Origin of the sequence: Mycolicibacterium brisbanense (assembly GCF_001570425.1) — a bacterium.
GTDB classification, from domain to species: Bacteria; Actinomycetota; Actinomycetes; order Mycobacteriales; family Mycobacteriaceae; genus Mycobacterium; species Mycobacterium brisbanense.
This window is the reverse complement of sequence record NZ_BCSX01000033.1, coordinates 1-56,973: the sequence shown is the minus strand read 5'-3', so window position 1 is coordinate 56,973 and position 56,973 is coordinate 1. Positions and strand designations below refer to the sequence as shown.

The following is a 56,973-nucleotide window of genomic DNA, read 5'->3' as shown; positions in this document are numbered from 1 at the left end:
GGTGGCGCGCAGCGCGATCTCACCGAACACCATGAACTGCGGACGGTCGATCCGCAGGTCGATCACCATGTCGATCTCCAGCGGTATCCGGATGGAGAACGTGATCGTCTCGCCGACGTTGCGCGTCACACGCGGCTTCTGGATCTTCACGCGCGCGGAGACCTTGGCAATCTTGCCTGGTCCCTGGCCGATCGGGCCCATCTCGAATTCGCTGCCTGCGATCGCTCCGATCGCGTCCCCGACGCGTTCCTCGGAGACGGCGATCTCGAAGAATCTGCGGCCGAATTCTTCGTAGGTGATGTAGTCGTGGTCAGCCATGGTCCTGATACGGTCTCACGTCCGCCTGCCGAGGCGGTACAACCGGGCCGAAACCCATGTGCCGTTTCGGCTCACGCAGCGAAGTACCGCAACCGGCTGACCGTGAGTGGTCTGGGCGTCAGGTCCGCGATCAGCACGGCTCGGCCGCGCTCGCTTCGCAGCCGCGCCGCGACGCTGTAACCGGACGCGACCAGCTTCTCCCACTGCGCCCCCGCACACAGCTCGATCAGCTGTGATACCGCGAGCGGCCCGGTTTCCCCGGCATGCACAGCGGTGTCACGGGACAGCCTGCGGCGCACGGCGACCTCGTTACCCGCGCACAGCTCGTCGAGGAGCCCGGCGACCAGCCGCCTTCCGGGCCTACCCGCGCCACGGAAGCCCTCGGCAAAGCCCAGCGCGCCCATCGGGCCCTGGTTGCGCAGCAGGGCCCTGGACAGCTGCAGGCCGGCGGGCAGCGCCGCGAGACCGGCCCGCACGAACTGGACCACCATCTTGGGCAGCTCCCAGTACGCCTGCAGCTCGGCGATGCGCAGCTCCGGCGTCAGCACGTACCGCAGATAGGCCGGGATACGCATGGTCACCGCCCCCATGGCCACCTGCAATTCGAGGTCGCGAATGACCGTGGCGTCGGCGACGATGTCGACCGTCGGGTGGAAGGTGATCTGGCGCGGTCCGATGAACGTGTCGTAGAACCGTCCGATCTGCCTTGTCCCGCGGTGCGGGCGGGAGCCGACAGGGTCCTCGACCCGTCCGCCGTCAGCGAACAAACCGACCCAGCTCTCACGGTCGCGCGCGCCCGCCGCCTGCAGGGATCGGTGGGCGGCGGCGAGTCGATCAGCGGGTGTGAAAGCCATATGGTTCGTTTACCACCCTGGCATTCATCGGATGCGCGCACACTGGTGTTGACGCCCCGTCGGCTGAGGAGGACGTGATGAGCGGCAACGGACCATTCGGATTCGATCCCGAGGATTTCGACCGCGCCGCGCGTGAGGCACTGGACGGCATCGGCAGGCTTCTCGGGAGCGGCAGGCCGGGCTGGAGCGGTCTCGTCGATGAACTCGGCCGGTTCACGCGGCCCCGCACCGAGCCGGAGACGACAGGCGAGGCCGGCGACGGGGTGTGGGCGATCTACACCGTGGACGGTGACGGCGGCGCGCACATCGAACAGGTGTTTCCCACCGAGCTCGACGCGCTGCGCGCCAACAAGACCAACACCGATCCGACCCGGCGGGTCCGTTTCCTGCCGTACGGCATTGCGGTCAGCGTGCTCGACGCCGACACCGAGGATTGACTCGCAGCAAAAAGTGACCGGGCCGCCGCGGCACCGACTAGGCTGCAGCCCCAGGGCCGACGAGCCCGGCCGGTGGGCCGGTGAACCTGAGGGTGGGACATGATTCGCGAACTTTTGGTCACCGCGGCAGTCGCCGCGGCCGCTGTGGCAGCCGCTCCGGGGGCAGCGGCCGACGACAACAGCAACATGTACTTCGATCAGCCGGGCCACTACGCCACCGATGTGCCCGGCATGAGTTACGACGCATCCAACGGCGCGCCGTGCTTCAACTGGGAGACCAACGTCTTCGGCCGGGGTCCGGGCGGCGAGGCCATGCAGTGCCGGTGGATCCCCAATCAGTGGCCTCCGGTCGACACGGGCTTCTGGACCTACGCCTACCCGCTGCAGGGTGTGCAGCAGATCGGTTCGCCGTGCCCGGGCCCGCAGACCGCGGCGCAATCCCCCGATGGCCGACCTCTGTTGTGTCTCGGAGCGCAGGGCTGGCAGCCGGGCGTGCTGACCGGAGACGGCTTCTTCCCGCAGTAGGTAGACGAGGCCGGCACCGCCGGGTGACCTGGGCCACTCGGCCATACAGTGATGTGGTCGATGTATGGTCGAGTGACCTTTGAGTCCGCGCACACAGGAGTGCCATGAGCGGTGACGTGTTGTTCAACCTGTCGACAGTCTTTTCCTCGGTGGCTCGCGCCATCCCCGACCAGACCTTTCTGGTGTGGCGGGACCGCCGGTTGAGCTATGCCGACTTCGATGCGCGGGTCGACGGCTTCGCGCATTATCTGGTTTCAGCCGGTTTCGGGGTGCACACCGAGCGCGACGCGCTCGCGGGTCACGAGTCGGGCCAGGACCACCTCGGGATCTACCTGCGCAATGGCAACGAGTACCTCGAGTCGATGATCGGCAGCTACCGGGCGCGGGTGGCCGCGTTCAACGTCAGCTACCGCTACGTCGAGGAGGAGCTGCTGTATCTGCTCACCGACTCGAACGCCTCGGCGCTGATCTACAACGCCGAGTTCGCCCCGCGCGTCGCGGCGATCCGCGACCGGCTGCCGAACCTGCGGCTGCTCATCCAGGTGGCCGATGACTCCGGCAACGCATTACTGCCGGGCGCCGTCGACTACGAGACGGCTTTGACCACACCCGCGCCCGCTGCCGGCATGCCCGAGCCCTCGGGCGAGGACCTGTACATCCTCTACACCGGAGGCACCACGGGCATGCCGAAGGGTGTGCTGTGGCGCCAGCACGACATCTTCCTGTCCTCCATGGGCGGCCGGCCGTTCGGCAGCGACACCGCCATCGCGTCGTACGAAGAGCTCGCGGAGCGCGCCCGGACCGCCGCGGGCGGCATGTCGCTGTTGATGATCCCGCCGTTCATGCACGGAGCCGCGCAGTGGGCTGCCTACAACACCGTGACCATGGGCGGACGGCTCGTGATTCCCGACGACGTCGTGCGGATGCGACCCGACGCGGTGCTGCGGCTCGCGGAACGCGAACGGGTGCTGGGCATTCCGGTGGTGGGCGACGCCATCGCACGGCCGTTGGTGGACGAGATCGAGACGGGTGACTACGACCTCTCGGGCCTGATGACGATCACCAACGGTGGCGCACCGCTGTCCCCGACGGTCCGCGAGCGCATCCTGACCGCACTGCCGCACCTGATGCTGCTCGACGCGGTGGGTGCGTCGGAATCCGGCGCACAGATGAGCACCTATGCCACCGCGGGCGCGGATACCGAAGTGGCGACGTTCAATCCGCAGTCCGACACCGCGGTGATCGCCGAGGACCTGTCCCGGGCGCTCGGACCCGGCGAGGGCGGCGGCTGGCTGGCCCGGCGCGACCTGATCCCGCTGGGCTATCTGGGCGATGCCGAGAAAACCGCACGCACCTTCCCTACCGTCGCAGGCGTGCGTTGGTCGGTGCCGGGCGATCGGGCAAACGTGTTGGCCGACGGACGGATTCAGCTGCTGGGCCGTGATTCGGTCACCATCAACTCGGGTGGGGAGAAGATCTTCGCCGAAGAGGTCGAACGGGCCGTCGCGGCGCACCCCGCGGTCTACGACGTGGTGGTGGTCGGCCGCCCGTCCGAACGCTGGGGCAACGAGGTGGTGGCCGTCGTCCAGTTCGCCGAGGGTGCCACGGCCAGCGACGACGAACTGGCCGCCGTCTGTGAGCGCTCGATCGCGCGGTACAAGATCCCGAAGGCGTTCGTCCGGTCGGCGCAGATCGTCCGCTCCCCCGCCGGCAAGGCCGACTATCGCTGGGCCAAATCCGTTGCGATCCAGAATAATTCGGTTGACGCCTGAACCATCCCGAACTTCCGCGCATTCACGGCCGGCATCGCGAGGGTCGCACTGACATGGTGAGGGTACTGCACGAGCTCATCTCACAGGCGCCGAAGCCGGACCGACCCGCGCTGATCGGCGACGACGGAACAACGACCACGTTCGCCGAGTTCGAGCGTCAAACCCGTTCTGTCGCAGCCTGGATCACCGCGCGGACCCGCCCCGGCGACCGCGTTGCCGTCGTCGCCGACAACAGCGCCGGTTATGCGGCGCTGTACTACGGGGTGCCCCGCAGCGGCCGCGTGCTCACGTTGATCAACCAGCGACTCGCCGCTGCAGAGCAAGCCGCTCAACTGACCCTCACCCGGCCTACGGTGCTGTTCGGCGACAGCCGCTATCTGGCGGCGCTGCCCTCCGCGACCGCCGAGCACATCGTCGCGTTCGGCTCGGCCGATTGGCAGGTCGCCGTCAGCGGCGCGGCGCACTTCTCCGACGTGGTCCAGCCCGACGACCCTGCGTGGCTGCTGTTCACCAGCGGTTCGACCGGAGTGCCGAAAGGCGTTGTCCACAGCCATCGTTCGCTCCTGACCGCGGTCAGGGGCACGGTCGAGGGCCGGTCGGTCGAATCCGGCGGGGTCTATCTGCTGCCCTTCCCGATGTGCCACATCGCGGGCTACAACATGCTCGTGCACCACTGCACCGGGTCGACGGTGGTGCTCACCGCCCAGTTCCGCCCTGAGACGTTCGCCGACCTGGTCGCCGAGCACGAAGTGCGGTCATGTTCGCTGGCGCCGACCATGTTGCACGCACTGCTGGGCTATCTCGACCGCTCGGGCCGGTCGCTTCCGACACTGCGCTCGGTGGCATACGGCTCGGCCGCCATGCCGCTGGACCTGCTGCGCCGGGCCATCGACACGCTCGGCGTGGATTTCCACCAGGGCTACGGCATGACCGAAACCGGCGGGAACGTCACGTTTCTCGGGCCGGCCGAGCACCGCGCGGGCGCGGCGGGCGATGCCGAGATCCTGTCGAGTGCCGGCTATCCGCACCGCGAGGTCGAGGTGGCCATCGTCGACCAGGCCGGAGTGCGGCTACCACCGTCGGGGGTCGGAGAGATCATGATCCGCGGCGCTCAGGTCACCCCCCGGTACTGGCCGGACGGTCCGAGCACCACCGACGGCTGGCTGCCAACCGGGGACGTGGGACGCATGGACGTCGACGGCAGGCTGTACGTGGTGGACCGGCTCAAGGACATCATCGTCACCGGCGGGGAGAACGTGTCGTCGCGCGAAGTGGAGGACGTGCTGTCGCTGCATCCGGACGTGGACATGGTGGCCGTGGTCGGGGTGCCCGACGACTACTGGGGTGAGGCGGTCTGCGCGGTGGTGGTCCCGGTGGCTGGTCGGCAGCTGACTGCGGCCGATCTCATCGCTCATGTCCGTTCGGCCATCGCAGGTTTCAAGCGACCCCGTGAGGTGCTGTTCGTCGAGGAGCTGCCGTTGACGGGTAACGGCAAGGTGGCCAAGGCCCGGGTGCGCGACTACGCGCGGTCGATCCTGGGACGCCACGGCGTCAATGCTGAGGCGCCGCCCCCAGCGTCGTGAGCAGATCGGGCTTCATCCGCTGCAGTTCCTGACCCCAGTAACCCCAGCTGTGGATCCCGTCGGGAAAGTCGAACACACCGTTGCGCCCACCCGCGGCGAGGTAGGCGTCGGTGAATGCGTGGTTGGAGTCGATCGCGAAGCCCTCGAGGAAACCCAGCCCGCCGATGGGGGCGTCCGGGCTGGCGAGCGACGGGTCGCGCGCGGTGCCGTTGCCGCAATAGATCCAGATGCGGGTGTTGTCGGCGACCAGGCGCCCGACGTTGACCGTGGGATCGTTACGGGCCCAGGCGGGATCACCCGGCGGCCCCCACATGGCATCCGGGTTGAATCCGCCGTTCCACATCATGGCGATACGCACCTTGGCGGGCCAGTCGGCGGCCGAGAGATTCAGAAAGCCCGACAGCGAGCCCGCGTAGATGAACTGCTGGGGGTGATAAGCAGCCAGCACCAGCGCCGACGAGCCGCCCATGGACAGGCCGACCACGGCGTTGCCCGACGCTGCGACAGCGCGGTTGGCACTCAGCCAGGCGGGCAGCTCGTCGGTCAGGAACGTCTCCCACTTGTACGTGTAGGTGCCCCCGTTACCCACAGCAGGGGCATACCAGTCGCTGTAGAAACTCGATTTGCCACCGACCGGCATCACCACGGATATCCCGGTGCCCTGGTACCAGTCGAACGCGGCGGTGTTGATGTCCCAGCCGTTGCGGTCGTCGCCGGCCTCCATGCTGTCCAGCAGGTACAGCGCGTGCGATCCCGCCCCGCCGTCGAGAAACTGGACCCGTACATCACGAGCCATCGCCGCGGACGGCACCAGCAGTATTTCGCTCGGCGCGTTCGAATATGCCCGTGCCAGCGGAGAACTGGCGATGCCAGAGAGGCCCGGCGCGGCGAGCGAAAGCAGGGCCGCCAGCATCGCGACCATGCATCGCCGGGAGGCTGCAACGATGGTCATCAGCGCCCCATCCCGCCGCGCGCGTGCGCTCACATGGACGACGCGGCCAACCCCTCGAACGGCCCCGACATTGCCTGACAATACGCGATGTCCAACAGTTTTCGACACGTTTTGCAGAATTCCGACATTCGTCAATTTGACGGTTGCGATAATCGATGGCACGGACATTGCTGGTGCTCACGTCCGTCACCATCGCCACGGCAGGAGGCCGAATATGACCGGCAAAGAACAAGACTGGAGCAAGCCGGCGGCCATGGCCATCCCCAAAGAGGGCTACTTCGAGCTGCAACGCGGGCGCTACGGGCCGCTCTACCCGAAAACGCCTGCCTGCTACGGCTTTTCGATCATCGCCAAGGTCAAAGAGGGACGCGAAGAGGCCGTTCGCGCCTACGGTAAGCAAATCGAGGAAGCGGTTGCGGGCACCCCGGATGTCTTGGCCCCATTGCGACTGCACTATTTGCGATGGCAATTATTCGATGTGGGCTCGGGATTGCATTTTCAGTACCAGGGAATCTTCGACACCGACTTCGACAAATACACCGAGGACGCGGTCGCCCTGTTCAGCGCCACCGGTATCACGACAGTCTTCACCAACTTGGAGGGCTTCCCCGAGGATTGGAAGGAGAATCCGGCGGCGTTCGTGAAATTCGTCCGGGAGCATCAGGTCCCCAGCTTTCTCGAGTACGGCGAGTACCCATACGTCACCGCCGACGAGATCAAGAAGGCGCTTCGGCTCAAGGCGGCGTTCTCTGACATGCTCGATCAGATGCAATGACCGATACACCACTGGACGCCGTCCGGGCGTATCTGGATGCCTTCAATGCCGGTGACCCCGCGGCGATGTCGGCGTTGTTCGCACCGGACGGTTCCATCCTCGACGGCATGGCCCCGCACCTGTGGCTGGGCCCGACGGCCGCGGCGGACTGGTATCGAGATGTGTTGACCGAAGGCGCACATCTGGGTGCGTCGGGGTACGAGGTCACCATCGGCGAGCCGGCGCACAACACCGTCACCGGCGACAGCGCCTACGTGGTGGTGCCGGCCACCATGACGTTCGATCTCGGCGGCACCACGATCACCCAGACCGGGGCGACGTTCACGGTGGCACTGCGCCGTGGCGCCGACGGATGGCGGGTCGCGGCGTGGGCCTGGGCAAAAGGGGCGCAACAGCAGTGACCGAAGCCGCGATCGAGTCGCTCGAATTCGACGACATCCAGCACATCCTGCTGACGCGCACGCCGGCGATCACCGGGCGCTACGAGTTCCTCACCTTCGACACCCCCGCCGGCGGTCGGGCGTGGCTGTCGGAGCTGCTCGACAAGGTCCAGTCGGCAGCCGATGTCCAGGCCACCATGGACTCGTCGGATCGCTGGGTCACGCTCGCGTTCACCTGGACGGGCCTGCGGGCGCTCGGAGTGCCCGAGGACGCGCTGGCCAGCTTTCCCGATGCCTTCCGCGAAGGAATGGCCGCGCGCGCAAGCATTCTCGGCGATACCGGCGCCAACGCTCCCGAACATTGGGTGGGAGGGCTGGCCGGTGAGGATCTGCATGCCATCGCGATCTTGTTCTCCCGCACCGACGAACAGTGCCGCCGGTCCATCGCCGAACACGACAAGCTGCTGGCACGCACCGACGGGGTACGCAGCCTGTCGCATCTCGACCTCAACGCCACACCCCCGTTCATCTACGCCCACGACCATTTCGGGTTCCGCGATCGGCTGTCCCAACCGGTGATGAAGGGATCCGGTGAGGAACCGACCCCGGGTTCCGGGGACCCGCTGGAACCCGGCGAGTTCATCCTGGGCTACCCCGACGAGGACGGCCCGGTCACGCTCCTGCCGCAACCACCCGAACTGTCGCGCAACGGAAGTTACATGGCCTACCGGCGACTGGAGGAACACGTCGCGGCGTTCCGCGAGTATCTGCGGGCCCACTCTGAGAGCGCGGAGGGTGCGGATCTGCTGGCCGCGAAGTTCATGGGCCGCTGGCGCAGCGGTGCCCCACTGGTGCTGGCCCCCGATCACGACGATCCCGAGTTGGGCGCAGACCCCATGCGCAACAACGACTTCGGATACAAGGAGATGGACCCGTTCGGCTACGCCTGCCCCCTCGGCTCACACGCCCGCAGGCTCAATCCGCGCGACACCGCGCACAACATGAACCGGCGACGGATGATCCGCCGCGGTGCGACCTACGGGCCCGCACTGCCAGAAGGTGCACCCGATGACGGTGTCGATCGCGGCATCGCGGCGTTCATCATTTGCGCAAACCTGGTGCGGCAGTTCGAGTTCGCACAGAATGTCTGGATCAACGACAAGACGTTCCACGAACTCGGCAACGAGCACGACCCGATCTGCGGCACCCAGGACGGAACGCTCGACTTCACCGCACCCAAGCGGCCGATTCGCAAGGTGTACAAGGGCATTCCCGCGTTCACCACACTGCGGGGCGGCGCGTACTTTTTCCTGCCGGGGCTGCGGGCCCTGCATTACCTCGCTTCACTTCGGGAGTCGTCATGACCGCCGCACGTACCTACAACCAGCTTCATCTGCCCCGTGCACACGACGGGCACCGACGCATCAGCATCTACTGGACGTGGAGCTACCCGTGGGAAGCTCAGCGGGACCCGGCGGAGATGTACAACCGGTTCTCCACCATGACCGAGGTCCGCAACGTGTTGTGGCCTGCCTATGAGACCCAGGAGTACGACGCCGCGCATTTCCTGCAGGGCATCGCGGGCACGCTCGAACTCTTCCACCGGTCCACCCTGGCCTTCCAGGAGCTGGCCGGATCGGTCACCGGGCACCCGGTGGCGGTCTTCCAGCGCATCGATCAAGCCGGTTACCACCTGCCGATCGACGAAGGCATCCTGGACGATTGCGACACCTTGATGGTGTTCGGACTCGACCATCTGCTCTCCGAACAGGAAGCCGCCCCCGAGGAAGTCGAGGCCATCAAGCAGTGGCTGCGCCGCGAAGGCACCTGCCTGCTGCTGGCGCCGCACCACGACGTCGGGTTCACCGCCGACTTCGACCAGCGCCAGATGGAGTACTTGCATCACGGTGATCCCCTGGTGCCCCGTCAGCAGCGCTTCGGTCAGTACACCCGGTCCTTGATGACGGGGCTCGGGGTTCCGGTGCACAACAATTGGGGTCTGCGCCCTGCCGTCGTGCCGGGCACCACCGAGATTGCCCCGCTGACGGGCAACCATGACCTGGACTCTCCCCGATTGCTGGCCAACGTCACCACGTTCAACTTCCATCCCCACCTACCGCACTACGAGCTCACCGCGCCGGAAAACGACGAGCTGCGGGTACTGGGACGCCAACTCGTCGACCCCACCCGGCCGCACCCGTTCACCGCGGCGGGCAACACCGAGTTCAACGCGTTGATCTGGATGCCGCCTGCCGCCGACCGCGCGGGCGACATCGTGCTGGTGGACTCCACCAACTTCACGACGCTGTTCGGCGGCACCGACAGCCTGAAGAACTTCTGGAACAACCTCGCGACGATGCGCTAGCAGCCGTTACGGCAGGCTGGCGAAGATGTCGAACGGGTTCACCGGAGCGGCCGGCGCCGGCTGCGCGGGCGCCGGTGCCTGCGTGGCGGGTACCTGACTCGCCGCGGCAGGTGAGGCCTGCGCGACGGTCGTGGCCGGCGTAGCAGGCGCGGCAGTTGTCGGTGCGGCGGCGGTCGTCGGTGCGGCCTGTGCGGGAACGGCAGGCGCCACGGCGTCAGCCGGGCCAGGGGCGACGGGCCCCGGCAGGTTCTGCGGCAGGTGGGCCGTAGCCGCGCCCGGTGGGGTTTCGGCAGCGAGCGGAGCGGCGGGCACTGCCGAGGTCGGTGCAGCTGCCGTCGTCGGTGCAGCCGCAGTCGTCGGTACAGCGGCAGTCGTCGGCGCGGCGGCGGCGGCCACGGCCGGGTGAGCGGCGGTCACCGGTTTGGCGGCCTCCTCGGCAGGCGGGGTCCACGTGGTGACCGGCGCTTCGGCCTCAGGGCGGGCCGCCCGCGCGGCCACCTTCCTGGCCGGCTGTACGTCCTGCGCCTGCACGGCGATCGTGGGCGGTGTCAGGCGCGGAGCCGCGGCAGTGACGATTTCCGGGGATCCGGCCGCGGTCAGGGCGGCCGCGTCGGCGGCGGGCTCGGGGTCGCCGACCATGAACAGTGCGCCCGCAGCGACAACGCCGATCACCACGGCCGCTGCGCTGGCTCCGCCCACCCACATCCATTTGGCAGTGAGGCGACGTGTCGGCGCATCCTCGACCACCGTCGTCTGTGCGGGCACGGCATCGGTGACAACAGCGCGGGCGGCGCCGTGGGCGCCGGACGCTTCGTCGGCGATCAGGCTTGTGGGGACGAGGCGGACATCCTCAAACCCTGCGGACTTCAGCGCCGCGACCAGCTTGTCGGCCTCGGCTGCGGTGTCGTCGTCGCAGGTCAGGCCGACTGAGCGCACGTCGTGGCCGCTGGACGCCGCGATCGCTTGCGCGCCACGGGCCGCGGCGATGCCGCGTTCGGCGAGATCATCGCCGTCATCGACGGCGAATGCGTCGTCATCGAGGACGGCGTCGTCGGTCGCGTCGTCACCGGCGAGCAAGGCCCAGCTGACGTCTGTCGACGTCAGTGCCAGTCCGAGCACCGTCTTCAACCGCTGACTCCAATTCCCTCGTCGCCCCGACGCTCTGCCGCCGCGCAGGAGCATATTTTGCTTCGCCGCGGACGGCATCTCGTCCAAAACGCCGAAATTGCCGATACGTCGCTTCTATCGGCGCCACTGAATCAGGTGTTACCTGCGCCGTTGATGATTTTTTGCCGGCGGTTCCCGCGACGCCTGTTCACCCGTCGATCACGGAGAATTCATCCGTGCGGCACGAGGCATACGGTACGACCGCGACGGTGCTGACCGGCGTGCCGCACGGCAGTGACACCCGGATGGGCGCAGGGCCAGTCAGCCGAGCACCGCGAGGGTGCGGCGGTGCGAGCCGTCCGGCCGGCTTCGGCACACGGCGGCCGGCTCGCGCAGTGGATCAGCTCCATGACTCCGGCGATTTGCGTTGCGGCAGTGTGGTTTCCGATGGCGGAACGGATTCCTTGCGACGACCGGCTGCCCTCACTGCCGCTGCGCAGGCTGTCGCAGTACCTGTGGCGGTTCACGCGCGGCGTACGGCACTGACGCCGACGACAGATACGTTCTGCGATGGGCACTTCGGCGAACCCGTTCCGCAGCCGCTCGCCGCCCGCGATGATGGATACCAGACCCGAGTTCGACGAGGAGCGGAGATTCATGTCCACGATCGAAACCAACGCACGCGCCAGCACCCCCTTCGACCAGGACGTGGCCGCGACACAGGAGTATTTCGACAGTCCGCGCTTCGACGGCATCATTCGGCTGTACTCGGCCCGTCAGGTGGCCGAACAGCGTGGCACGATCCCGTCCGACTATCCGGTGGCGCGCGAGGCCGCAGCGGCGTTCTACCCGCATCTGCGGGAGCTCTTCGTCCAGAAGAAGAGCATCACGACGTTCGGCCCGTACTCGCCGGGCCAGGCGGTGGTGATGAAGCGGATGGGGATCGGCGGCATCTATCTGGGTGGGTGGGCCACCTCGGCCAAGGGATCCATCAGCGAGGATCCGGGGCCGGATCTGGCCAGCTACCCGCTGAGCCAGGTGCCCGACGAAGCAGCCGGGCTGGTGCGCGCGCTGCTGACCGCCGACCGCAATCAGCAGTATCTGCGATTGAAGATGACTCCCGAGCAGCGTGCGGCCACCCCGGCGGTCGACTACCGGCCGTTCATCATCGCCGACGCCGACACCGGCCACGGCGGTGATCCCCACGTACGCAACCTGATCCGGCGTTTCGTCGAGGCCGGAGTGCCGGGATATCACATCGAGGACCAGCGGCCCGGCACCAAGAAGTGCGGCCATCAGGGCGGCAAGGTGCTGGTCCCGTCGGACGAGCAGATCAAGCGGCTCAACACCGCCCGCTTCCAGCTCGACATCATGCGGGTCCCCGGCATCATCGTCGCGCGGACCGACGCCGAGGCGGCCAACCTGATCGAGGGCCGGGCCGACGAACGGGACCAGCCCTTCCTGCTCGGCGCCACCAACCTGAAGATCCCGTCGTACAAGGCCTGTTTCCTGGCGATGATGCGACGCTTCTACACCCTCGGCGTCACCGACATCAAGGGCCATCTGCTCTACGCCCTTCCCGAAGGTGAGTACGCCACCGCGGAGGCGTGGCTGGAGCATCAGGGCATCATGGGCTTGATCGCCGACGCAGCCGCATCGTGGCAACAGGATCCCGACCAGTCCCTCGACGCGCTGTTCGACGGCGTGGAATCGCGGTTCGTCGACGCCTGGCAGGACGACGCCGGGCTGCAGACCTACGGGGACGCGGTCGCCGAACTGCTCGAGTTCCGTGCGCGCGAGGGTGAGCAGGCCGCGATGACGACAGCGGAATGGCGCAAATTCGCCAAAGACGCGTCGCTGTACGCCGCCCGGGAGAAGGCCAAGGAGCTCGGCGCCGACGTGGGTTGGGATCCTGAGCGGGCGAAGACCTCCGAGGGTTACTACCAGATCCGCGGCGGCATCCCGTACGCGATCGCCAAGTCACTGGCGGCCGCGCCCTTCGCGGACATCCTGTGGATGGAGACCAAGACGGCCGATCTCGACGATGCTCGGGAGTTCGCCACCGCCATCCACGCCGTGTACCCCGACAAGATGCTGGCCTACAACCTGTCGCCGTCGTTCAATTGGGACACCACGGGCATGACCGACGACGAGATGCGTCGATTCCCTGAGGAACTCGGCAAGATGGGCTTCGTCTTCAACTTCATGACCTACGGCGGGCATCAGATCGACGGGGTGGCCGCCGAGGAGTTCGCCACCGCGTTGCGGCAGGACGGCATGTTGGCGCTGGCGCGCTTGCAGCGCAAGATGCGGCTCGTCGAATCTCCTTACCGCACACCGCAAACGCTTGTCGGCGGCCCGCGCAGCGACGCGGCGTTGGCGGCCTCGTCCGGACGTACGGCGACCACCAAGGCCATGGGCAAGGGGTCCACCCAACATCAGCATCTGGTGCAGACCGAGGTGCCCAAGAAGCTGCTGGAAGAGTGGCTCAAGCTGTGGAGCGAGCACTATCAGCTCGGCGAGACACTCACCGTGCAGCTGCGGCCGCGGCGCGCGGGCTCCGATGTGCTGGAGCTCGGCATCTACGGCGACAGCGACCACAAGCTCGCCGACGTCGTCGTCGACCCGATCAAGGACCGTCACGGCCGCAACATTCTCACGGTCCGCGATCAGAACACCTACGCCGAAAAGCTCCGGAAGAAGCGCCTGATGGATCTCATCCACCTGTGGCTGATCCACCGGTTCAAGCCCGAGATCGTCTACTACGTGACGCCGACCGAGGACAACATCTATCAGACCGAGAAGATGAAGGCGCACGGCATCTTCAGCGATGTGTACCAGGAGGTGGGCGAGATCATCGTCGCCGATGTCAACAAGCCGCGCATCGAGGAACTGCTGGCTTCCGACCGCGAGGCGCTGGGCCGGCTGATCCGCAAGGAGGACTAGGTACGCATCAGTCCGCGGGGTTCCGTGCGGTGAGTTGTCTCAGTTCGGCACGCAGCGCACGGATTTCCGACCGCAGGTCCTCGATGTGCTCGACAGTGGCGGCCTGCGTCGTGGTGTCCTCCTCGGCGACCCTCTGCACGATCCAGGACGCGATCGTCGCGGTGATCGAGCCGACCAGGCTGATGCCGCCGATCATCAACAGCGCCGCGATGATCCGGCCGGTGGTCGTGACGGGGTACTCGTCGCCGTAGCCGACGGTGGTGATCGTCGTGATGGACCACCACAGGGCCTGACCGAACGTGGTGATGCCTGCGCGGGGATCGTCCCGTTCGGCCTGCAGGACCGCCAGGGACGCGACGTACACCAGCAGCGTCGCCCCGGCGAACGTGTAGACCACGACCCGGCCGCGAATGGCGTTGCCGACGGCCTTCTGCAGCACTGTGATCAGAATCACCAAGCGCACCAGACGCAATGGCCTGATGAGTGGGAGCACCACGATCGCCAGATCGAGCAGGTGTTGGTAGAACCACCGCCACCGGTCGGGCGCCAACCAGAGGCGCACGGCGTAGTCGGCCGCGAACGCGGCCCAGCAGAGCGCTGAGAGAACACGTACCACCTGCGCGGTGAGCCCGTGCGGCTGTTCCAGAACATCAACCGAATAGCCGATCAGGAAGACCACCGCGATGGCGGCGAGCGGCCATTCGACGCGATGCTCCCAGCGGTCCAGCGGTGCTTGTGCAGTCACCCGGAAAGTGTGCGCCACGGAGGATCCGCAGAGTCGCCGGGATTGTTGTGTTCGTGTGGCAGAAATCTAAGCGAACGGTTACGTTACGGCAGTGACTGCAGAGCTATCCATGGCCGCGGCCAGGACGGCGGATGCGTCCCAGGCGGCGTACTTTCGCAGCATGCTCGCCGACGAACGTGTCCAGCTGGCAAGCGAACTCGCGCGCAGCCGAGCGCATCTGCACGCCTGTTCGGCAGGCGGGCGGGTGGTCGGGCTGCGCGCGATGGCGCGAGCCCGGGCGGAGGCCCGTGAGCTGGAAGCCAGAAGCCGGGAGGTCCAACGGCTCCTCGCGCAACTCGACCAGCGGTTCCCCCGCGGGTGGTTCGCCGACTGACATCGGTCAGTCGGCGGCACGCCCAGCGCAGGCCCGGGCACCCATCACCGCAATCAGGAACCAGCCCAACGCCGTCCAGCCGACGACACCGCTGAGTCCGCTCTTGGCCATCAGCACCAGTCCTGCCCCGGCCACGCAGACCAGCACACCGGTGGCCACCGCCCGGGTCCCGGTGGGGCGCACCCGTCCGTCCCACCACGGCAACGCCCGATGTTCCAGCGGCGACAGCAGCCGGAACGCCACCGCCATCACGACGGCGAACACCGCAGCACGCAACGCCAGCAAGCCCCAGAAACCGGGCGCATGCGGGTCGAAGGCATCCAGACCGAACGCGTGCAAGGTGAATGCGGCGATCGCGATGGCCGGAATGTGCCACAGGTACAGCGTCATCGCTCCCCCGTTGCCGACCGCGACGACCTGCCAGACCCGGGGTCGTGCGGCCCAGCGGCGGATGGTGCCGGCGGCCGCCACGAACACACACGACATCCATGTGCAGTGCAGTGCGAGGAGCAGGGTCGGGGGCGACACGTTCGACACCCGCTCGGTGCCGGTGACCACCAGCGACACGTCGTACGGGCCGTAGACCGCGAGGACAACCTGAGCGATGAAGGCGGCCACCGCACCCAGGACCGCTGCACGGACACCGATCAGCCGACGCGCATAGGCCACACCGATCACCACGGGGATCAGCCAGACGAAGAGTAGGTTCGCAGTGCCTGCCGCGGCGTCGTCGACCGCGAAGCGCACGGCGTCCGTCACCGCCGAGACCACGATGAGCGCGAGCACCACGGCCGCTGCGGCCGCACCGCTGGAGAGCCGCGTCAATGTGGGAACGAACGCCAGCACTACCAGGTAGACGCCCAGAAACCACAGCAGCGCAACGCATTCCCGCCCGAGCGCTTCGGCGGATTCGGCCCCCATGGTCAACTGCACCGCGATCAGGGCCACGGTCCACACCGCGAGGTACCAGAAGGCCGGCCGGCACAGGCGCTGAGCGCGGGTCAGCAGCCACGCGCCCCACGACGTCGTCGCACCGTCGGGGTGCCAGCTGTAGGCGCCTGCCGCGCCGCCGGCCAGGAAGAAAAGCGGCATGACCTGCAGGATCCAGGTGATCGGGGCCAGCGCGGGGATGGCGCCGAGGATGTTGCCGATGTGGACGCCGCCGGCGTCGATGGTGGCCAGCAGCAGCGCGCAGTGCCCGAACATGACCACTACGAGCGCGGCCAACCGGGCCACGTCGACAGCGCGGTCACGGTCGGGCTTCGTCACATCGGCCACGGTGTCGGCAGACGGCACCACATGAGAATCGGGCATGCCCACAGTCTGCCGCCGCATGGGGGTGCTGCCGCAGAGTACTTGTACCTATCTTTGCGCCGGTGTGTACCGGCCTTTCGCGACGCGGGTGGAGCCGCCGAACTCGATCGCGCCGCGGGTGGCCAGTTGGTCTGCCAGTTCGTTGCCTTCGTGCCCGGCATGGCCTTTCACCCACCGCCATTCGACCGCGTACTTGGCGGCAGCAGCGTCCAGCCGCCGCCACAGATCGTCGTTCTTGACGGGTTGACCTGCTGCAGTTTTCCAGCCTTTGCGTTTCCAGCCCTCGATCCAACCGGTAATGCCTTGGCGCACATACTGACTGTCAGTCCACAGCTGCACCGGGTGCGGCGTGCTGATCGCTTCGAGGGCCATGATTGCGGCCAGCAGTTCCATGCGGTTGTTGGTGGTGGCCGTCTCACCGCCGTAGAGCTGCTTCTCGTGGGCGCCGAAGCGCAGCACCGCGCCCCAGCCGCCGGGGCCGGGATTTCCGTGGCACGCACCGTCGGTGTAGATCACGATCGTCTGGGTCGCGGTTTCGGTCACGCGGACCATCACATCAGGGGCCGATGTGCCCGGTTCCAGCCGGGGTGGCAAACCGCGGGGCAGTGTCGGCGACGAGATTGCCGAGTCCGCGATGCAAGGTCCGGCACCTCAGTAAAGTAGCTGCCCGTGAGCGGGAAACGGTTAGCCAACAGCCGGGGTCGGCTGTTGGCGCTCGCGGCCTCGGTGACCGTGGCAGCCGCCATGTTCTACGTCCAGAGCACCGAACATCCGGGGCATGTCGAGAACCCGACAGGGGTCGCGGCCCCGCAGTCGGCGCCGACCGTCGCGCCGTCGGCAACCGCGATCCCGCCCGAGGCGGCACTCGTGGCGGCCAATGCGCCCGTGGCCGCGCGCGATTTCCAGTTTCCGTTGTCGGCGGGCAAGGCACCCGAGCAGGGCCTGCAGATCCATACCATCTGGGTGGCCCGCGCGATCAGCATGATGTTTCCCGACATCACCACCATCGGCGGATACCGGCAGGATCCGCTGAAGTGGCATCCCAACGGTTTGGCGATCGACGTGATGATCCCGAATTACCACTCCGACAAGGGCATTGAGCTCGGCAACCAGATCGCGGGTTTTGCCCTGGCGAATGCCAAACGCTGGGGTGTGCTGCACGTGATCTGGCGGCAGGGCTACTACCCGGGGATCGGCGCACCGAGCTGGACAGCCGATTACGGCAATGAGACGGCCAACCATTTCGACCATGTGCATATCGCGACCGACGGGGGCGGCTACCCGACCGGTCACGAAACCTACTATCTGGGGTCGATGAACCCGTAGGACTCCGAATTCGGCTGTGCCGCAGTCACGCTGCGCTGACGTGCGCGGCGGATTCACCGATGTTGGCCTCACTGTCACCGATGATCGTACGTAGCAGGGCCTTCTGTTCACGTTGGCCGCGGGCGACTGCGCGGTCCATGCCGCCGGGCAGTGCCATCGCCGCGATGCTGCGCAGCAGGTTGACGGGCAATCGCAGCGCTGGGTACCACGGCAGCATGTAGGTGGGCAGACCCAGAGTTCGCATCGCACTCGGCCCGAGGAATGCGCTCGTGATCGACAGGTGCTGGGCCCATGCCAGCCGGCGACGCAGGCCCGGCGCATCGCGGAAGTGCCACGACAGGGGGTCTTCGGCCATCGGCACCGACAGCATCTGCGTGGTCTCGTCGGGCTTGGCCAGCGCAGTGGACGTGTGATACAGCACGCGGATGCTGTCCCGGAAGCTGCGCGGCAGCCATTCGTCCTGGACGCCGATCAACCAACCGACATAGCGCGTCAGATGGGCGATGGCGTCGAGTTCGCCTGGCGCAGGGATGATTCCCATCCCCAGTGAGGCCACCGGTGGCGCGATGAGCGCACCGACCAGGGTCGCGGCCATGTCGGTCTGGTTGACGGGTACGCCCCACTGGTCGGCCCGCCAGTCCGGCATGGCAGCGACGTGCCTGCGTACGAACGCGTGGATCAGTCTCACCCGCACGGTGGATCGGTAGCCGATCCCGAGCGGGTCGAGTCCGCCGTCGGAGATCACATCCATCGCCCATTGCATGGTCTCGGCGAAACGCTGATTCGAGCCTTTCTCCAAAGCGCCTGTGCGCAGCAGGGTTTTGTTGAATCCGGAGAATTGGTACCCACCGAGCAACGACACGTCGCGCGCGATGGACATCCCATCGGAACCACCCCGCAGCAGTGCCCGTTGCCCCTTGCGGAGCTTGTCGCGGTCCACCCAGTCCGGCCCTGTCTCGATGCGAACGAAGAACTCCCGCAACGGTTCCGGCGCATCGAGCACGTTGCCGATGCCTTCGGTCAGCGCTTGCTCGAACAGCGGCCTCGTCTGCGTCATCCCGGCCGATGCCATCCAGTCGACCAGGCGATCCATCGGTTCGTCACCGACAGTCAGCCTCTCACCCAACCGGCGCCACTCCCCGGCGTCCGGATCGCCGAGGCCCATCATCAATGCGAACGTGCGGATGGCGCCGGGCACTGGCAGCGGGCGCTCGGGGTGGCGGGCCGGAACGGGCAGGTTCATCGACGACCTCCTGGCCATAACTGACTACGAACGTAGTCCGAACTTAGGCTTGCCGGTAGGCTGCTGTCAATGAAGCGCACACAGGTGGTGCGCGGATACGGCGGCATCAGCGCGGCCGACCGCCGCACCGAACGCCGGAGCAAGCTGCTCGCCGCGGGCCGGCAGATCTGGGGAGAATCCGGGGTCACCGAGGTGACCGTGCGCGGTGTGTGCGCGGCCGCCGGACTCACCTCGCGCTACTTCTACGAGCAGTTCCCGAACCGGGAAGCGCTGCTGTTCGCCATCTCCGACGACGTGCGCGACGAGCTGATCAACGCACTGGTGACGGCCGGCGTCGGCGATCCGGGCACGCTGGCCGACAAGCTCACGTCTGCCCTGACGGCCTTCCTCGACATCATCGCCGCAGACCCGCACATCCACCGCATCGCCACCGGCGACGTCAGCAGCGTCGCGGGCCTGACCGAGCACCGCACGCACATCCTGGAGATGATCGCCGACCTGGTGGTACACCACGCTCCATCTGTGCTCAGCACCGAGACCCCGAACGAAACCGACCTACGTCGCAGCGCACGCTTCATGGTCGGCGGAGTGAACCAGTTGATCGAGGCCTGGCTCGATGACCCGCAGGAGAGCAGTCACGAACTGGCCGCGGTGTGCGCCGACCTGTGCGTCGCGGTGGTTCGCGGCACCACGCAGGCGATCGACTGACTTCTGCTGACCGGCGCTCCGCCGGCCATCGGTCGGGGTCGCCGCCTGCCAGCAGCGGCTTCGTGTCGGTCGGCGAAACCCTATGGTGGCGTGCAGGATTCGATGTCTCGCCCAAACCCGTATGCGTCGCCGCGTTTGCGCTGCAACGGACCGCGTTGTGACAATCATGGGTGGATGGACGACACGGGCAGTGAACACGGCCGCGGCGACCCTCAGGGCACCCCTCCGCGGGTGCCCCTGGCGTCGCCGGCCGCGCGGTGGCTCGTTGCCGCGGCGGTACTCGGCTCGGGCATCGCGTTTCTCGACAGCACGGTGGTCAACGTCGCACTGCCGGCGATCGGGCGGGATCTGAATACCGGGCTGACAGGCCAGCAGTGGGTGCTCGACGGCTATCTGCTGTCGCTGAGCGCGTTGTTGCTCGCCGGCGGCGCTGCAGGTGATCGGTATGGCCGCCGCCGTGTCTTTCTCGGCGGCTTGGCGGTTTTCACCGTGGCATCGGTCGTGTGCGGCCTGGCTCCGACCGTCGGCTGGTTGATCGCCGCGCGCATCGTCCAGGGCGTCGGGGCAGCTGCCCTGGTGCCCGGCAGTCTCGCCATGATCGACGTCGGGATCCGAAATGAGGACAGAGCTCAGGCGGTGGGGCTATGGGCAGGGATGTCGGGTGTCACCTCAGCGCTCGGCCCGTTCATCGGGGGTTGGCTCGTCGACTCCGCGTCGTGGCGGTGGGTGTTCTTGTTGAACGTTCCGCTCGCCGTGGCCGCCATCTGGATAACCGTCCGCCACGTTCCGGAGTCCCGCGCTACGACTATCCACGGACACCCGGACCTCGCGGGTGCCGCGGCAGTCATGATCGGTCTCGCAGGCGTGATCTATCCGCTGATCGAAGTTCCGTCGCATGGTTGGACCGCGGCGGCGTTGACGGCCGTCGCCGTCGGCGTCCTCGGGCTGTTGGTCTTCGCCGTGATCGAGACGCGTGTGCAGGCGCCGCTCTTGCCGCTGGGAATGTTTCGGTCCCGCCAGTTCAGCGGTGCGAACCTCACCACCTTCGCCGTCTACGCCGCGCTCGGGGGTGCGCTGTTTCTGCTGACGTTGCAGCTGCAGCAGAGCCTGCACTATTCGGCCTTGGTGGCCGGTGTGGCAACCCTGCCTATCACGGTCATCATGCTGATCGGCTCCCCGTGGGCAGGTTCCATCGCGCAGCGCACCGGTCCGCGGCTGCCGATGACCGTAGGGCCGCTGGTCGCGGCAGCCGGGCTGGCCCTGATGGCCCGCATCACCCCGGGAGCGTCGTACCTCTCGGCAGTGCTGCCTGCCGTCGTCGTTTTCGGCGTCGGCCTGATGATAACCGTCACTCCACTGACCGCGGCCGTTCTGGCTGCCGTGCCGGAGAGTCAGGCGGGAACCGCGTCCGGGGTGAACAACGCTGTCGCACGACTCGCCGGGTTGCTGGCCGTGGCGATGCTACCGGTGGCGGCCGGCATCAATCCCGGTGTCGGAGAACCCTTGGGCCACGGCTTCTCCACAGCGATGGTCATCGCTGCCGCCGCATCCGCATGCGGTGGGATCGTCGCTGCGGTGACCATCCGCACCGGCGCCGACGTCGCCCACCACGTGCTGGCCGGGACGAGCCAGGCCTGCCAGCATCCCTGCACCAAGAGTGCCGATTCGGGCGCTAGGCGCCGGAACTGACGGTGAGCTCCGGGCAGTAGTTGTGCAGCGCGGAAGCGACGACCAATTGGGCTTTGCCGTACGGATACGCTGAGCGGGCCTCCGCGATCTGCATCGCCAGATCACCCGTCTGCATCGCCGGGTCCTCACGAGCGGTCAAGCACGTCTGCTGCCCGAGCTGGATCAGTGTGTCGCGGTTGTCGTCGGACACCGGCAGGCCCGTCGAGGACAACTCATCCAGGTAGCCCTGATCGTCGGCGACAGCGGCTGGCGCAAAGGCGATCCCGGCGACCGCCACCAGCACCGGAAGGATCAGCGTCTTCATGGTTCGACATCGTGTCAGATCCCAACCGGAATCCTCAGGACGCTCGCCGGGGCCGACGCGCTACACCGCCGCCACGGCGTCGGCCGACATCACCTCCATCGCGGCCCGCTCACCGGATCGAACGGCCCCGTCGATCCAGCCGCACATGACGGCCGAACTCTCTGTGCCTGCCCAGTGGATTCGCCCGCACGGCTCGCGCAGGGTATGGCCGAACTCGGTGAGCACTCCCGGTGGTGCATGGCTGATCATCCCGCCACCCGAGTAGCGCTCGACGGTCCAGTTCTGCTCGTGATAGCTCACCGCGCACGCGGCCTTTGCGCCGAATCGGTCGATCAACTCGCCGAGCACGGCGGTCTTGCGCTCGTCGGGGTCGAGGAGACCGAGCCGACGTGCGGCAGGACCTTCGGTGATGACGCACATGATGCCCGGGACCGCGATGTCGGTGCACGCATCGATGGTGAGCGTGGCAGGGCTGCCCGGTGCGGCCGATTGCCCGCACAACCCGTCGGCGCGCCAGAACGCGCTGTCGTAGACCACCGAGATCTTGAACACGGCGCCGCTGGGCATGCGCTGGTGAAGAAATGCTCGGTCGACGGGAAGCATTGGCTCGTAGGCGATCTGGTTGGCGACGGCCAGAGGGACGGCGACGATCGCGCGGCCCGCCCGCACGGTCTCGCCGTCGGCGTGCACGCTGACCCCGGTCTCGTCCTGCGCGATCAGGCGCACGGGTCGCGAAAGACGCAGTGCGTCATCGAGTTCGGCGGCCATCGGGCCGTAGACGGCTCCCATACCGCCGTGCACCCGCGCGTCCTGCGAGCCGTTCCTGGTGGAGATCACGAAGATCGGTCCACCGCCCGAGCCCATCTGATGAAGAGCCCACAGCAACGACACTTCCGACGCCGCCGACGTGTAGACACCCGCCATCGCCATGTCGAGCATGTCGCGGGCCTGCTTGGAGTGCACGTGGTCATGCAGCCACTCCCCCAACGTGATTCGGTCCCACTCGGCCGCCCTCTTCGCCTCCCACGGCGCCTCCAACGGGATCGACTTGCACATGTGCCCGACTTCGAGCAGCCCTGCGCCCAGGTTGGCGATGGCCCACGGGCTCATCGACCACGGAATCGTGCCGGAGTACCGGTGTTGCTTACCGTCGACGATCATCATCGCGTCACCGTCGATGTACTGCTTGTATTCCTTGATACCGAACTCGGTCATCAACGCCTTGATGCGGTCCTGCCCGGGCCCGATCCAGGCCCCACCCCGGTCGATCCACGTCCCGTCGGGTCGCACCTCGGTGAACGTCCGGCCACCAACCCGGTCGCGCGCTTCCAGCAGCACCACAGATCGACCCGCGCGCTTCAGCCGCAGTGCCGCGGTCAGCCCGGCGAAACCGGCACCCACCACGCAGTAGTCGACGTCTGCCATGGGTCACCCCTTCGTCGAGTGGTCCCGCTGAGCAGTCATCAACCTACGCCGATCCGCACGCAGGCGGTATCCCGATCAGCAAATAATGACGGGGCGGTCAATCCCGTGGCTGCGCGGTCTCACAGCCAGCTGGGCGGCCTGATCGCATTCGCGAAATCGACCAGCGTGTACCGGTGCCTGCGCCGCGGCGAGTGCCGCGCCAGCTCCCGCAGCGCCTCCTCGATGCCAACGCGCAGGCCCCGCTGGTCCAACGGATGACCGAAGAAAGGCTCATCTGACGACGCCACCGCGCCCGCGCGTACCCAGTCCAGCGCGATGCCGAGCACGAACGCGCGGATCTGCAGGGCGCGCGGCTCGGCATCGGACAACCTGTCCAGCCGACGCGCCGCATCGCGCAGGTCCGCCTCGGTGATCTCATCGCCGGGGCGGCCCTCGAACAGGATCACGACCGAGGTCAGTTGAGCTTCGCCGTAGTGGCGCGACGTCAACGGAACCTGGTCGAGCACCTCGATCGCGCCGGTCCGATCGCCCCGGCCTGCCAGTAGGCGTGCCAGGCCGAACGCCGCGTTGACCATCGACGAGTCGGTGCGCCACAACGTCCGGTAATACCGTTCTGCCAACGGCCGCAACCGTTCGGCGTCCGTCGCATCGGGGGTGTCCAGCAGCAGCTCCGCCGTCGCCGCCGCGGCCAGCTTGGGTGCGGCTTCGCCCGGCAGCAGACCGACCACGCGTTCGAAACAGGCCAGGGCCGCACCGAGATCGCCGCTGTGGAGCCCGGAAATCCCGTCCTCCCAGTCCTCACGCCACTCGTCGTCGGGATCCTCGACGGGTATCGGGCTCGGCAGGGCGCGGGCGACATCGCCTGCGTTGAGCCGAACGTTGCGTCGGCGGCCGTCGACGAACACGTCGGTGCCCTGCAACGCCAGGTCTGCACCGCACGTGGAATGGGGCACGCTGAACAGCGTCGAGACGCGCGGACACGGCGAGCCCGTCTGTTCGGCGAGGATCTCGTGCAGCACCCCCTTGCACTGGTCGGCCATTTCGTCGATCGACGAGAAGCGTTGCATAGGACGAGGATTGGTGGCACGAACCAGAAGCCGGTAGAAGGATTCGTACCGTTCGAACAACGGCACCTCGTCGCGGCCGGGCAAGCTCTCGGCATACCGGTCATTCGGCAGGTCGACCGTGAGCTTGGCCAGCGTGCGGCCCACCGTGTAGACGTCCGTGGCGATCGTCGGGCCGGTGCGCACGATCTCCGGTGCTTGAAAGCCCTTGGTGCCGTAGATGTACCCGAAGTCGCCGACGCCCGAGACCGCACCCATGTCGATCAATTCGATGTTGTCTTCGGTGAGCATGATGTTCTCGGGCTTGAGGTCGTTGTACACCAGCCCGAGCGAGTGCAGGTAGGACAACGCGGGCATCACATCGAGCAGGTAACCGAGCGCCTGCTCGACAGGCATCATCTTCCGCTCAGCTCCTTGCGTGCCCGCGGCGCGCTGCTTGGCCAGGACGGCTTCGAGTGTGGTTCCGCCGATGTACTCCATGACGATGTAACCGACTGGGCGCCCGTCGAATCCAGGGTGTTCGACGAAGTTGTAGATCTTGACGATGCCGGGGTGGTTCACCATCGCGAGAAACTGACGTTCCGCGACGGCGATCGCTTGCGCCTGCTGCCCTCCGGGCTGGAGCAGACCTTTCAGTACCACCCACCGGTCGCTGACGTTGCGGTCGACCGCCAGATAGATCCAGCCGACTCCGCCGTGAGCGATACAGCCCTGAACCTCGTACTGTCCCGCCACCAGCTCCCCGGTCTCCAGTTGCGGCGAGAACGAGTACAGCGTTCCGCAGTGCGGACATACGCCGTCGGCAGGCCCCGGCTTACCGGCGCTGCCCCGCCCGACCGGCTGCCCGCAGTTACCGCATGTTCGTTTCGACTCGGCGACAACGGGATTGGTGAGGATCGCGCTCGCGGGCTCGATGTCCTCCCGGATCGGGATCTCGACAAGGCCCTCACCGATCCGTCGTCGCCCGGTACGCAGCCGCGGGCGGGTGGCCTCGACTTTGACCGGTGCCGATTCGGTCACCAGAACGGCGCGCGTTCCCTCTTCTTCTGCCATGCTCAATCCCGGTACCGCGGCTCAGGCGGGGTCGGTGCCCCGCCGAGAACGTTGAACCACTTGCGGTACAGCGCCTCCCATGTTCCGTCCCGCCGGATCCGGTCGAGGCTGGCATTGACCGCCCGCACCAGATCCTCGCGGGATTTGTTCACTCCGATACCGTAGGGCTCGTTCTCCAAACTGGGTCCGACCAGGTGCAGGTTGGGATCCTGGACAGCCATGCCCGCCAGGATCGAGTCGTCGGTGGTGACCGCGTCTGTCTGCCCCTGCTGGATCGCCACCAGGCAATCGTCCCAGTTCTGAACGCCGAGCAGGGTCGCCGCGGGCGCCACGCGGGCGGCTGTGGCCAGCGATGTGGTGTCCACCTGTGAGCACACGCGTTTCCCCGCAAGATCGCCCGGCCCCTGTATCGGCGAGTCCTTCGCCACGAGCAATCGCTGGTGCGCATCGAAATACTCTGTGGAGAAAGCGATCTGCTCGGCGCGTGCACACGTGATCGTCATGGCCTTGACGACGATGTCGACGGTCCCGTTCTGCAGGTTGCTGATCCGCTCGGGCGACGTGAGCAGACGGAACTCCACCTTGTCGGGATCGCCGGTCAGGTCACGGGCGACCTCGCGCGCGATGTCGACGTCGAATCCCTGCAGGTGGCCCGACGCGGGATCGCGAAAGCTCAGCAGATTGGTGCTCTGGTCGATGCCGACGATCAGCCTGCCACGCTGCCGGATTGCGTCGACGGTCGGGCCGCCCTCCGTCGACGGGCGCAAACTCGCTGTGGCATCACAACTCTCGACGGGAACGCCGGGCACCCGCGACGCCACGGCAGCGCCACTGGGCAGTGGCAAAGTCGTGAGCGAGGCAGGCACCTCGACAAGCGGTTGCACTGCAGAACATCCCGTCACCGCTGTCGCAGCGAGAACGACAAGTCTGGTGACAGCGCGCATACCCTCTTCACCGGCCATGTCAGTCCCGGTACTTCGGTTCAGGTGGATTGGCCGGGCCGAGCATGCTGAACCACTTGCGGTACAGCGCTTCCCATGTGCCGTCCCGCCGGATCCGGTCCAGGCTGGCGTTGACCGCGCGCACCAGATCCTCCTCGGACTTGTTGACCCCGATGCCGTACGGCTCGTTCTCCAGGGCTGGCCCCACGATCTCCAGGTTGGGATCCTGACCGGCCATGCCGACCAGAAGCGAATCGTCGGTGCTGGCCGCATCCACCGGTCCCTGCTGAAGCGCAACCAGGCAGTCGTCGAAGTTCTGCACTCCCACGATGGTTGCCGCCGGAGCAACCCGGGCCACCGTCGCGATGGAGGTCGTCGCCAGTGCCGAGCACACCCGCTTGCCTGCCAGATCGGCCGGCCCGCGCACCGGCGAACCCCGGGGCACCAGCAGCCTCTGATGTCCTTCGAAGTACACCGTCGAGAACGCGATCTGCTCGGCGCGGGGGCAGGTGATGGTGGTCGCCTTCGTCAGGATGTCGACGGTGTTGTTCTGCACCGCGGGCATCCGCTCCGGTTCGGTCAGCAGCCGGAAGTCCACCTTGTTGGGATCACCGACCAGGTCCCTGGCAACCTCATGGGAGAGGTCGACGAGGAAACCCCGCAGTTCGCCGGTCACGGGGTCACGGAAGCTCAGCGGGTTGGTGTTCTGGTCTATTCCGACCACCACCCACCCGCGCCGCCGAATCGCCTCCACCGTGGGCGCGGGCGCGGCCGATGGACGCAAACTCGCTGTGGCATCGCAGCTTTCGACCGCCGCGCCGGTAACAGTCGGTGCCACCTCAGCCCCGCTCGGCAACGGCATGGTCGTGAGGGAGGCCGGTACCTCGACCAGCGGTTGCACCGTGGCGCATCCGGTCAGCACGGTGGCTGCGAGGACGAGAAGGCTTGTGGCGGGTCGCATCAGTGGTATTCGTTCAGTCTCGGCGCGACACCCGCGGCAACCGCAAGTGCCGCCAGCACGCTGATGGCCGCGGCGCCGGCCGGAAGTGCGCTCAACGCAATGTACGCCCGCGTGATGCCGTCACGCTGGCGTTGCCGCAACCGCACGATGTCATCCCCCAGCGCCTGATCCAGCCGGGCGAACTGGGCCGTCGAATGTTGGACCCCGTCGTCTCTCGCGATCGCCACCGCCCCCGGGTAATCGCCCCCGACCAGCTTGTTGCGGATCTCGTTGTGCGAGCTGATCCAGCCGTGCAGGGCGTCGGATGCTCCGTCGACCGGGTGCTTGTCCAGCAGCCAACCGACCTGAGCGGTCCGCTCATCGAATCTGATGTCGGACAGGGTGTCGGAGCCCCGCTTGAGCAGCCCGAGGATCTCGTCAGCGCGGGCCTGTTGCACGAGAATCCGGGCGGCCACCGCGACGCCGAGCGGTTCGCCTCCCTGCGTGCGCGCATTGTTCGCGGCGTGCGCCGACACGAGGCCGGCGGCGGTCAGCCAGACCGTGAGTACCGCCATCAACAACGACGCCACTGCCAGTCCCGGGTTGAGCCGTCGATGGCTGTGCCTGGCGAGGAAGATCTGCGCGACGATCAACAGCCCCACGGCCACCGCGGCCCCTGCGATCACCGCATACGCCGGCGCTGCCGAGCGCTGCGACGAGGTGACCGCGTCGATCTGAGTTCGGTACAGCCGATCGGCATCCGGCAGCATCGACTCCTGCATCAGCGTGGACGCTCCGCTGAGGTACGCGACGCCGATCGGGAGGCCGTCACGGTTGCTCGCACGAGCCGTCGCCATCATCCCGGTGTACAGCGCCAGCTGATTGGACAGGTCGGTCAGCAGGGTCAACGACTCGGTGTCATTGGCAGACACGCCGTTCGACGCGGTCACCAGGCCGGCGGAGGCCTGTCCGATGTCCGCGTCGTACCGGTCGCGGATGTCGCGCGGTTCCACACCGCCTGCCAGGAACGCGGTCGCCGCAGTGGTGTTGGCCGACGACAAGGCACTGTAGATCCGCTGCGCCGCATCGGATAGCGGTTCGGTGTGTGACCCCAAGGTGCCCAACTGTTGTTGCCGGCCGGATACCGTCGCCGACGCCGCCACGCCCACGGCCAGGACGATCGCCACCAAGATGACGGCCATCACCGCGATCCGGCCGGGGGTGGCTCGCAGGAAGTCGATGACGGGGCGGTCCGGCTCGTCGAGATCGACGAGCAGCGACTCATCGAGTGTGCGCGTCTGCCGACGCTCCACCTCATCGCCGTCCACTCGCATCTCCTCCTAGCAGGATGAATCGCACGGTAGCGCCTGCAAACGCGTTGTGTGGGTGGTTGCCTCACACAGAAGTCATCCCCCTTGGTCCGGGCGGGCCAAGGGGGATGACGGGTCGGGCGGGACTTCAGAACTGCTGAGTGCCGGGTTCACGCTCCAGAACTTCGCGGCGGCACTTCAGCAGGTAGCCCAGGTACACCGCGCCGGAGAGGACCAGGCCGGCGACGATCAGGAAGGTCGTCACGGTCGCCTCGGAGACGCTGACCACGAACATTGCGATGAACACCCACGCCAGCGCGACCACCGCGATCGGAACCTCGAAGCGTCCCAGGCTGAAAGCGCCTTCCTTGCGTGCGAGCTTCTTGCGCACCACCAGGTAGAGAACGATCGTCAGGGCGTAGGGAATGTTGTTGAAGATCGCGCCGGCCGTGATGAGTTGGATCAGGGCTCCGCCCGGCATCACCAGCATCACCACCACACCGAGGGCCAGTACCAGCAGCGTGGCGGGGATCGGGGTGCGGGTGTGGGGGTTGACCCGGCTGAACATGCGGTGGGCGGGGAAGCGCTCGTCGCGCGCCATCGCGAAGACGATGCGGGAGGTTCCGGCGATGGTCACCAGGGCGGCACCGAAGAACGCGATCGCGATCACCAGCAGCAGCGGCCGTTCCAGAGCGGGACCGAACTGCTGATTCATGATCTCGGCGACCGGCGATGCGCTGTTGGAGGCCGCGCCCATGTCCCGGATCGCCACGGTCAGCGCGACGATCAGGAACATTCCCAGGATCGCAGCGGCGACAACCGATCCCACGATCGCCCGGGGAACGGTACGGTCCGCGTCCTTGGCTTCCTCAGCCATGTTCGCCGAAGCCTCGAATCCGACGAGCGTCGACAGTCCCATGATCATGGCGGCCATCAATCCGCCACCGATGGCGAAGTAATTCGTCGAGCCTGTGGCGATGCCCTCCGAGAAGAGGTTCTGGGTCGAGCCATGGCCGGTGAGAATGACCGCGGCAAACAGGGCGGCGCCCAGCACCACGACGATCGCGAGTTCGACACCGACGGCCAGCGAGTTGGTCCAGCCCACGATGCGGGTCGAGTAGATCACGATGACGGCTTGGATCAGCAGCAGTATCACCGTGATCACGCGCCCGGTGGTTTCGCTCGGTGCCATGTTGAACAGCGGCATCAGGCATTGGGTGGCCAGCGCGTTGTCGATCGCGACCGGGCTCAGCCCGATGTTCCACGCCGCGATCCAGCCGAAGATCCAGCCGATCTTCGGGTTGGCCAACCGCGACGCCCATTGGTAGGACGAACCGCTGAGCGGGATCCGCGCCGCGAACTGTGCGAACACCAGAGCCACCAGGATCTGTCCCACCGCGACGATCGGGAAGAGCCAGATGCCCAGCGGACCCGAATTCTTCAGGACCTGGCTGTAAGTGGCGAAGATGCCGATCACCACGGATACCGACGCGAACGAGATCGCGAACATCTGGAAAGAACTGAGCGATCGCTTCAGTTCGGGCTTGTAACCGGACTCTTCACAGAAGTCCTTGGCAGGTGCGGTCGTGGTGGCTGCCGGCCTGTCCAGGAGGCTCGTCACTTCGTCGCTCCGGAGTTGATGTTCATGGCGTCCGTGGCCTTTCGTGGAGTGGTCCGGGGTTTCACCGGGTGCTCAACAAGCTATGGCCGGCGCCACCCCGCGAGCTTCGGGCGAAAGATGTGTTTGCCCGGGACCCGATGGTGCAAATGATGTAGACGCATGCAGAAGACCCGTGCATTCGCGGAACACACCCGCTGCCCCGGGGATACCGTTATGCCGATCGACATGGCAGCAGACGCATCCGAACTCCTCGCCGCGCGCGACGCGTACTCGCGTGGCGATTGGCGCGCGGCCTACGACCTGTTCGGCCGGACCCAGGAAACCGACCTCACCACCGACGATCTGTCGTCATACGGCATGGCGGCGTGGCGGCTGGGCCACGGCAGACAGTCCATGCAGCTCTCCGAGCAGGCGTTCAACCGGCTGATCTCGGCCGGGGATTCGCACAACGCTGCGATGAAAGCCGTCGAGGTGGCCCTGCAGTGGTTCAACGGCGGCGACCTCACCATCGCCCGCGTCTGGCTCAACCGCGCGCGTCGGCTGCAGGACAAGGAACCTGACGACCAGGTCCTCGCCTACGTGCTGTACGTGGATTCCCTCGTCGCCATCGACGAGGGTCGCAACGAGGCTGCCGCGCAGCTCGCCGACGAGCTACACGAAGTGACCGAGCGGCTCAACCTGCCCGGGTTCAACGCACTGTGTTCGACGGCCAGCGGGGTCTCGAAGATTCCCTTCGCCCGCACCAGCGAGGCCTTCGCACAGCTGGACGAGGCGATGATGCCGGTGCTGGCAGACCAGGTCCCGGTCGACTGGGCCGGTGACATCTATTGCGCGGTGATCTACGAGTGCCATCGACTCGCGGATCTGGGCCGCATGAAGACCTGGTTCGAAGCCATGGAGCAGTGGCGCACCGGGCCACAGGTCTCCGCGTCCTGGTATGGCACGACATGCGAGTTCCACAAGATGGATCTGCACAGTGCCACAAAGGATTACCGCCAAGTAGAGGAGCGATTGATCGACGCACTCGCCGCGATGGGCGACTTCCCGGCGACAGCAGGCAAGGGCTACTACGAGCTCGGCGAAATCCGGCGCAGGCAGGGCAACATCGAGGGCGCCCGCACCGCCTTCGCCAGGGCCAGGGAGCTGGGGCGCGAGCCCCAGCCCGGCGAGGCGCTGCTGCGGTGCCAGCTCGGCGAGACCGCGGCTGCGGCAAGCGATCTGAGAATCGCCATCGACTCCGAGCACGATCCCATCAACTGTGTCCGGCTGCTGCCGGCCGCCGTCGAAATCGCGCTGGCCCGCGACCGTATCGACGAGGCGGAACAGTACTGCGCCGAACTGGAGGCCGCCGCCGAGAAGTTCGACTCCCCCGGCTTCCGGGCCTGGGCGTTGCAGGCCCGTGGCGAGGTCCTGGTCAAACAGGGCAGCGAGACCGAAGCGCTGCCCATCCTGCAAGACGCATTGCGTCGGTACCGCAACACACAGTGCCGCTACGAGATGGCGCAGGTGTACGACGTGATGGCGCAGGCCCGCCGCGCGTGCGGTGACGCCACGGGTGCCGAATCGGACACAGCCAGCGCGGAGTCCATCTATCGGCAACTCGGAGCCGAGCCCAACCGGGCAACCGACACGGCGGCACCGGGCGGGCTCACCAAACGCGAAGTCGAAGTGCTCGCACGTATCGCGGCCGGTGCGTCCAATCGTGAAGTCGCCAAGCAGTTGTTCATCAGCGAGAAGACCGTCGGCCGACACCTCGCGAACATCTACGTCAAGCTCGGCGTGTCATCACGGACCGCCGCGGCGGCATGGGCACACGAGAACAAGGTGCTGCCGACCGCCTGAGCGACGGTTGCCCCGGCGAGCTCATCGCCGAGACTGACACCAGGGACAAAATCGGCGGTGCAGGTGTCCCTGGTGTCAGTCTCGGCGCGGTCAGCCGGTTTCCAGCGGTCGGCCCCCTCGGCACGGACGCGCGCCGGGGGCAGTCGTCTACATCATTTGCCCCATAGCGCCGTCGAAAAGCGCACGTTTTGCCCGATTCGCCGGCGGCGGCGCCGCCCATAACTTGGTGGTCAACCGGTTGATCCGGACCGATCGCACAAGGTAGGTGCCGCTATGAGTCGCCGTTGGCTGGCCTTGGCCGTGCCGAGCCTGGGAATTCTGCTGATCGGGGTCGACGGCACGGTGCTGGCTGTGGCGACACCCTTCATCAGCAAGAGCCTCGGCGCGACAGCGACGCAGGTGTTGTGGATCGGTGACATCTTCTCGTTCGTGTTGGCCGGCCTGCTCGTCACAATGGGCAGCCTCGGAGACCGGATCGGCCACAAGAAGCTCCTCCTCTGCGGCGCAACGGCTTTCGGTATCGCCTCGGCAGCCACCGCATACGCGCCGACCGCCGAACTGTTGATCGCGGCACGGGCACTGCTGGGCGTCGCCGGGGCGACCCTCGCGCCGTCGACCTTGGCGTTGATCCGCGGACTGTTCCCCCGGCCTCGAGAACGTGGCGTGGCCATCGGCATCTGGGCGTCGGTGTTCTCTGTCGGTACCGCGCTCGGTCCCGTGATCGCCGGGCTGCTGCTGGAGCGCTTCTGGTGGGGCTCGGTCTTTTTGATCAACGTTCCGGCGATCGTCATCGTCGTCGTCGCCGGTGCTGTCCTGCTGCCCGAACAGCGCATGCCCGGCCCAGGGCCGTGGGACCTACGCAGCGTCGGGCTGTCACTGATCGGTGTGCTGGGACTCGTCTACGCCCTCAAAGAAGGCGTCGCCGGCGGACTGCGCATCGACGTTGCGCTGGCTGCCGGGATCGGTGTCGTCGCGCTGATGCGGTTCGCCCGGCGTCAACTCACGCTCCCCATCCCGCTGATCGACATCCGGCTGTTCTGCGATCGTACGTTCACCGGTGTCGTTGCCGCGAATCTGCTTTCGGTACTGGGTCTTTCCGGCGTGACGTTCTTCCTGTCGCAGTTCTTCCAGCTCGTCGACGGATACAGCCCGCTCGCCGCAGGGCTGGCCGAGCTGCCCACCGCGCTGGCGGCGGCGGTGTTCGGTGTGCTGGCCGGGCTCGCCGTGAGGTTCTGGCCGCCACGCGCGATCCTCACGACCGGGCTGGTGCTGATCGGCGGTGCGCTCGCGTCGCTGACCTCGATCACGCCGTCGACCACCTATCTGCAACTCGGTATCACGCTCTTTGTCGTCGGTGTCGGTCTCGGCCTGGCCTACACCGTCTCCAACGACGTGCTGCTGGCCGTCGTACCCGCGAGGCGTGCCGGCGCTGCGGCCGGAATCTCGGAAACCGCGTGTGAATTGGGCATGGCGCTGGGTATCGCGGTCCTCGGCTCGATCGTGGCCGACGTCTACCGGGGGCTGACCATTCCGCCTGGCGCCCTCGATGGTGTGGCAGTCCACGCCAGGGACTCGCTGGCCGCCGCGCGACTGGCGGCCGAAACCCTGCCCGAAGGCCCGGCGCACGCGCTGCTGACGGCGGCGCAGGCCGCGTTCACCAACGGGCTCGCGACCGCTGCGGGTGTCGGTGCGGCCCTTCTGCTGGTTTCGGCGGCATCGGTTTGGCTGCTGCTGAAGCCGCGGGCAGTACCGGATTCGCCTGTTAGCCAGTGCATGCGAACGGAGACCCAGACATGATCCGTTGCACAGGCAAATGCCAGTTATCTGTGACGTCAATTTTGTGCCGTTGCGCCGCCACCGCGCCTACTGTGCAGCTAGCCCTCCGAGGAAGCCAGGTGTCGCAATGACGGCTGAGCGCGTTGCCGAGGCCCTGTCGGCCGACGACGAGGTCCGGCACTCTGGCTATGCACCGGAATTGAAGCGGACTCTCGGCCCGTACCAGACCTTCGCGATCTCGTTCGCTTTCATCTCGGTCGCGGTGGGCATCTTCGCAACCTACGGCACAGTCCTGCAGACCGCCGGGCCCGTAGGGATTTGGCTGTGGGTCCTCGCGGCGTGCGGGCAGACTCTCGTCGCGCTGGTGGTCGCCCAGTTCGCCGCGCGGATTGCACTCAGCGGCTCGTCCTACCAGTGGGCCTCCCGGCTGGCAAACCCGAAGATCGGATGGTTGTTCGGGTGGCTCACGTTCTGGTTCTTGGCCATCGGCGTGGTCGCGATGGACAACGCGCTGACGAGCCAGGCTCTCATGCCGCTGCTGGGTATGACGCCCGACGAGGACACCGCACGTCTGATGACGGTGGGCGTGCTGCTCATCCAGACCGTGCTCGTCATCATGTCCACCCGTTTGCTCGGCGTGATCAGCTCTGGGGCGGTCGCGCTCGAGCTCGCGGTGCTGGTCGTACTGGTGATCGGCCTGGGTACGGCCGCGGCGACCGGCAACGGCACCGTCGGCAACCTCGTCTCCCGGGGCATCACCGCCGACGCGCCAGGCTATTTCGCCATCGGTGGCGGCCTGATGGCCGGGATGATCATGGGCGTCACCACGCTGGTCGGGTTCGACTCTGCGGCCAATCTGGCCGAGGAGGCCAAAGACCCGTTCCGCACAGTGCCCTTCGCGGTCGTCGCATCGGTGGTGGTGTCGGCGGTTCTGGGACTCGTATTCGTCGTCATCCTGACCATCGCGATCACCGACATGTCGCAGGTGAGCAACAGCGCATCGCCGGTGGCCACGATCATCGATGACCAACTGGGCCCCGTCATGCAGCGAATGCTGTTGTCGGGAATCGCTTTTGCGATGTTCAGTGCCGGGCTGGTGATGCTCGCCTCGTGTTCGCGGTTGGCGTTCGCCATGGCACGCGACGCGCGGTTCCCCGCCCACGGGGTGATTCGGCGCGTCAACCCGCACACCCGGACACCCGTCGCCGCGACCGTGCTGGTTCTCCTCATCGGGCTCGTCCTGATGATCGCCTTGCCGGGAGCCGCACTGCTGCAACTGATCATCGGCTCGACCATCCTGCCCGCACTCATCTACGGCTCGATCACCGTGCTCTACCTCGCGGTGCGAAAACGCCTCGGGCGCAAGCCGGGTGCGTTCAGTCTGGGACGCTTCGAGCTGCCGGTGGCGGTGGCCGCGCTCGTCTGGGTTTCCTTCGCCCTGCTCACGCTCGTATCACCGCACGCCGCCCTGGTGCCCGATCTGATCGTGGCCGGCCTCGTCCTCGCCGGCGGCCTGTATTTCATCAAGCTGCTCGTCTTCGACCGCGACGTCTTGGACACGGAACCCGGTGACCCCGATGACTTCTGACGTCGCTACCAGCCTGGTGCGCAAGACCTTTGATCCGTTGATCGCAGACCTGCGGCCGACGTGTGTCGCCCGCAACCGGTACCGGCCACAAGGAGGCTGACCGATATGACCCATTCCACCGACCTTCCGGACAAGGCCCATCGTGAGTTGCCCCACGGCGCTCAAGCCGCCGACGAATTCTGTGAGGATTGCGGTTACGAGCCGCAGCTCAAACGAAGTCTGGGCACCTTCCAGGTTTTCGCGATCTCGTTCGCCTTCATCTCCGTCGCCGTCGGTGTCTTCGGCACCTACGACGACGTATTGCAGAACGCCGGGCCCGTCGGGATCTGGCTGTGGGTGATCGTGGCGATCGGACAGACTCTCGTGGCATTGGTGATCGCCCAGTTCGCCGCCCGGATCCCGCTGAGCGGCTCGTCGTACCAATGGGGTTCGCGGCTGGCGAATCCCAAGGTCGGCTGGTGGTTCGGTTGGTTCAACTTCTGCACTCTCACCGCGGGCGTGGTGGCGATCGACAACGCACTGGCCAAGGATGCCCTGATGCCGATGCTCGGGATGGCCTCCGACGAGCGGACCGCACGCATCATCACCGTGGTGATGCTGATCATCCAGGCCGCGATCGCCATCGGCTCGACGCACCTCGTCGCCATGATCAACACCAGCGCAGTCGGTTTGGAGCTGGCGCTGGTCGTCGTACTCGTCATCGCGCTCTTCGTCGCCGTGGCGATCTCGGGCAAGGGTTCGATCAGCAACCTGACCTCGCGCGGCATCACCGAGGGCGCACCCAACTACTTCGCGATCGGCGGCGGTTTGATGCTGGCCACCGTGCTCGGCCTGACCACACTCGTCGGATTCGATGCCGCTGCCAACCTGGCCGAGGAAGCCAAAGACCCGTATCGCAGCGTACCCAAGGCTGTCGTGGGTTCCGTTGTCGCAGCGGCGGTTCTGGGGCTGCTGTTCCTCGTCGCGCTCACCGTGGCGATCGATGACATGCCGCGGATCAGCGCCAGTGACTCACCGGTCGTGGAGATCATGCACGATCAGCTCGGCACGGTCATGGAGAAGCTGCTGTTGGTCGCCATCGTGTTCGCGTTCTTCGGCGCCGGGATGGTGACCATGGCCACCGGCTCACGCATCGTCTACGCGATGGCGCGTGACTCCCGGTTCCCCGGGCACAAGGTGATGCGCCGCGTCGACGCCCGCACACATACCCCGATTCCGGCGACAGTCCTCATCGTCGTATTGGGCATCATCCTGATGCTCGCACTGCCCGGCGACTCACTGCTGCAGTTGATCACCACCGGCACGATCATCGGCCCGAGCCTCTACGGCGCGACCATTATCCTGTATCTGTCCGTACGCAAGCGGCTCGACCGCGTCGACGGCGCCTTCGACCTCGGACGCTACGAGATGCCGGTCGCCATCAGCGCACTGATCTGGTCGGGCATCGCGGTGTTCATCATGGTCACGCCGACGTCTGCCCATGTGCCGATCGTCATCGTGCTCGGCCTGACGCTACTGGGCGGCCTCTACTTCCTGAAGTTGTGGAAATTCAACCGCATCGTGCTCGACACCGAGCCCGGCAAAGTCGACGTCTTCAAACACTGACAGAAAGGTTATCCAGTGACTGCCACTGCCGTTGAGCTGACCGGTGAGGTCATCCGACCGGGAGACCCCGGCTATGAAAAAGCCCGCCTCGGCTGGAACAAGCTCTATACGCACTATCCCGCCGCGATCGTGTACTGCCACGACGCGCAAGACGTCCTCAATGCCGTCAAATGGGCTCGCCGGCTTGGTGTTGCGTTCCGCGCACGCAGTGGCGGTCACTGCATCGAAGGGTGGTCGGCAATCGACGGTGGTCTGGTGATCGATGTCAGTCGGATGAAGAACGCCGAATTCGACGAGACTGCAGGCACAGTCAGGGTCGGCACCGGTCTGATCCAGCGTGAGGCCGTCGCCACACTGGGTGCGCGCGGCTATGTGATGTCGACCGGAGCCGAAGGCACCGTCGGGCTCGGCGGGGTGATTCTCGGCGGCGGATTCGGCTTGCTGACCCGCCAACTCGGCATGGCATGCGATGCGCTGCTCGCCGCCCAGATCGTGGTCGCCGACGAAGCGGAGTCGGCGAAAATCATTGAGGTCGACCAGGATACGCATGCCGATCTGCTGTGGGCATGCCGTGGTGGCGGCGGCGGCAATTTCGGCATCACGACCGCGTACACGCTCAAGCTGACCAAACTGCACGACGTCCAATTCGTCATCGCCAAGTGGGACGGACACGACGACCTGGGTGAGGTTCTGCGCGTCTGGCAACGCGATGCGCCTTTCGCTGACGAAAGGCTGTCCAGCGCTGTGGAAGCCGACGCCGCCCACTTCGAGATGACGGCGGTGATGCACGGCGCCAGCCGCGCCGAAGCCGAGGCCGAGCTGGCCTCGGTGCTTGCGGTCGGCCATCCCGACGTGGACTTCCGTGAAGGATCGTGGCCGGACTTCTACGCCGATGCCGACCGTGGACCGGACCTGCCGTATTGGAAGTTCCAGTCTCAGTTCGTCACTGAGCCGTTCCCGGACGAGGCGATCGACACCGTCCTGCACTACCTCGCCAATTGCCCGACGCCCGAGAGCAACTTCTTCGTATCGAGTTTCGGTGGGGCGGTGCGCAGAGAACCACCGGGCGGGTCAGCATTTCCGCACCGCGACGCGCTGTTCTACTGCGAGCCCGGCGCGGCGTGGAGTGATCGCGCACTCGACGCGAAGGCGCTCGCGTGGGCGAACGACTTCTGGCGAGCATTACGCCCCTACGGCACAGCCGGCTACGTCAACGTGCCCAACGCCCAGGCCGCCGACTGGGAACGTGAATATTTCGGTCCGAACGTCGAGCGGCTACGGCAGGTCAAGGCCATCTACGATCCCCACAACGTGTTCCACTTCGAACAGAGCGTTCCGCCTCACTGAGGGTGCGCTGCAAGGTAATCCGTGACGGCGATCGGCTCGGTGGCCAGGTAGCCGACCGGCAGCAGAACGTCGCCGGCCGTCGTTCGGTAATAGATCTCCCACCGGTAGTAGCCGGCGAACGCCGCGGGGTCGGTGGCGAGGACATCGGCGTAGTCCGTCACTGCCCGGACGTAGTCGTCCGAATGGTTGTACGCGTAGATCGCGCCGTCCCGATTGTGCGCAAATCCGTTGGCGGCCAGCTTGCGCCCGGCGGCCATGATGCTGTCCCGGGGCGCGTGGATGTCGCCGCCGTCGCTGTATGCGGCGAACGTCGACGGCAGAAACTGCATGGGCCCCTGCGCGCCTGCGGAGCTCAGGCCCACGATGCGGCCGAAGGTGGTCTCGACGAAGTTGATGGCCGCGAGGTAGTTCCAGCCCACACCCGTGGCCGCGTCCGCCTCGCGGTAGTAGCGCAACAGTTCGTCGGCCGGTGCGGGCGCGTCGATGCGCCACGCGGGAACAGTGGCCTTCGTGTCGCCGGAGACCAACCTGTCCAGGTGCCGGCGAGCCCCGACGTTGAGGTCATAGATCGGCAGAAACGCCGGTGGGATGCGCGGACGAGCGACCGCATCCCACTCCGGATGACGGCCGATCGCCCGGTAGGCGGCCTGTTGGCGCCGAGCGGCGGCAGCCAGCACCGGCTCCGACGCCGCTCGATCCCGCAACGTCTGCTCGTCACCGACCAGATCGTCGGCCAGTTTCACCGGGTCCGAAGCCAGCCGCGGCTGCGCGGGAGCGGGTGCGGCTTGCGGTGACGCAGGAGGTGGCGCCGCTGCCGGCACGGACGTCGGCGTCGGGGACGTGGCCTCGGCGCATCCCGCGAGCACCGCTGCGGCCGCGACGCCGAGCAGCACGGCGCGCATGCGCAGCGTGAATGACCGGTGCGCATGCCCGTGTGCCGACCGACGGTTCGCCGTGCCCTCCCCTGCCGCCAGAAATTAGGGTGTGTGCCTACCCTATGCGCCCGCTGTGCCCCGTCCGAGACTGGTTGGGTCCTATCCCCTCGAGCGGAGGTTTCCACCATGGCAATCGTCGCGACCACACTCGTCCATCCGAATCCCGGCGTGACCTGGGACGTCATCCAGAGGGAGCTCAAGCGCGCCACCACGCTCGCCCGCAAGCACGGCGCGGAGAACGTCACCGCACTGGTCAACATGGTCGGCGGCCAGGCCACCAACACCATCGGCATGATGTCGACCGCCGCGGACTGGGCCACCTACGGCAAGATCCAGGAGAGCCTGAACGCCGACCCCGAATACCAATCGCTGCTCATGGATGCGAGCCAGCTGGCCACCTGGGAGAACTACCTCAGCCAGTCGATTCCCGATCTCTGACCGTCATCTCGCCGACTGGCCAGTTGTGGCACGCATTCTTCGAAACGTCGCGCCACAGCTGGCCACTCGATGCGGGTGCTGCCCTCCACAACATGCTGCTTTGGGCTCTATGTATTGGGGTCCAACGGCCTTTGCGGTCGGTACGCGGCCCACCGCATCATGGCATCGTGCCGAAAAACGCGAAGTGACAGCACCGTCGCTGACACTCACCCGGGCACACCGAACTCGCCAGTGACAGCGACTCAGGAGTGCATTCGTGTCCTCACGGCCCGAACCCGATGTCCTAGACAAAGACGATTCCCCTGCAGACCGTGAGCTGACCCGGCTGCTCGGGATGCTCGATGACCTGCTCGACCGGCTCGACGCGGCTGAAGCTCCCTGGCAGGAGTGGCTTGCCGAGGTTGCCGCGGATTATCGGTCCAGCGCGGCAAACATGGTCCACTACTGGGCGATTCGCCAATGCGATCTGCGTGACCTGCAGCGCCGGCTGGCCGCCTTCGGGCTGTCTTCTCTCGGTCGCAGTGAACCGCACGTCCAAGCCACTCTGCGGCTGGTGCGCTGCGCCGCGTTGGCAATACTCAAGGGCTCATGGGCACCGCCACCACCTGCGGTGGTGCAGCCCGAGCAGAGTGAACATCTGCTCCGGCGCCGCGCGGTCGAGCTGTTGGGACCGGCGCCGGCCGGACACGAAGCGCGCATCATGGTCACCCTGCCGTCGGCGGCCGCGACCGACCCCGAGCTGGTGCGCCGGCTGATCGAGCGTGGAATGGGCATCGCTCGCATCAATTGCGCTCACGACGACGCCGATGCCTGGCGCGCCATGGCACACCATGTGCGGCACGCGAGCCGGCTCACCGGTCACGGCTGCCTCGTCGCGATGGATCTTGCAGGGCCCAAGCTGCGCACAGGTCCGATCCAGCCGGGTCCGCGCTGTTTGAAGCTGCGCCCGAGCCGCGATGCGCTGGGCCGCGTTCTCGATCCGGCCCGAGCGTGGCTGACCGCCGGGGAGCATCCGGCTGCCGCACCGCAACCCGACATGCCGACGCTGCCGGTATCTGGGCAGTGGCTGGCGCGCCGTCGTGACGGTGACGTGGTGCGAATGCGCGACGCCCGTGGTGCGAGACGGCACCTGCTGCTGAGCAGCGAGGCCGGTGGATCACACGGCTTCGTCGGAACGACCGACAAGACAACGTATTTGGTCACCGGCTTGATGCTGGACGTGGATCACGCCGACGATTCGACGCCTGTGGGGGCCTTGCCCGAGCGCGAGCAGAGTCTTGTGCTGCATCGCGGCGATCTGCTCAACGTCACCCAGGACTGCTCGCCGGCATCCGTCGAACCCGATGGGCCTGCACAGATCGGCTGCACGCTGCCCGAGCTTTTCGACAACGCCCGGGTGGGCGAATCGATCTACTTCGATGACGGCAAGATCGGTGGCGAGATCATCGAGGTACATGCCGGCATGGTGCAAGTACGTATCACGCGCGCCGACGTGGGCGGTACAAAGCTCCGGGCAGCCAAGGGCATCAATGTGCCGGACACGCGCCTGCCCGTACCGGCGTTGACGGACAAGGACATTGCCGACTTGGCAACGGTGGTGGAGATCGCCGATCTCGTCGAGCTGTCGTTCGTGCAAGACCCCTCCGATATCGTCAGGCTGCACGAGGCTCTCGCCAAGCTCGATGGCGACAAGCTCGCTGTCGTACTCAAGATCGAAACCCGCCGGGCATTCGAGCGGCTACCCCAGCTGCTTCTCACGGCGATGCGGCGGCCGCGCGTCGGTGTGATGATCGCGCGTGGCGACCTCGCGGTGGAGGTCGGCTATGAACGACTTGCCGAATTGCAGGAAGAGATCCTCTGGCTGTGCGAAGCCGCGCATCTGCCGGTCATCTGGGCCACCCAGGTCCTCGAGCAACTCGCGACGAGCGGGTTGCCGTCACGCGCGGAGATCAGCGACGCCGCGATGGGTGAGCGGGCCGAGTGCGTCATGCTCAACAAGGGCCCGCACGTCGAGGAGGCAGTGCGCGTCCTCGACGACATCCTGCGTCGGATGGCCCGCCACCACTACAAGAAGAACGCGTTGCTGCGCCGACTGCGTTCGTGGCATCCCGAGACCGTCACCTGACCGTCCGGGGCGCACACCGCGCCCGCACTCGTCCATACAGCTCGGATGAACAGGGATCGGGGAAGGACTGCTCAGCCATGGAACACGATTCGGCCACAACCTTGGAGCCCGCCCGCCATCTGGAGATCGAGCGCAAATTCGACGTCGCCGAATCCACCGTCGTACCGTCGTTCGACGGTCTGACGTCGATCACCAGGGTGAGCCGAGCGCCGACCGCGGTGCTCGACGCGGTCTACTTCGACACCCCAGAACACGATCTGGCAGCCCAACGCATCACGTTGCGGCGCCGCACCGGCGGCAGCGATCCCGGCTGGCACCTGAAACTACCCGCCGATGTCCACACTCGCACCGAGATCCGCATGCCGCTCAGCGCCGGCGACGGTGTGCCGGCCGACCTGCGTGACATCGTCCTTGCGATCGTGCGCGACCATCCGCTCCTTCCCGTGGCCCACATCAACACCACCAGAACGGTTGACACGTTGTACGGCCCCGACGGGAACGCACTGGCCGAATTCGCCGACGACCGGGTGAGCGCATCTGCTGGCGATGCCGACATCCACTGGCGGGAATGGGAATTGGAGCTTTCCGAGAACACGCTCGCAGACGGTGATGCCACTGAGCAGACGATGGCGCGCGTGGCCGACCGGCTGCGACAGGCCGGCGCGGTGCCCGCCGGTCATGCGTCGAAATTGGCGCGGGCACTCGGCGCGTCGGCCGGCCGGCCTGAACATGCTGCGGGGCATGGTGATTCGATTCACCAAGCCGTGGCCGAGCATCTCCAGAAGCTGTTGGAGTGGGATCGGGCGGTGCGGGCAGACGCGGCGGATTCCGTGCATCAGATGCGGGTCACCATTCGCACGATCCGCAGCCTGCTGCAGGCGTCGCCCGCGGCGTTCGGGCTGGGCGAGGACGCCCCGATCCTCGATGAGTTACAGCAGTTGGGTGCGGTGCTGGGCACGGCTCGTGACGCCGAAGTACTGGGCGAGCGATATGCGCGAGCCCTCGACGATCTGCCGGAGAAACTGGTGCGTGGACCTGTCCGGCATCGGCTCGTCGACGGTGCACACGACCGCTACCAGTCGGGGCTGCAGGCCTCGCTTGCCGCGATGCGATGCGACGACTATTTCAGGTTGCTCGATCAACTCGAGGCGGTGATCGCAGCCGAGCCCCTGGCACCGTCGCGCGGCACCGAAAAACTGGCGGAGGCAACGATTGCCGACGGATACAGAAGCCTGCGCCGCCGCGTCAGGGCGGCGGCTGCGGCGGACGTCGAACATCACGACATCGCACTGCACCGGATCCGCAAGAGCGCGAAGCGGTTACGCTACACCGCTGCGGCGACAGGACAGCCGAAGGTGGCGGAAGCAGCGAAAGCCATCCAGACGCTGTTGGGCGATCACCAGGACAGCGTCGTCAGCCGCGGCCACCTCATCGAGCAGGCCGACGTTGCCCATGACGCCGGCGAGGACACACTCACCTACGGCGTGCTGTATCACCGGGAAGTCGAGATCGCGACGCGCTGCGAACAGGATCTGACCGCCGCGTTGAAGATGCTCGCCAAGGCGGTCCGCACAGCGCGGTGATCGGCCGACCCGCGACAGCCCGTCCCTGCTTCCTTCCCCACCGAAGACCGCGCCGCCCAGATTCTGGACTGGTGCGTGAGGCCTCCCACGCCGCGTACAGCTTCCGCACAGCAAAACACCTCGGCGATGAGGTTGTGGTGTGCGGCTCACTGTCGTACCGTCAACCTAGTTGATTAGCCGTCCTAGCGGAGCTTCCCCACCGGTCCGCGCCTGGTCGCCGCTCATTGAAAGGGTCACGGATGCAGCGGGTTTCGATCGGACGTCGGCTGAGCCGACGGTGGATGCTGCTGGTCGCGGCAGTGGTGATCGCGGTGGCGGCCTTCGCGGTGTATCGCCTGCACGGCATATTCGCCTCGCACGATGTCACGTCGACACCCAGCGGCGCGGTCAACGACATCGTTCCGTTCAACCCGAAACACGTGGTCATGGAGGTGTTCGGCCCGCCTGGCACGGTCGCGACCATCACCTACCTGGACGTGAACGCCCAACCGCAGCGGGCCGACGGCGTCGCGTTGCCATGGGCGTACGACACCACCACCACCCAGCCCGCGGTGTTCGTCAACGTCCAGGCCCAAGGTGACAGCGACTCGATCGGCTGCCGGATCAAGATCGATGACGTGGTCAAAGACGAGAGAACGGTGAACACCCTGAACGCCTACACCTACTGCCTGGACAAGTCCGGATGAGCGCCGACGACGACTCCCACCGGGTGCCGAACCTGATCCGGCGGTTCTCGGTGGTCATCGCACTGTTCTGGCTGGGTCTGGCGGTGGTGACCAACGTGTTCGTGCCCCAGTTGGAGACCGTCGCCGAATCGCACAACGTGTCGCTGAGCCCCCATGACGCACCGTCGCTGCAGGCCGCCAAACGCATCGGCAAGGTGTTCGGCGAGTTCGATTCGGACAGCTCGGCGATGATCGTGTTGGAAGGCGATCAGCCGCTCGGGGCCGACGCGCATCACTATTACGACGGTTTGATCCAGAAGCTGCGTCAGGACACCAAGCATGTCCAGCACATTCAGGATTTCTGGGGCGACCCGCTGACGGCAGCCGGCTCACAGAGCACCGACGGCAAAGCCGCGTTGGTGCAGGTGTACCTCGCGGGCAACCAGGGCGAGTCGTTGGCCAACGAGTCGGTCGACTCGGTCCGCCGCATCGTCGAGGACACTCCGCCGCCGCCAGGGGTCAAGGCGTATGTCACCGGCCCGGCGCCCCTGGTCACCGACCAGTTCGAGGTGGGCCGGCACGGCACCCTCAAGACCACGCTGATCACCATCGGGGTGATCTTGGTGATGCTGTTGTCGCTCTACCGTCGCGTCACCACCGCGATTCTCGTGATCTTCACGGTGATGATCGAGTTGACCGCGTCGCGCGGCGTCGTCGCCGTGTTGGCGAACGCCGGCGTCATCGAGCTGTCGACCTATTCGACGAATCTGCTGACGCTGCTGGTGATCGCCGCAGGCACCGATTACGCGATCTTCATCCTCGGGCGTTTTCACGAAGCGCGGTACGCCGGGCAGGACCGCGTGACGGCGTTCAACACGATGTACCACGGAACGTCGCACATCATCCTGGGGTCGGGCCTGACCATCGCCGGAGCCGTGTTCTGTCTGACTTTCACCCGGCTCCCCTATTTCCAGAGCCTCGGCATACCCGCCGGCATCGGCGTCCTCGTGGCCGTGGTGGCGGCGTTGACCCTGGCGCCCGCGGTGCTGGTGATCGGCCGCCATTTCGGTCTGTTCGAGCCGGCGCGCCGGCTGCAGACCCGCGGCTGGCGACGCATCGGGACGGCCATCGTGCGCTGGCCCGGTCCCGTGCTGGTGGTGACGGTCGGGGTGGCTCTCATCGGGCTGCTCGCGCTGCCGGGATACAAGACGAGCTACGACGCCCGGCCGTATATGCCGGCCGATGCCCCGGCCAATGTGGGCTACGCGGCCGCCGAACGGCACTTCTCACAAGCGCGACTGAATCCTGAGCTTCTGATGATCGAGGCCGACCACGACCTGCGAAACTCCACCGACATGATCCTGTTGGAGCGCGTCGCCAAGGCCGTGTTCCACACGGACGGCATCGCTCAGGTGCAGGCCATCACGCGGCCGCTGGGCACGCCGCTGGACCACACGTCGATACCGTTCCAGATCAGCGCGGGCAGCTCGGCGCAGATCAACAACCTGCCCTTCCAGCAGGCCCGCGGCGCCGATCTGCTCAAACAGGTTGACGTGATCAACAATTCGATCGACATCCTGCGCCAGCAATATGCGCTGCAACAGCAGTCCAGCGCCGTCACCGACGAGCAGGCCAAAGCCTTCCAGCAGACCGTCGCCACCGCGCAAGATCTGCGGGACAAGATCGCCAACTTCGACGACCAGTTCCGCCCGCTGCGCAATTACTTCTATTGGGAACCACACTGTTTCGACATCCCGATGTGCGCGGCACTGCGGTCGGTGTTCGACGCGCTCGACGGTATCGACGCGCTGACCGATCAGTTGGCCAGCGTCTCGGGCAGCATCACGAAACTCGATGAACTGCAGCCCAAGCTGCTGGCGCTGATTCCGCCGCAGATCGCCAGCCAGCAGACCAACCGCGACCTGACGCTGACCAACTACGCCACCACCTCGGGCATCAACGACCAGACGCAGGCCGCCCTGCAGAACTCGACCGCGCTGGGTCAAGCATTCGACGCATCGAAGACGGACGACTCGTTCTACCTGCCGCCGGAGGCGTTCACCAACCCCGAATTCCAGCGCGGGCTCAAGCTGTTCCTGTCACCGGACGGCAAGGCGGCCCGCATGATCATCACCCATGACGGCGATCCCGCTACGCCTGAAGGCATTTCGCACATCGACGGCATCAGGCACGCGGCCCAGGAGGCAGTCAAGGGCACTCCCCTGGCCGGCTCCAAGATCTACCTCGCCGGCACCGCAGCCACCTACAAAGACATCCAAGACGGCGCCAAATACGACCTCATGATCGCCGGGATCGCCGCGCTGAGCCTGATTCTTCTGGTCATGATGTTCATCACCCGCAGCATCGTCGCCGCATTCGTCATCGTGGGCACGGTCGCCCTGTCGTTGGGCGCCTCGTTCGGGCTGTCGGTACTGATCTGGCAGGATCTTCTTGGCATCCAACTGTTTTGGATTGTGCTGGCGCTGGCCGTCATCCTGCTGTTGGCGGTCGGGTCGGACTACAACCTGCTGCTGATCTCCCGGTTCAAGGAGGAGATCGGCGCGGGCTTGAACACCGGCATCATCCGGGCGATGGCCGGCTCGGGTGCGGTGGTGACCGCGGCAGGCCTGGTCTTCGCGGCCACCATGGCGTCCTTCGTGTTCGCCGATCTCCGGGTGCTTGGCCAGATCGGGACGACGATCGCGTTCGGATTGCTGTTCGACACGCTGATCGTGCGATCGTTCATGACACCGTCCATCGCCGCATTGATCGGCCGCTGGTTCTGGTGGCCGCTGAGGGTGCGTCCGCGGCCCGCGAGCCAGATGCTGCAGCCCTATGGATCCCGCGCTTCGGTCCGTCAACTACTGCTGTGGGAGGACGGCGACCCGATCGCGGGATCGTCGCGGCGGAGCTGAACCGGAGCTAGGCGGGCCGGTTCGCTCACCGACGGAGCAGCGGGCAGCTTCTTCTTCAACCGAGCGACCCGGCGCAACTGAGCGACGATGTTCATCGACGTCAGCATCGGGATTCCGCCGATGAACGTCCGGAACGACGGGTTGCCGCCGTGGACATGCAGCTCGTACAGGCAGCCGACGACGTAGAAGAACCCCATGGTGAACAAGACGGCCGGGATCGCATAGGCAAGCGGGTTGCGCGCGTCGTTGACCAGTTCGGTCGCGTACTCGAACTCTTCCTCGGTCAACGGTTGACGCTTGCGCACCTTCGCCAGCACCGCCTTGTGGGCGCCCACCTGCTCGCCCATCGGCGCCGGGGTGCGGTTCTCCAACCGGGTGATGTACAGAAACACGCAGCTGGCGAAGACAATTGCCATCACCGCGGCGAGGATTGTGAGATCGCCCCAGATACCGAGATCCACGCGAAGACTCCTTTACTGAGATCTACTAAGTACGCTACCTCAGTCCCGGGTTTCCAGGCGCTCGTTCACCCTCGCCAGCGCCTCGTCGAAAACCTCTACTTTTTCGCCACGCTTCTCGTTGGCGGGCTGCGCAGCGCCGCGGGCGCCTTCGGCCTCCACGCGCGCCGCACCCTGGCGCCGCAGCAGGCTGAAGTTCTTCTCGCGGGCTTGCCGCAGCCGGCTCTGCAGATCCTTCAGCGCCTTCTCATCCATCCGCGCCAGCGCTTCGGGATGCGACTCGGCGATCAAGGAGCTCTCCTGCGGGGTCAGGTTCACGTGGTTGCTCATCCTTGATTCATAGCGTGCACCACCCAGACCTGCCCGGCGAATCGCCCGACAGCTACCCGAACCGTCACACCCCGGTCGTTACGAGTTCACATCACCAGCCGGCCTCCAAGGGCCGCGGCAAGTTCAGCACCAGTTGTGCGTCTCTGGTGACCTCCAGGCTGAGGATTCTCGACGCGCCGAGCCCGTCGAGTAGGTCGCTGAGTGGGCCGCCATGGCGAGTGATTGTCACATCGCGCGGCAAGGTGCGTTGAGCGAACGCCAGCGTGTTGGATTGCACCGAGGTCTGATGCCATTTCCCGTCGACCAGGTGGACCATGGTGTTGGTTCCCATCCGGGACTGCGACGGCACTTCGGTGAACTCCGGCAGCCTCGCATGTAGCGTCACATCCGGCTGCCCTGCGGGACCGCCGATTTCGGCGTGGACGGTGTCGCGCAGGCTCACGCTGATGTCGGTGCGCCACTTCGGGAGTTGGTAGCCGCCGACGCCACGGACCCGGGCGATCTCAGTGGTGACGGGCAGGGCAAGCACGTGGGCATAGAACTTTCTGCGCCGCATCGCGTTGATCAACTCAAGCTCAGGCAACAGCTCGGAGACCAGGCCGCGCTCACCGGGTTTCCGCACGACGACCGCGACCGACACCTCGTCGTAGGGATCGTTGTCGCACACCGCGTAGGAAAAGAAGGTCAGTGCAGCCACACCGAATCCCGGTGCCGCACGCAATGGTTCGAGCGGCGCCGGCAGCATCGCGCCCAGGCGGTCGAGCGGCGCAAGCAGGTTCGCCTGAACGATGCTGGCACGATAGTAGAAGTTCGGCGCCCAGATCGGCCCGACGCGGGAATCGACTTTGACCTTCGGGATTCTGCGGAACCAGTCGATGTTGCCCACCGCGGGATCACGCGCCACCTCGTCCAGATTCGGGTTCGAACGGTAACGGTCGTAGTAGCCGCCTTTCGGCACTTCGACCGTCTGGCCTGCGAATTCGATCTCGGTGAGCTGCATACTCATCGTGCGGTACCTCGTCTTTCGTCTGGTAGCTCCAGCCTGACAGCGGGATACCCGGATCCACAGGTGCCGGATGGCCAACAAGTTGTGATAAGCGGCCAGATGCGTGTGTGACGCGGCCGATTGGGCCCTTATTGCGCCGGTTGTGCCGACAGCGGCCTTGTGCAGGTGTGAATGCCCGATAAGCTTCTGCAAAACGCAAGGGAGACAACGATGACCGGCACCTCAACGGATTGGGAGGTGGTCGGCCGGGCGAATTATGTGTCGTTCACCAGCTACCGCAAGGACGGCAGCGCAGTGTCGACCCCGGTCTGGATCGCCCCAGCCGGTGGCAAGCTCTACTTCTTTTCGGAGGTCGGCGCCCACAAGGTGAAACGCATCCGCCGTAACCCGGCAGTGACGTTGCAGCCCTGCGACGTTCGAGGAAGGACCATCCCGGGTTCGCCCATCGTCGACGGCACCGCACGGGTCCTCGACCACGCCGAGACGCCGAGGGTCCGCAAGATCGTCAATCGCAAATACCGGTTGCTGGGACCGCTGAGCGAATTCGGTGTGTGGATCACCCGTCGTCAACGGGCTTCGTTCGCCATCGAGATCGGCCCGAGACAGTAGCGGTCAGCCACCAAGGACGGATACGACCTTTTTGGCCGTGGCCTTCGCGGATCCCGGATTCTGGCCGGTTATCAGCCGCCCGTCGGCGACGACGTAGGAGGTAAAGGGAATCAGGCCCTTTTCGTACCGGGCGCCGCGCTTCTTCATCTCCTCTTCGACGTTGTACGGCACGAGCTTGTCGACGCGTGCGAGCACCTCCTCCGACCAGGAGAACCCGGTCAGCTTGCGCCCGGCAACCAAAAGCGAACCATCCGACAACGTGGTGTTGAGCAGTCCGGCGTAGCCGTGGCATACCGAGGACACGATTCCGCCGCGCTCGAAGATCTCACGCGTGATACGTTGCAGCCCTTCACTGTCCGGGAAGTCGAACATCACTGCGTGGCCGCCGGTGAAGTAGATCGCGTCGAAGTCCGCCGCGTCGATCTCATCAGGCGAAGCGGTGTTGGCCAGCAGTTCCATCTTCGCGGGGTCGGCCTTCCACGACTTTGCGCTCTTGTCGTAGTTCGGAAACTTCAGCGAGCGCGGTTCCAACGGAGAGGGACCGCCCTTCGGGCTGACGATCGTCTGTTGATAACCCGCTTCGGCGAAGATGTCGTACGCGTGTGTCAGCTCCGAGAGCCACAAACCGGTCGGCTCGGACGGATCCTCGTAATGGGAGACGTTGGTGACGACGTTCAGGATGCGCTTGGTCATGTCTCAAGGATTCCGCTGGTGCGCCGGCATTGCCAGCAACTGGCCACTTCTCACAACTTGTTGGCCATTCATCACCTGTCGACCGATGCGGGCTCGTTCCTAGGCTGGGTAACGCATGATGAGACCAAACAGCCCGACACGGCGACGCGAGGTGTATGTGAGTACGCACGACGTTCTGCGTTCGCCGGCCAGTGCTGCGCTACTGGTCGATCTGGCCGCCGAGCACGGTTTGGCCCACGCCGACTCACTGCACGGCACACCCCTGACCCGAGAGGCGCTCGACGACCTCGATGCCGAGGTCCGGCTTCGCGATGAGCTGCAGATCCTCAGCAACATCCTCGACGGACTGCCTGATGTTCCGGGGCTGGGAGTGGAGGCCGGGCTGCGCTGCCATGCTGCATCGCCCGGCATCTGGGGTCTCGCGCTCATGAGTTCCCAGACACTGGGTGATGCCATGTCGGTCGGGATGTCACTCGCGGCGCTGAGCTTCTGCCTGTGCCGGCTCAGTGTCAGCACCGACACAGCAGACGGCACCGGCAGGTTGGTTCTCGACCCCACGGCGCTGCCGGTCGGCATTCGCCGATTCGCGGTCGAACGTGACAGCACCGGCATTCAGACACTGCAGCGCGACCTGCTCATGAATCCCGATGCTCCGCTTCGAGTTGCCTACACGATGCCGCGCCCACCAGAGGACGAGGTTCGGAAATACGTCGACGTATTCGGCGTCGAACCCGAATTCGATGCGCCGCAGAATTGCCTGATCGTCAGCCTGGAATCATTGAGCGCGCCGCTGCCCCAGGCCAATCAGTACGCCCGGTCGATGGCGGAGAAACAAGCGGTCCAACTGCTCAGACAGCGATCGGCCCGCGCCGGCGTCGCGGGCCTGTTGCGCGATCTGATGCTGGCGAGTCCGTCTCCCGTGCTGTCGCTCGACGAAGCCGCGCGACAACTCGCCGTCAGCCCACGTACCCTGCGTCGACACCTCGCCCAAGAAGGTGTGTCGCTGCGGGTGCTGCAGGAAGAGGTGCGCGAAGCGCTGGCCGAGGAGCTGCTGGTCTCCGACGGGCGTTCCGTGGCGGATATCGCTGAACGCCTTGGTTATTCGCAGGTGTCCAGCTTCACCAAGGCCTTCCGGCGGTGGAAGGGTGTCGGACCCCAGGAGTATCGCACACGGGCGCGTTCTCGATGACCGCACCGGATCTGCAGGCCAAGCGGCCCGCCGCGAGTCTCGTGCTGATGCTCGACTGGGCCGCCGAGTTCGGCTTGACCGCACAACAGTGTCTGGCCGGCACCAGGATCTCCCCGGGCGCAGTCCGGGCCCCCGCCGCCGAGGTCAGCGGACAGCAGGAACTCAGAGCCATCGCGAATATCGTTGCCGCGCTGGGAGACCGGCCGGGGCTCGGTCTGCAGGCCGCGGCCAGGTATCCGGTCACCGCATTCGGGGTGTGGGGATTTGCCATTCTCACCAGCCCGACCCTGGGCGAAGCAATCGATGTCGCCGTGAGATTCGTGCGACTCAGCTATGCCTTCTGTACGTTCGAAACACGTCGCCACGGTGACGAACTCTCGATCGTGATCGATGCCCGTTCCGTACCGCAGCCGGTCCGCAGGTTCGTGCTGGAGCGTGACGCAGCCGCGATCCCCAATCTGTACCGGGAGATCCTCGGCACGCCACCGCCACCGAGCCGCATCTCGTTCGCACTCCCCGACCCGGGAGGAGCCGTCGGCGTGTACGAGGAGATGTTCGGCGCAGTGCCCGAATTCGACGATGCGATAACTTCTGTCACGTTGTCGGCCCAGCTGCTGAACGTGCCACTGCCGCAAGCCAGTGCCCACACCTCCAAACTCGCCGAACAGCAGTGCCGGCTGCTGCTCGAGCAGCGGGAGGCCAGAACGGGTCGGGCAGGTGTGGTGCGCGATCTGTTGCTGGCCGACCCCGCCCGGCCGCCGACCCTGGCGCAGGTGGCAGAGCGGCTGTCGTGCAGTACGCGGACGCTGCGAAGGCAATTGGAGGCGGAGGGCACCTCGTTCCGGAAACTGCTCGACGAGGTCCGCCACCACTTGGGTACGGAGCTGCTACAAAGCGGCATGACCGTCGAGCAGGTCTCGAACCGGCTGGGATACAACGACGTCAGCAATTTTTCACATGCGTTCCACCGTTGGAAAGGCGACAGCCCGCGGGCCTATCTGGCTCGGCAGAACACCACAACACATCACCGCACGAGAAAAAGGTAAAGGAGTTCACTGCATGTACGCGATAACGTTCAACGGTTTTGGCGATCCGGAGGTGATGGAGTGGGCTCAGGTCGACGACCTGCCCGCACCTGGTCCGGGACAGGTCGCCATCGACGTGGTGGCCGCCGGGGTGAACCGCGCCGACGTGATGCAACGGATGGGCTTCTATCCACCGCCTCCCGGTGTCAGCGATATCCCCGGCCTCGAAGTATCAGGGTATATCACTGAAGTCGCTGCCGGAGTACAGGATTGGGCGCCTGGCGATGCGGTGTGCGCGCTCCTGGCCGGCGGCGGCTACGCCCAGCGGGTCAACGTGGCGGCCAGCCAGGTGCTACCCGTGCCCGACGGCGTCAGCGTCGCCGCCGCCGCAGCCCTGCCCGAGACCGCGGCGACCGTGTGGTCCAACGTGGTGATGACCGGCGGGCTACAGAGCGGGCAGACCCTGCTGGTCCACGGCGGCGGCAGCGGAATCGGCACGCACGCAATACAAGTAGGCCGTGCGCTGGGCGCCAACGTGGCGGTGACCGCCGGTTCGCAATTCAAGCTGGACCGCTGCCGCGAACTCGGCGCGCAGACGTTGATCAACTATCGGGATCAGGATTTCCCGGCCGTGGTCAATGCCGAATACTCCGGCGCCAACGTCATTCTCGACATCATGGGCGGCAGCTATCTGGCCAAGAACGTCGAGGCACTGGCCGAGAACGGTCACCTGACGATCATCGGGCTCCAGGGCGGTGCCACAGCGGAACTCAATCTCGGTGCGCTGCTGTTCAAACGGGGATCGGTGCACGTGACAAACCTGCGCCGGCGGCCCGAGCAAGGGCCCGGCTCCAAGGCCGAGATCATCGCCGAACTGCGTCGGCACCTGTGGCCGCTGGTCGCCGAGAGTCTCGTCGCACCCGTTGTCGCGGCCGAGATCCCGATCACCGACGCCGCGGAAGCCCACAAGCTCCTCGACTCCAACGAGACGGTCGGAAAGGTCCTGCTGGTGGTGCGCGAACCCTGACAGAGCCGGGCGACTTGGCGCGATCCTCGAACATGTGTTCCAATAGGCGCTCGGCCCGGCCCGCCCAGTGCGGGCGACGTTTTCGAGGAGATCGCCACAACAATGACTGTAGAAACCCCGGTAGCAGCCACGTCGTCGGCCGACTCCGACACCGCCGACGTCTCCTCGGCCGAGAGCACCTCGCCCGCGGAGGCCGCAATCGCCGGGACCCCTGCCGAGCAGAAGCCCCGGAAGGCCCCCGCCAAGAGGGCGACCGCCAGGAAGACCAAGACTCTCGAGCTGACCCTCACGGTCACCGGCACAGCGGACGGCGAATGGCGAGCGGAGCTCAGGCAGGGCACCACCTACCTGGCCCGCGACCTCACCGTCGCGGCCGCCGCAGTCTCCCGGGCGGCCAAGGAACTTCACGAAGACCTCTCCACACCGATCGACGAGGTGATCGAAGAGGCGCGTGCCCAGCAGGCCGCCAAGGTCGCCGCGCTGGAGTCTGAACTGGAAGCCGCCCGCAAGGCTCTCGCCGACCTGGACTGAGCGCGGTCACGTCAGTCCGAATGACGGTGCCACGCAGCGATACACAAGACCATCGCCACGATCAAGGCGATCAACACCCACAGGACGAGGGCTTGGTCCACCCATGCCCCGGTCGGCGGTGAGCCGCACCCGCAGCGTGGCGCCATGTTCGACTCAAACGTCGCGAAGTGGAATCACACGTACAGCGAAGCAAACGGCTCGAACGGCAGATTCCTGATGACGAACCAGACCGTCACCACCACCAGCGCAATCATCGCCGACCATCGGTAATTCTGCCAACTTCGCACACGCCGGCCGGACAAGCGCCCATAGGTCCACACACCGAAGGCCCATGCGAGGAGCCCCACAGCCAGCAGTCCAATAGCGTTGAACCTCAACGCCGCAAGGAAATCGCCATGCATCAGGGAGTAGATCATTCTCAGGCTGCCGCAGCCGGGGCAGTCGATACCCAACAGCGCCTTGGTCGGGCAGGCCGGCAACACCGAACCGGGCTGGGTGGGTTCGCCTATCCAGATGGCGGCACAGGCGCACCCCGCCATGGCGGCCACCACGAGTGGCGCGCCAAGGCGGAGGTGCGGTTCACGTACAGCAGCCACCGAGGGCCACATGCTTCTCAGTAGCCTGAGGACATTCCGGCCATGCCACCGGCGACGGCGATGATCCCCCAGACGATGCCAAGGGCGACACCCGCGATCGCTCCCCACATCGCGAACTTCTTTGCGTCGTCTGCCGACTTCTGCGCCTCGGCGTACCGACCCTGTGCGTACAGTCCTGAGACCTGAGTCGACTTGACAATGGCCACGATTCCCAGCGGTAGGCAGCACAGGACCGTGCACAGAATGGCCCAAACCAAGTTGTTGTCCGGCGGCGAACCCTGTGGTCCCTGCGGCGGGAAGTTCCCCGGGGGTGGCGGGTACCCACCGGGCGGCGGGTAATTCCCTGGCGGTGGTTGAGCGGTCATAGGCACCTTCCCGAGTCCGTTTGCTGAATGCAGCGAGATCACACTACCTGAGAGTTTCCTGTATGCGCGCTGAGGTCACCTGACCTACCGCGACCTTCGACGACGGACGCGTCAACACGCCGGCAACCTTGGCAGTGTTTGGCACATATAGCTCGATAAGGCAGTCGGACAAAGCGTTTCGCGCGTTCACCGAAAGTGTTCGGGCCGGTCCTCAGCGCCCTGCGAACGTCACCGGTGCATCCGATCGCCAAGTGCTACGTCGGTCGCGGTACGGCCTTTCGGATCTCGTTCACATAGGCGGTCTGGGTCTCGCACGTGCGGTCGAGAAGTTCGACCGTACACAGGATTACAGATCCGCCACCGACTCCCCTTGGCGGATTCGGCAAGCTACTGCCCGAACGGACAACAATTCGGCATTCTGCCCCTCCGACAGGTACCCGCTTTGTACGCTTGAACAGCTCGAACAGTCCATTCCAGATCGTGCCGCCACCATCGAGAGGTACACGAACATGGGTACATGCGCGGGATTGAAGGCACCGATTTTCGTCGCGACTGCTGTCGTAGTCGTCGCCGCCGCAGGATGCGGATCGGACTCGACGTCGTCAAGCACCACATCGTCGCCGACGACCGCAACCACCCCAGGGCAGGCGACGACGACTGCGGCAGCGTCCGCCCCGGGACAGATCATCGTCCCCCTCGGTAACGAACCGTCCGGAACGGTCAACCTCAGCTGGGACCCGGGGTCAAAGCTCGTCACCGCCAAGTTGCAGATGTCCGGCTTCACGCCGGGCAGCAGCCACGCCATGCACATTCACGACGGCAGTTGCGCGAAGCAAGGCGACGTCTTGATTCCCTTCGGCAACGTCACCGCCGACGACAAAGGCGTCATCAACACCGCGGTCCAGAGCACGCAACCCTCCGACAAGGGGCTGACCGCAGGCACTCTCCTCAACATCCACCTCGCATCGGTCGAAGACATGGGCGCCCCCGGATCCCCCAGTTACATGCCGATCTCGTGCGCCGACATCGACCCGGCAATGTCGTCCACGCTGCAGATGGCACCCTTGCCCCAGTTCGGCGATCATCCGCAGAGTCAGGCGATTCTGCAATACGACCCCGCGGCCAAGACACTCACCGTGCCGGTCCGTACGACCGGATTGGTGCCCGGCAGCGCACACGCAGTGCACATCCACCTCGGATCGTGCAGCTCGCAGGGACCGGTGAAATATCACCTCAACGACCTCGTGGCGTCGAAAGACGGGGTCGCCGAGTCAACGACGATCATCGACAACGTCACCGAGGCGCCACCGGCGTCTGGCTGGTATGTCAACGTGCACTTGGGATCTCATGATGAGATCGAGAAGGATGGCAAGCCGACCATGTTCTTCGCGCCGATCCTATGCGGGAATATCACCGCATAATCCTGAATCTCGCCGCCCCGGGCGCGCCGCATCGCCGAGCCGGGAGATCGTGATCTCACAGCCTGCCGAGATCCGTTGCTGTCCAGGTATTTTCATGGTTCGGAAGTGGCAGTCGCTGCACCACGGCCCAACCAGCCGTCGGCGGGGCAGAGCAGGGTTCGCCGCCACTGCCAGTTCGAATCGGAGTCCGCGGATCGGCGTCTTTGGAATCATGCCGATTTTTGCCGGTATCCCGGACGCCTGTTTCCGCTAGCTTCTAGCGGTCGTCGCAATGCGGAAGGAACGTGATTGATGAGCGAGCACACACGCGGTTGCCGTTGAGGTGTGCGACAGATACCCGGGAGTACCGGGATCCGAAGCACTATGTCGTTCCCCGGATTTCAACCACGAGAGGCGCATAAACCCGCATGTTGAATCGTTTCGCCACCCTGGCTGCTGTGTGCATGTTGGCCCCGGTAGCGGTGACGCCCCTCGCGTCGGCCGACCCGCCGCCACCACCGCCGGACCCCGCCGCACCCGTCGCCGACGCCGCCGCACCGCCCCCGCCCCCGGCCGACACCGGCGCCGTGCCCTCCTCGCCCCCCGGAGTCCTCGACACCCCCGACGGCTGGCACGTCACCGTCGTCGGCTCCAACGAAACCCTGCTACCGGTCGCCCCGCTGACCACCGCGGTGTCCTCCCGCGAATACCTCGTCGGCGGCACCTTCACCGGCAACGTCAGCGGCTCGGGCAAAACCAAACTCACCGGCGGCACCCTGGAAGCCGGCGCCCAAATCGGCTGCGGCATCATCAGCGACGAAACCGAAATCAACCCCGGCATCAGCTTCACCCCCG

52 protein-coding genes and 1 pseudogene (1 of these 53 only partly in view) are annotated in these 56,973 nt (G+C 66.2%); 30 read left to right on the top strand and 23 right to left on the bottom strand.

Annotated features, from left to right (window positions below):
- Positions 1-318, bottom strand: the 5' portion of a protein-coding gene (locus tag RMCB_RS18410) for a hypothetical protein (RefSeq protein WP_029366201.1). The gene continues 246 nt to the left of window position 1, outside the view; 318 of the gene's 564 nt are visible here — the first part of the coding sequence; the start codon lies at positions 316-318; its stop codon lies off the left edge, out of view.
- 71 nt (positions 319-389) lie between these two features.
- Complete coding sequence (locus RMCB_RS18405) at positions 390-1,172, bottom strand: ketosteroid isomerase family protein (RefSeq protein ID WP_062829937.1); 783 nt, start codon at positions 1,170-1,172, stop codon at positions 390-392.
- A 77-nt stretch (positions 1,173-1,249) separates the two neighbouring features.
- Between RMCB_RS18405 and RMCB_RS18400 the strand changes: the two genes are divergently transcribed.
- From RMCB_RS18400 to RMCB_RS18385, 4 genes are all read left to right on the top strand, one after another.
- Entirely contained in the window at positions 1,250-1,609 is a 360-nt protein-coding gene (locus RMCB_RS18400) for an Rv0313 family protein (protein WP_029366203.1), read from the top strand.
- A 99-nt stretch (positions 1,610-1,708) separates the two neighbouring features.
- On the top strand, positions 1,709-2,134 hold the full coding sequence (locus RMCB_RS18395) for a hypothetical protein (RefSeq protein WP_029366204.1): 426 nt from the start codon (positions 1,709-1,711) through the stop codon (positions 2,132-2,134).
- A gap of 104 nt (positions 2,135-2,238) precedes the next feature.
- The gene (locus tag RMCB_RS18390) at positions 2,239-3,906 is read left to right on the top strand and encodes an acyl-CoA synthetase (protein ID WP_062829936.1); all 1,668 of its coding nucleotides are present in this window, start codon (positions 2,239-2,241) and stop codon (positions 3,904-3,906) included.
- 53 nt (positions 3,907-3,959) lie between these two features.
- Complete coding sequence (locus RMCB_RS18385) at positions 3,960-5,489, top strand: AMP-binding protein (RefSeq protein WP_062829935.1); 1,530 nt, start codon at positions 3,960-3,962, stop codon at positions 5,487-5,489.
- Here RMCB_RS18385 and RMCB_RS18380 read toward each other — a convergent pair.
- Entirely contained in the window at positions 5,458-6,441 is a 984-nt protein-coding gene (locus RMCB_RS18380) for an esterase family protein (RefSeq protein WP_062829952.1), read from the bottom strand. The genes RMCB_RS18385 and RMCB_RS18380 overlap by 32 nt on opposite strands.
- 214 nt (positions 6,442-6,655) lie before the next feature.
- Here RMCB_RS18380 and RMCB_RS18375 point away from each other — a divergent pair, with 214 nt between their 5' ends.
- Genes RMCB_RS18375 through RMCB_RS18360 form a run of 4 tightly spaced genes read left to right on the top strand, consistent with a single transcriptional unit; the run spans position 6,656 to position 9,961 of the window.
- Positions 6,656-7,216: a hypothetical protein gene (locus RMCB_RS18375; RefSeq protein WP_062829934.1), complete on the top strand. Its 561-nt coding sequence runs from the start codon at positions 6,656-6,658 to the stop codon at positions 7,214-7,216.
- Entirely contained in the window at positions 7,213-7,617 is a 405-nt protein-coding gene (locus tag RMCB_RS18370) for a YybH family protein (protein ID WP_062829933.1), read from the top strand. Before RMCB_RS18375 ends, RMCB_RS18370 begins: the two co-directional genes overlap by 4 nt.
- The gene (locus tag RMCB_RS18365; RefSeq protein WP_234792168.1) at positions 7,614-8,960 is read left to right on the top strand and encodes a Dyp-type peroxidase; all 1,347 of its coding nucleotides are present in this window, start codon (positions 7,614-7,616) and stop codon (positions 8,958-8,960) included. Before RMCB_RS18370 ends, RMCB_RS18365 begins: the two co-directional genes overlap by 4 nt.
- Complete coding sequence (locus tag RMCB_RS18360) at positions 8,957-9,961, top strand: hypothetical protein (RefSeq protein WP_062829932.1); 1,005 nt, start codon at positions 8,957-8,959, stop codon at positions 9,959-9,961. Before RMCB_RS18365 ends, RMCB_RS18360 begins: the two co-directional genes overlap by 4 nt.
- A 6-nt stretch (positions 9,962-9,967) precedes the next feature.
- Here RMCB_RS18360 and RMCB_RS18355 read toward each other — a convergent pair whose 3' ends face one another.
- Positions 9,968-11,080, bottom strand: a complete 1,113-nt coding sequence (locus RMCB_RS18355; RefSeq protein ID WP_234792171.1) for a DUF7159 family protein — start codon at positions 11,078-11,080, stop codon at positions 9,968-9,970.
- 645 nt (positions 11,081-11,725) lie between these two features.
- On the opposite strand from RMCB_RS18355, the gene aceA reads away from it, so the two are divergent.
- A complete protein-coding gene (gene aceA / locus RMCB_RS18345; protein ID WP_062829950.1) occupies positions 11,726-14,014 on the top strand; it encodes an isocitrate lyase ICL2 in 2,289 nt (762 codons plus the stop codon).
- A 7-nt stretch (positions 14,015-14,021) separates the two neighbouring features.
- On the opposite strand, the gene RMCB_RS18340 is transcribed toward aceA, so the two are convergent.
- A complete protein-coding gene (locus RMCB_RS18340) occupies positions 14,022-14,759 on the bottom strand; it encodes a potassium channel family protein (RefSeq protein WP_062829929.1) in 738 nt (245 codons plus the stop codon).
- Positions 14,760-14,850: 91 nt separating this feature from the next.
- On the opposite strand from RMCB_RS18340, the gene RMCB_RS18335 reads away from it, so the two are divergent.
- A complete protein-coding gene (locus RMCB_RS18335; protein WP_131805551.1) occupies positions 14,851-15,132 on the top strand; it encodes a hypothetical protein in 282 nt (93 codons plus the stop codon).
- 6 nt (positions 15,133-15,138) lie between these two features.
- On the opposite strand, the gene RMCB_RS18330 is transcribed toward RMCB_RS18335, so the two are convergent.
- On the bottom strand, positions 15,139-16,446 hold the full coding sequence (locus RMCB_RS18330) for an acyltransferase family protein (protein WP_062829949.1): 1,308 nt from the start codon (positions 16,444-16,446) through the stop codon (positions 15,139-15,141).
- Positions 16,447-16,494: 48 nt separating this feature from the next.
- Complete coding sequence (gene rnhA / locus RMCB_RS18325) at positions 16,495-16,965, bottom strand: ribonuclease HI (protein WP_234792170.1); 471 nt, start codon at positions 16,963-16,965, stop codon at positions 16,495-16,497.
- 150 nt (positions 16,966-17,115) lie between these two features.
- Here rnhA and RMCB_RS18320 point away from each other — a divergent pair, with 150 nt between their 5' ends.
- Entirely contained in the window at positions 17,116-17,772 is a 657-nt protein-coding gene (locus RMCB_RS18320; protein WP_084388542.1) for a VldE C-terminal domain-containing protein, read from the top strand.
- Between the two features lie 25 nt (positions 17,773-17,797).
- Here RMCB_RS18320 and RMCB_RS18315 read toward each other — a convergent pair whose 3' ends face one another.
- The gene (locus RMCB_RS18315) at positions 17,798-19,015 is read right to left on the bottom strand and encodes an oxygenase MpaB family protein (RefSeq protein ID WP_062829925.1); all 1,218 of its coding nucleotides are present in this window, start codon (positions 19,013-19,015) and stop codon (positions 17,798-17,800) included.
- A gap of 69 nt (positions 19,016-19,084) precedes the next feature.
- Here RMCB_RS18315 and RMCB_RS18310 point away from each other — a divergent pair, with 69 nt between their 5' ends.
- Together RMCB_RS18310 and RMCB_RS18305 are read left to right on the top strand one after the other, a co-directional pair.
- Entirely contained in the window at positions 19,085-19,723 is a 639-nt protein-coding gene (locus RMCB_RS18310; protein ID WP_062829924.1) for a TetR/AcrR family transcriptional regulator, read from the top strand.
- A 174-nt stretch (positions 19,724-19,897) separates the two neighbouring features.
- Positions 19,898-21,412, top strand: a complete 1,515-nt coding sequence (locus RMCB_RS18305; protein ID WP_084388541.1) for an MFS transporter — start codon at positions 19,898-19,900, stop codon at positions 21,410-21,412.
- On the opposite strand, the gene RMCB_RS18300 is transcribed toward RMCB_RS18305, so the two are convergent.
- From RMCB_RS18300 to RMCB_RS18270, 7 genes are all read right to left on the bottom strand, one after another.
- Positions 21,396-21,716, bottom strand: a complete 321-nt coding sequence (locus RMCB_RS18300) for a DUF732 domain-containing protein (protein ID WP_062829923.1) — start codon at positions 21,714-21,716, stop codon at positions 21,396-21,398. The two genes, RMCB_RS18305 and RMCB_RS18300, sit on opposite strands and share 17 nt — an antisense overlap.
- A gap of 60 nt (positions 21,717-21,776) precedes the next feature.
- Entirely contained in the window at positions 21,777-23,141 is a 1,365-nt protein-coding gene (locus RMCB_RS18295; protein WP_062829922.1) for a flavin monoamine oxidase family protein, read from the bottom strand.
- A gap of 119 nt (positions 23,142-23,260) precedes the next feature.
- Positions 23,261-25,258, bottom strand: a complete 1,998-nt coding sequence (locus tag RMCB_RS18290) for a serine/threonine-protein kinase (protein ID WP_062829921.1) — start codon at positions 25,256-25,258, stop codon at positions 23,261-23,263.
- A 2-nt stretch (positions 25,259-25,260) separates the two neighbouring features.
- Positions 25,261-26,202, bottom strand: a complete 942-nt coding sequence (locus RMCB_RS18285) for a glutamate ABC transporter substrate-binding protein (protein ID WP_062829947.1) — start codon at positions 26,200-26,202, stop codon at positions 25,261-25,263.
- A 19-nt stretch (positions 26,203-26,221) separates the two neighbouring features.
- Positions 26,222-27,160: a glutamate ABC transporter substrate-binding protein gene (locus RMCB_RS18280; protein WP_062829920.1), complete on the bottom strand. Its 939-nt coding sequence runs from the start codon at positions 27,158-27,160 to the stop codon at positions 26,222-26,224.
- Positions 27,160-28,473, bottom strand: a complete 1,314-nt coding sequence (locus RMCB_RS18275) for a GlnX family signal transduction membrane protein (protein ID WP_062829919.1) — start codon at positions 28,471-28,473, stop codon at positions 27,160-27,162. The genes RMCB_RS18280 and RMCB_RS18275 overlap by 1 nt, the downstream gene beginning before the upstream one ends.
- 124 nt (positions 28,474-28,597) lie before the next feature.
- Positions 28,598-30,070, bottom strand: coding sequence for an APC family permease (locus RMCB_RS18270; RefSeq protein ID WP_264028639.1), 1,473 nt, complete (start codon positions 30,068-30,070; stop codon positions 28,598-28,600).
- A 213-nt stretch (positions 30,071-30,283) separates the two neighbouring features.
- On the opposite strand from RMCB_RS18270, the gene RMCB_RS18265 reads away from it, so the two are divergent.
- The 5 genes from RMCB_RS18265 to RMCB_RS18245 all read left to right on the top strand — a co-directional run bounded on the left by RMCB_RS18265 (position 30,284) and on the right by RMCB_RS18245 (position 38,228).
- Complete coding sequence (locus tag RMCB_RS18265; protein ID WP_062829918.1) at positions 30,284-31,912, top strand: LuxR C-terminal-related transcriptional regulator; 1,629 nt, start codon at positions 30,284-30,286, stop codon at positions 31,910-31,912.
- A gap of 273 nt (positions 31,913-32,185) precedes the next feature.
- On the top strand, positions 32,186-33,709 hold the full coding sequence (locus RMCB_RS18260; protein ID WP_062829917.1) for an MFS transporter: 1,524 nt from the start codon (positions 32,186-32,188) through the stop codon (positions 33,707-33,709).
- Positions 33,710-33,815: 106 nt separating this feature from the next.
- Positions 33,816-35,276: an APC family permease gene (locus RMCB_RS18255; RefSeq protein ID WP_062829916.1), complete on the top strand. Its 1,461-nt coding sequence runs from the start codon at positions 33,816-33,818 to the stop codon at positions 35,274-35,276.
- Between the two features lie 105 nt (positions 35,277-35,381).
- Positions 35,382-36,881, top strand: coding sequence for an APC family permease (locus RMCB_RS18250; RefSeq protein ID WP_062829915.1), 1,500 nt, complete (start codon positions 35,382-35,384; stop codon positions 36,879-36,881).
- Between the two features lie 15 nt (positions 36,882-36,896).
- On the top strand, positions 36,897-38,228 hold the full coding sequence (locus RMCB_RS18245; RefSeq protein ID WP_062829914.1) for an FAD-binding oxidoreductase: 1,332 nt from the start codon (positions 36,897-36,899) through the stop codon (positions 38,226-38,228).
- Here the strand turns inward: RMCB_RS18245 and RMCB_RS18240 are convergent.
- A complete protein-coding gene (locus RMCB_RS18240; RefSeq protein ID WP_062829913.1) occupies positions 38,222-39,130 on the bottom strand; it encodes a lytic transglycosylase domain-containing protein in 909 nt (302 codons plus the stop codon). The two genes, RMCB_RS18245 and RMCB_RS18240, sit on opposite strands and share 7 nt — an antisense overlap.
- 159 nt (positions 39,131-39,289) lie before the next feature.
- Here RMCB_RS18240 and RMCB_RS18235 point away from each other — a divergent pair, with 159 nt between their 5' ends.
- The 5 genes from RMCB_RS18235 to RMCB_RS18215 all read left to right on the top strand — a co-directional run bounded on the left by RMCB_RS18235 (position 39,290) and on the right by RMCB_RS18215 (position 46,889).
- Positions 39,290-39,601: a hypothetical protein gene (locus tag RMCB_RS18235; protein WP_029372402.1), complete on the top strand. Its 312-nt coding sequence runs from the start codon at positions 39,290-39,292 to the stop codon at positions 39,599-39,601.
- Between the two features lie 256 nt (positions 39,602-39,857).
- The gene (locus RMCB_RS18230; protein WP_062829912.1) at positions 39,858-41,726 is read left to right on the top strand and encodes a pyruvate kinase; all 1,869 of its coding nucleotides are present in this window, start codon (positions 39,858-39,860) and stop codon (positions 41,724-41,726) included.
- 77 nt (positions 41,727-41,803) lie between these two features.
- The gene (locus RMCB_RS18225) at positions 41,804-43,309 is read left to right on the top strand and encodes a CYTH and CHAD domain-containing protein (RefSeq protein ID WP_062829911.1); all 1,506 of its coding nucleotides are present in this window, start codon (positions 41,804-41,806) and stop codon (positions 43,307-43,309) included.
- Positions 43,310-43,548: 239 nt separating this feature from the next.
- On the top strand, positions 43,549-43,995 hold the full coding sequence (locus RMCB_RS18220) for an MmpS family transport accessory protein (protein ID WP_029372407.1): 447 nt from the start codon (positions 43,549-43,551) through the stop codon (positions 43,993-43,995).
- Positions 43,992-46,889 (top strand): MMPL/RND family transporter, encoded by a 2,898-nt coding sequence (locus RMCB_RS18215; protein ID WP_062829910.1) that lies wholly within the window; start codon positions 43,992-43,994, stop codon positions 46,887-46,889. Before RMCB_RS18220 ends, RMCB_RS18215 begins: the two co-directional genes overlap by 4 nt.
- On the opposite strand, the gene RMCB_RS18210 is transcribed toward RMCB_RS18215, so the two are convergent.
- The 3 genes from RMCB_RS18210 to RMCB_RS18200 form a co-directional block, all read right to left on the bottom strand.
- The gene (locus RMCB_RS18210) at positions 46,832-47,305 is read right to left on the bottom strand and encodes a hypothetical protein (protein WP_234792169.1); all 474 of its coding nucleotides are present in this window, start codon (positions 47,303-47,305) and stop codon (positions 46,832-46,834) included. The genes RMCB_RS18215 and RMCB_RS18210 overlap by 58 nt on opposite strands.
- 84 nt (positions 47,306-47,389) lie before the next feature.
- Positions 47,390-47,677, bottom strand: a complete 288-nt coding sequence (locus tag RMCB_RS18205) for a hypothetical protein (RefSeq protein ID WP_029372410.1) — start codon at positions 47,675-47,677, stop codon at positions 47,390-47,392.
- Positions 47,678-47,768: 91 nt separating this feature from the next.
- Complete coding sequence (locus tag RMCB_RS18200) at positions 47,769-48,683, bottom strand: hypothetical protein (protein WP_062829908.1); 915 nt, start codon at positions 48,681-48,683, stop codon at positions 47,769-47,771.
- 210 nt (positions 48,684-48,893) lie between these two features.
- On the opposite strand from RMCB_RS18200, the gene RMCB_RS18195 reads away from it, so the two are divergent.
- On the top strand, positions 48,894-49,292 hold the full coding sequence (locus RMCB_RS18195) for a PPOX class F420-dependent oxidoreductase (RefSeq protein ID WP_062829907.1): 399 nt from the start codon (positions 48,894-48,896) through the stop codon (positions 49,290-49,292).
- A gap of 3 nt (positions 49,293-49,295) precedes the next feature.
- On the opposite strand, the gene RMCB_RS18190 is transcribed toward RMCB_RS18195, so the two are convergent.
- Positions 49,296-49,985 carry a type 1 glutamine amidotransferase domain-containing protein gene (locus RMCB_RS18190; RefSeq protein ID WP_062829906.1) on the bottom strand — a complete coding sequence of 230 codons (690 nt, stop codon included), beginning with the start codon at positions 49,983-49,985 and terminating at the stop codon, positions 49,296-49,298.
- 157 nt (positions 49,986-50,142) lie between these two features.
- On the opposite strand from RMCB_RS18190, the gene RMCB_RS18185 reads away from it, so the two are divergent.
- The 4 genes from RMCB_RS18185 to RMCB_RS18170 all read left to right on the top strand — a co-directional run bounded on the left by RMCB_RS18185 (position 50,143) and on the right by RMCB_RS18170 (position 53,757).
- Entirely contained in the window at positions 50,143-51,174 is a 1,032-nt protein-coding gene (locus RMCB_RS18185) for an AraC family transcriptional regulator (protein ID WP_234792166.1), read from the top strand.
- Positions 51,171-52,220, top strand: coding sequence for an AraC family transcriptional regulator (locus RMCB_RS18180; RefSeq protein WP_062829905.1), 1,050 nt, complete (start codon positions 51,171-51,173; stop codon positions 52,218-52,220). Before RMCB_RS18185 ends, RMCB_RS18180 begins: the two co-directional genes overlap by 4 nt.
- 13 nt (positions 52,221-52,233) lie before the next feature.
- A complete protein-coding gene (locus tag RMCB_RS18175; RefSeq protein WP_062829904.1) occupies positions 52,234-53,226 on the top strand; it encodes an NAD(P)H-quinone oxidoreductase in 993 nt (330 codons plus the stop codon).
- 102 nt (positions 53,227-53,328) lie between these two features.
- Positions 53,329-53,757 carry a DUF6319 family protein gene (locus tag RMCB_RS18170; protein WP_029374252.1) on the top strand — a complete coding sequence of 143 codons (429 nt, stop codon included), beginning with the start codon at positions 53,329-53,331 and terminating at the stop codon, positions 53,755-53,757.
- An 11-nt stretch (positions 53,758-53,768) separates the two neighbouring features.
- Here RMCB_RS18170 and RMCB_RS18165 read toward each other — a convergent pair.
- From RMCB_RS18165 to RMCB_RS18155, 3 genes and pseudogenes are all read right to left on the bottom strand, one after another.
- Positions 53,769-53,882 (bottom strand): annotated as a pseudogene (locus tag RMCB_RS18165) (DUF4436 family protein); the annotation flags it as partial.
- A gap of 48 nt (positions 53,883-53,930) precedes the next feature.
- Complete coding sequence (locus RMCB_RS18160; protein WP_062829903.1) at positions 53,931-54,365, bottom strand: DUF2752 domain-containing protein; 435 nt, start codon at positions 54,363-54,365, stop codon at positions 53,931-53,933.
- 5 nt (positions 54,366-54,370) lie between these two features.
- Positions 54,371-54,718, bottom strand: coding sequence for a CD225/dispanin family protein (locus RMCB_RS18155; RefSeq protein WP_062829902.1), 348 nt, complete (start codon positions 54,716-54,718; stop codon positions 54,371-54,373).
- A 509-nt stretch (positions 54,719-55,227) separates the two neighbouring features.
- Here RMCB_RS18155 and RMCB_RS18150 point away from each other — a divergent pair.
- Positions 55,228-56,139 (top strand): CHRD domain-containing protein, encoded by a 912-nt coding sequence (locus RMCB_RS18150; RefSeq protein WP_062829901.1) that lies wholly within the window; start codon positions 55,228-55,230, stop codon positions 56,137-56,139.
- A gap of 407 nt (positions 56,140-56,546) precedes the next feature.
- Positions 56,547-56,973: MspA family porin (locus RMCB_RS18145; RefSeq protein ID WP_201028313.1), on the top strand; the 427-nt coding region annotated here is incomplete at its 3' end.

What these genes read in the sequence shown, in the direction of transcription:
- RMCB_RS18405 (WP_062829937.1), bottom strand. Translation starts at nt 1,172, where the DNA reads ATGGCTTTCACACCCGCTGATCGACTCGCCGCCGCCCACCGATCCCTG.
- RMCB_RS18400 (WP_029366203.1), top strand. Translation starts at nt 1,250, where the DNA reads ATGAGCGGCAACGGACCATTCGGATTCGATCCCGAGGATTTCGACCGC.
- RMCB_RS18395 (WP_029366204.1), top strand. Translation starts at nt 1,709, where the DNA reads ATGATTCGCGAACTTTTGGTCACCGCGGCAGTCGCCGCGGCCGCTGTG.
- RMCB_RS18390 (WP_062829936.1), top strand. Translation starts at nt 2,239, where the DNA reads ATGAGCGGTGACGTGTTGTTCAACCTGTCGACAGTCTTTTCCTCGGTG.
- RMCB_RS18385 (WP_062829935.1), top strand. Translation starts at nt 3,960, where the DNA reads ATGGTGAGGGTACTGCACGAGCTCATCTCACAGGCGCCGAAGCCGGAC.
- RMCB_RS18380 (WP_062829952.1), bottom strand. Translation starts at nt 6,441, where the DNA reads ATGACCATCGTTGCAGCCTCCCGGCGATGCATGGTCGCGATGCTGGCG.
- RMCB_RS18375 (WP_062829934.1), top strand. Translation starts at nt 6,656, where the DNA reads ATGACCGGCAAAGAACAAGACTGGAGCAAGCCGGCGGCCATGGCCATC.
- RMCB_RS18370 (WP_062829933.1), top strand. Translation starts at nt 7,213, where the DNA reads ATGACCGATACACCACTGGACGCCGTCCGGGCGTATCTGGATGCCTTC.
- RMCB_RS18360 (WP_062829932.1), top strand. Translation starts at nt 8,957, where the DNA reads ATGACCGCCGCACGTACCTACAACCAGCTTCATCTGCCCCGTGCACAC.
- aceA (WP_062829950.1), top strand. Translation starts at nt 11,726, where the DNA reads ATGTCCACGATCGAAACCAACGCACGCGCCAGCACCCCCTTCGACCAG.
- RMCB_RS18330 (WP_062829949.1), bottom strand. Translation starts at nt 16,446, where the DNA reads ATGCCCGATTCTCATGTGGTGCCGTCTGCCGACACCGTGGCCGATGTG.
- RMCB_RS18315 (WP_062829925.1), bottom strand. Translation starts at nt 19,015, where the DNA reads ATGAACCTGCCCGTTCCGGCCCGCCACCCCGAGCGCCCGCTGCCAGTG.
- RMCB_RS18310 (WP_062829924.1), top strand. Translation starts at nt 19,085, where the DNA reads ATGAAGCGCACACAGGTGGTGCGCGGATACGGCGGCATCAGCGCGGCC.
- RMCB_RS18305 (WP_084388541.1), top strand. Translation starts at nt 19,898, where the DNA reads ATGGACGACACGGGCAGTGAACACGGCCGCGGCGACCCTCAGGGCACC.
- RMCB_RS18300 (WP_062829923.1), bottom strand. Translation starts at nt 21,716, where the DNA reads ATGAAGACGCTGATCCTTCCGGTGCTGGTGGCGGTCGCCGGGATCGCC.
- RMCB_RS18295 (WP_062829922.1), bottom strand. Translation starts at nt 23,141, where the DNA reads ATGGCAGACGTCGACTACTGCGTGGTGGGTGCCGGTTTCGCCGGGCTG.
- RMCB_RS18290 (WP_062829921.1), bottom strand. Translation starts at nt 25,258, where the DNA reads ATGGCAGAAGAAGAGGGAACGCGCGCCGTTCTGGTGACCGAATCGGCA.
- RMCB_RS18285 (WP_062829947.1), bottom strand. Translation starts at nt 26,202, where the DNA reads ATGCGCGCTGTCACCAGACTTGTCGTTCTCGCTGCGACAGCGGTGACG.
- RMCB_RS18280 (WP_062829920.1), bottom strand. Translation starts at nt 27,160, where the DNA reads ATGCGACCCGCCACAAGCCTTCTCGTCCTCGCAGCCACCGTGCTGACC.
- RMCB_RS18275 (WP_062829919.1), bottom strand. Translation starts at nt 28,473, where the DNA reads ATGCGAGTGGACGGCGATGAGGTGGAGCGTCGGCAGACGCGCACACTC.
- RMCB_RS18265 (WP_062829918.1), top strand. Translation starts at nt 30,284, where the DNA reads ATGCCGATCGACATGGCAGCAGACGCATCCGAACTCCTCGCCGCGCGC.
- RMCB_RS18260 (WP_062829917.1), top strand. Translation starts at nt 32,186, where the DNA reads ATGAGTCGCCGTTGGCTGGCCTTGGCCGTGCCGAGCCTGGGAATTCTG.
- RMCB_RS18255 (WP_062829916.1), top strand. Translation starts at nt 33,816, where the DNA reads ATGACGGCTGAGCGCGTTGCCGAGGCCCTGTCGGCCGACGACGAGGTC.
- RMCB_RS18250 (WP_062829915.1), top strand. Translation starts at nt 35,382, where the DNA reads ATGACCCATTCCACCGACCTTCCGGACAAGGCCCATCGTGAGTTGCCC.
- RMCB_RS18240 (WP_062829913.1), bottom strand. Translation starts at nt 39,130, where the DNA reads ATGCGCGCCGTGCTGCTCGGCGTCGCGGCCGCAGCGGTGCTCGCGGGA.
- RMCB_RS18235 (WP_029372402.1), top strand. Translation starts at nt 39,290, where the DNA reads ATGGCAATCGTCGCGACCACACTCGTCCATCCGAATCCCGGCGTGACC.
- RMCB_RS18225 (WP_062829911.1), top strand. Translation starts at nt 41,804, where the DNA reads ATGGAACACGATTCGGCCACAACCTTGGAGCCCGCCCGCCATCTGGAG.
- RMCB_RS18220 (WP_029372407.1), top strand. Translation starts at nt 43,549, where the DNA reads ATGCAGCGGGTTTCGATCGGACGTCGGCTGAGCCGACGGTGGATGCTG.
- RMCB_RS18215 (WP_062829910.1), top strand. Translation starts at nt 43,992, where the DNA reads ATGAGCGCCGACGACGACTCCCACCGGGTGCCGAACCTGATCCGGCGG.
- RMCB_RS18210 (WP_234792169.1), bottom strand. Translation starts at nt 47,305, where the DNA reads ATGGCAATTGTCTTCGCCAGCTGCGTGTTTCTGTACATCACCCGGTTG.
- RMCB_RS18205 (WP_029372410.1), bottom strand. Translation starts at nt 47,677, where the DNA reads ATGAGCAACCACGTGAACCTGACCCCGCAGGAGAGCTCCTTGATCGCC.
- RMCB_RS18200 (WP_062829908.1), bottom strand. Translation starts at nt 48,683, where the DNA reads ATGAGTATGCAGCTCACCGAGATCGAATTCGCAGGCCAGACGGTCGAA.
- RMCB_RS18195 (WP_062829907.1), top strand. Translation starts at nt 48,894, where the DNA reads ATGACCGGCACCTCAACGGATTGGGAGGTGGTCGGCCGGGCGAATTAT.
- RMCB_RS18190 (WP_062829906.1), bottom strand. Translation starts at nt 49,985, where the DNA reads ATGACCAAGCGCATCCTGAACGTCGTCACCAACGTCTCCCATTACGAG.
- RMCB_RS18180 (WP_062829905.1), top strand. Translation starts at nt 51,171, where the DNA reads ATGACCGCACCGGATCTGCAGGCCAAGCGGCCCGCCGCGAGTCTCGTG.
- RMCB_RS18175 (WP_062829904.1), top strand. Translation starts at nt 52,234, where the DNA reads ATGTACGCGATAACGTTCAACGGTTTTGGCGATCCGGAGGTGATGGAG.
- RMCB_RS18170 (WP_029374252.1), top strand. Translation starts at nt 53,329, where the DNA reads ATGACTGTAGAAACCCCGGTAGCAGCCACGTCGTCGGCCGACTCCGAC.
- RMCB_RS18160 (WP_062829903.1), bottom strand. Translation starts at nt 54,365, where the DNA reads ATGTGGCCCTCGGTGGCTGCTGTACGTGAACCGCACCTCCGCCTTGGC.
- RMCB_RS18155 (WP_062829902.1), bottom strand. Translation starts at nt 54,718, where the DNA reads ATGACCGCTCAACCACCGCCAGGGAATTACCCGCCGCCCGGTGGGTAC.
- RMCB_RS18150 (WP_062829901.1), top strand. Translation starts at nt 55,228, where the DNA reads ATGGGTACATGCGCGGGATTGAAGGCACCGATTTTCGTCGCGACTGCT.